This is a genomic window from Dactylosporangium sp. NPDC049140 (genome assembly GCF_040648435.1).
Map to the genome: position 1 here is coordinate 1 of NZ_JBEZDS010000031.1, position 57,671 is coordinate 57,671.

General features: G+C 74.9%; 45 protein-coding genes and 1 pseudogene. 17 read left to right on the top strand and 29 right to left on the bottom strand.

Features of this window, described 5'->3' with window-relative positions:
- Positions 1 to 429 precede the first annotated feature (429 nt).
- Complete coding sequence (locus AB0B76_RS37000) at positions 430 to 861, top strand: hypothetical protein (RefSeq protein ID WP_360384379.1); 432 nt, start codon at positions 430 to 432, stop codon at positions 859 to 861.
- Positions 862 to 1,198: 337 nt separating this feature from the next.
- Here the strand turns inward: AB0B76_RS37000 and AB0B76_RS37005 are convergent, their stop codons facing one another.
- Entirely contained in the window at positions 1,199 to 1,501 is a 303-nt protein-coding gene (locus AB0B76_RS37005; protein WP_360384381.1) for a hypothetical protein, read from the bottom strand.
- Between the two features lie 188 nt (positions 1,502 to 1,689).
- Between AB0B76_RS37005 and AB0B76_RS37010 the strand changes: the two genes are divergently transcribed.
- A complete protein-coding gene (locus AB0B76_RS37010; RefSeq protein WP_360384383.1) occupies positions 1,690 to 2,724 on the top strand; it encodes a cellulose binding domain-containing protein in 1,035 nt (344 codons plus the stop codon).
- A gap of 7 nt (positions 2,725 to 2,731) precedes the next feature.
- Here AB0B76_RS37010 and AB0B76_RS37015 read toward each other — a convergent pair whose 3' ends face one another.
- Both AB0B76_RS37015 and AB0B76_RS37020 read right to left on the bottom strand, forming a co-directional pair.
- A complete protein-coding gene (locus AB0B76_RS37015) occupies positions 2,732 to 3,802 on the bottom strand; it encodes a hypothetical protein (RefSeq protein ID WP_360384385.1) in 1,071 nt (356 codons plus the stop codon).
- Entirely contained in the window at positions 3,802 to 4,302 is a 501-nt protein-coding gene (locus AB0B76_RS37020) for a SigE family RNA polymerase sigma factor (RefSeq protein WP_360384386.1), read from the bottom strand. Before AB0B76_RS37020 ends, AB0B76_RS37015 begins: the two co-directional genes overlap by 1 nt.
- A gap of 72 nt (positions 4,303 to 4,374) precedes the next feature.
- Between AB0B76_RS37020 and AB0B76_RS37025 the strand changes: the two genes are divergently transcribed.
- Positions 4,375 to 4,605, top strand: coding sequence for an SMI1/KNR4 family protein (locus AB0B76_RS37025; RefSeq protein ID WP_360384388.1), 231 nt, complete (start codon positions 4,375 to 4,377; stop codon positions 4,603 to 4,605).
- A 24-nt stretch (positions 4,606 to 4,629) separates the two neighbouring features.
- Here AB0B76_RS37025 and AB0B76_RS37030 read toward each other — a convergent pair whose 3' ends face one another.
- From AB0B76_RS37030 to AB0B76_RS37050, 5 genes are read right to left on the bottom strand one after another with little or no spacing between them, the layout of a single operon-like run.
- Positions 4,630 to 4,815, bottom strand: a complete 186-nt coding sequence (locus tag AB0B76_RS37030; protein ID WP_360384390.1) for an MbtH family protein — start codon at positions 4,813 to 4,815, stop codon at positions 4,630 to 4,632.
- The gene (locus AB0B76_RS37035) at positions 4,815 to 10,397 is read right to left on the bottom strand and encodes an amino acid adenylation domain-containing protein (protein WP_360384392.1); all 5,583 of its coding nucleotides are present in this window, start codon (positions 10,395 to 10,397) and stop codon (positions 4,815 to 4,817) included. The genes AB0B76_RS37030 and AB0B76_RS37035 overlap by 1 nt, the downstream gene beginning before the upstream one ends.
- On the bottom strand, positions 10,394 to 13,423 hold the full coding sequence (locus AB0B76_RS37040) for an amino acid adenylation domain-containing protein (protein WP_360384394.1): 3,030 nt from the start codon (positions 13,421 to 13,423) through the stop codon (positions 10,394 to 10,396). Before AB0B76_RS37040 ends, AB0B76_RS37035 begins: the two co-directional genes overlap by 4 nt.
- Positions 13,420 to 16,338, bottom strand: a complete 2,919-nt coding sequence (locus tag AB0B76_RS37045; RefSeq protein ID WP_360384396.1) for an amino acid adenylation domain-containing protein — start codon at positions 16,336 to 16,338, stop codon at positions 13,420 to 13,422. The genes AB0B76_RS37040 and AB0B76_RS37045 overlap by 4 nt, the downstream gene beginning before the upstream one ends.
- A gap of 11 nt (positions 16,339 to 16,349) precedes the next feature.
- Positions 16,350 to 19,292, bottom strand: a complete 2,943-nt coding sequence (locus tag AB0B76_RS37050) for a non-ribosomal peptide synthetase (protein ID WP_360384398.1) — start codon at positions 19,290 to 19,292, stop codon at positions 16,350 to 16,352.
- Positions 19,293 to 19,631: 339 nt separating this feature from the next.
- Between AB0B76_RS37050 and AB0B76_RS37055 the strand changes: the two genes are divergently transcribed.
- A complete protein-coding gene (locus AB0B76_RS37055; RefSeq protein WP_360384400.1) occupies positions 19,632 to 20,849 on the top strand; it encodes a cytochrome P450 in 1,218 nt (405 codons plus the stop codon).
- A 12-nt stretch (positions 20,850 to 20,861) separates the two neighbouring features.
- Here the strand turns inward: AB0B76_RS37055 and AB0B76_RS37060 are convergent, their stop codons facing one another.
- From AB0B76_RS37060 to AB0B76_RS37070, 3 genes are all read right to left on the bottom strand, one after another.
- Positions 20,862 to 23,303: a tetratricopeptide repeat protein gene (locus AB0B76_RS37060; protein WP_360384609.1), complete on the bottom strand. Its 2,442-nt coding sequence runs from the start codon at positions 23,301 to 23,303 to the stop codon at positions 20,862 to 20,864.
- 9 nt (positions 23,304 to 23,312) lie between these two features.
- Positions 23,313 to 23,723: a cellulose binding domain-containing protein gene (locus AB0B76_RS37065; protein WP_360384402.1), complete on the bottom strand. Its 411-nt coding sequence runs from the start codon at positions 23,721 to 23,723 to the stop codon at positions 23,313 to 23,315.
- 61 nt (positions 23,724 to 23,784) lie between these two features.
- A complete protein-coding gene (locus AB0B76_RS37070) occupies positions 23,785 to 25,386 on the bottom strand; it encodes an amidohydrolase (protein WP_360384404.1) in 1,602 nt (533 codons plus the stop codon).
- Between AB0B76_RS37070 and AB0B76_RS37075 the strand changes: the two genes are divergently transcribed.
- The 6 genes from AB0B76_RS37075 (at position 25,385) to AB0B76_RS37100 (ending at position 32,112) form a co-directional block, all read left to right on the top strand.
- Entirely contained in the window at positions 25,385 to 26,095 is a 711-nt protein-coding gene (locus AB0B76_RS37075; protein WP_360384406.1) for a response regulator transcription factor, read from the top strand. The two genes, AB0B76_RS37070 and AB0B76_RS37075, sit on opposite strands and share 2 nt — an antisense overlap.
- Before the next feature lie 48 nt (positions 26,096 to 26,143).
- A complete protein-coding gene (locus AB0B76_RS37080; RefSeq protein ID WP_360384408.1) occupies positions 26,144 to 27,037 on the top strand; it encodes an ATP-binding cassette domain-containing protein in 894 nt (297 codons plus the stop codon).
- The gene (locus AB0B76_RS37085) at positions 27,034 to 28,107 is read left to right on the top strand and encodes an ABC transporter permease (RefSeq protein ID WP_360384410.1); all 1,074 of its coding nucleotides are present in this window, start codon (positions 27,034 to 27,036) and stop codon (positions 28,105 to 28,107) included. The genes AB0B76_RS37080 and AB0B76_RS37085 overlap by 4 nt, the downstream gene beginning before the upstream one ends.
- A 147-nt stretch (positions 28,108 to 28,254) precedes the next feature.
- Entirely contained in the window at positions 28,255 to 30,915 is a 2,661-nt protein-coding gene (eccCb, locus tag AB0B76_RS37090) for a type VII secretion protein EccCb (RefSeq protein ID WP_360384412.1), read from the top strand.
- Positions 30,916 to 31,048: 133 nt separating this feature from the next.
- Entirely contained in the window at positions 31,049 to 31,663 is a 615-nt protein-coding gene (locus AB0B76_RS37095) for a DUF308 domain-containing protein (RefSeq protein ID WP_360384414.1), read from the top strand.
- 62 nt (positions 31,664 to 31,725) lie between these two features.
- Positions 31,726 to 32,112, top strand: coding sequence for a PLDc N-terminal domain-containing protein (locus AB0B76_RS37100; protein ID WP_360384416.1), 387 nt, complete (start codon positions 31,726 to 31,728; stop codon positions 32,110 to 32,112).
- A 10-nt stretch (positions 32,113 to 32,122) separates the two neighbouring features.
- Here the strand turns inward: AB0B76_RS37100 and AB0B76_RS37105 are convergent, their stop codons facing one another.
- The 4 genes from AB0B76_RS37105 to AB0B76_RS37120 form a co-directional block, all read right to left on the bottom strand.
- Positions 32,123 to 32,608, bottom strand: a complete 486-nt coding sequence (locus AB0B76_RS37105; protein ID WP_360384418.1) for a hypothetical protein — start codon at positions 32,606 to 32,608, stop codon at positions 32,123 to 32,125.
- Between the two features lie 109 nt (positions 32,609 to 32,717).
- Positions 32,718 to 33,857, bottom strand: a complete 1,140-nt coding sequence (locus tag AB0B76_RS37110; protein WP_360384420.1) for an acetylhydrolase — start codon at positions 33,855 to 33,857, stop codon at positions 32,718 to 32,720.
- A gap of 86 nt (positions 33,858 to 33,943) precedes the next feature.
- Complete coding sequence (locus tag AB0B76_RS37115; RefSeq protein ID WP_360384422.1) at positions 33,944 to 34,399, bottom strand: hypothetical protein; 456 nt, start codon at positions 34,397 to 34,399, stop codon at positions 33,944 to 33,946.
- Entirely contained in the window at positions 34,396 to 34,752 is a 357-nt protein-coding gene (locus AB0B76_RS37120; protein WP_360384424.1) for a DUF6069 family protein, read from the bottom strand. The genes AB0B76_RS37115 and AB0B76_RS37120 overlap by 4 nt, the downstream gene beginning before the upstream one ends.
- Before the next feature lie 109 nt (positions 34,753 to 34,861).
- On the opposite strand from AB0B76_RS37120, the gene AB0B76_RS37125 reads away from it, so the two are divergent.
- Both AB0B76_RS37125 and AB0B76_RS37130 read left to right on the top strand, forming a co-directional pair.
- A complete protein-coding gene (locus AB0B76_RS37125; protein ID WP_360384426.1) occupies positions 34,862 to 35,956 on the top strand; it encodes a histidine kinase in 1,095 nt (364 codons plus the stop codon).
- Positions 35,941 to 36,597, top strand: coding sequence for a response regulator transcription factor (locus tag AB0B76_RS37130; protein WP_360384428.1), 657 nt, complete (start codon positions 35,941 to 35,943; stop codon positions 36,595 to 36,597). The genes AB0B76_RS37125 and AB0B76_RS37130 overlap by 16 nt, the downstream gene beginning before the upstream one ends.
- 259 nt (positions 36,598 to 36,856) lie before the next feature.
- On the opposite strand, the gene AB0B76_RS37135 is transcribed toward AB0B76_RS37130, so the two are convergent.
- Complete coding sequence (locus AB0B76_RS37135) at positions 36,857 to 37,357, bottom strand: helix-turn-helix domain-containing protein (protein WP_360384430.1); 501 nt, start codon at positions 37,355 to 37,357, stop codon at positions 36,857 to 36,859.
- Between the two features lie 89 nt (positions 37,358 to 37,446).
- Between AB0B76_RS37135 and AB0B76_RS37140 the strand changes: the two genes are divergently transcribed.
- A complete protein-coding gene (locus AB0B76_RS37140; RefSeq protein ID WP_360384432.1) occupies positions 37,447 to 38,160 on the top strand; it encodes an SDR family oxidoreductase in 714 nt (237 codons plus the stop codon).
- Between the two features lie 658 nt (positions 38,161 to 38,818).
- Here AB0B76_RS37140 and AB0B76_RS37145 read toward each other — a convergent pair.
- Both AB0B76_RS37145 and AB0B76_RS37150 read right to left on the bottom strand, forming a co-directional pair.
- Entirely contained in the window at positions 38,819 to 40,045 is a 1,227-nt protein-coding gene (locus tag AB0B76_RS37145; protein WP_360384434.1) for a putative PEP-binding protein, read from the bottom strand.
- Positions 40,042 to 41,889, bottom strand: a complete 1,848-nt coding sequence (locus tag AB0B76_RS37150) for an FAD/NAD(P)-binding protein (protein ID WP_360384436.1) — start codon at positions 41,887 to 41,889, stop codon at positions 40,042 to 40,044. Before AB0B76_RS37150 ends, AB0B76_RS37145 begins: the two co-directional genes overlap by 4 nt.
- A gap of 128 nt (positions 41,890 to 42,017) precedes the next feature.
- On the opposite strand from AB0B76_RS37150, the gene AB0B76_RS37155 reads away from it, so the two are divergent.
- The gene (locus tag AB0B76_RS37155; RefSeq protein ID WP_360384438.1) at positions 42,018 to 42,428 is read left to right on the top strand and encodes an OsmC family protein; all 411 of its coding nucleotides are present in this window, start codon (positions 42,018 to 42,020) and stop codon (positions 42,426 to 42,428) included.
- 324 nt (positions 42,429 to 42,752) lie between these two features.
- Here the strand turns inward: AB0B76_RS37155 and AB0B76_RS37160 are convergent, their stop codons facing one another.
- Positions 42,753 to 43,628, bottom strand: coding sequence for a helix-turn-helix transcriptional regulator (locus AB0B76_RS37160; protein WP_360384440.1), 876 nt, complete (start codon positions 43,626 to 43,628; stop codon positions 42,753 to 42,755).
- 137 nt (positions 43,629 to 43,765) lie between these two features.
- On the opposite strand from AB0B76_RS37160, the gene AB0B76_RS37165 reads away from it, so the two are divergent.
- The gene (locus tag AB0B76_RS37165; protein WP_360384442.1) at positions 43,766 to 44,626 is read left to right on the top strand and encodes an oxidoreductase; all 861 of its coding nucleotides are present in this window, start codon (positions 43,766 to 43,768) and stop codon (positions 44,624 to 44,626) included.
- Here the strand turns inward: AB0B76_RS37165 and AB0B76_RS37170 are convergent.
- The gene (locus AB0B76_RS37170) at positions 44,617 to 45,255 is read right to left on the bottom strand and encodes a ferredoxin (protein WP_360384444.1); all 639 of its coding nucleotides are present in this window, start codon (positions 45,253 to 45,255) and stop codon (positions 44,617 to 44,619) included. The genes AB0B76_RS37165 and AB0B76_RS37170 overlap by 10 nt on opposite strands.
- A gap of 68 nt (positions 45,256 to 45,323) precedes the next feature.
- Between AB0B76_RS37170 and AB0B76_RS37175 the strand changes: the two are divergent.
- A pseudogene (locus AB0B76_RS37175) lies at positions 45,324 to 45,863 on the top strand (DUF4142 domain-containing protein); the annotation flags it as partial.
- On the opposite strand, the gene AB0B76_RS37180 reads toward AB0B76_RS37175, so the two are convergent.
- The 4 genes from AB0B76_RS37180 to AB0B76_RS37195 are packed head-to-tail and all read right to left on the bottom strand — an operon-like array spanning position 45,841 to position 50,846.
- Complete coding sequence (locus AB0B76_RS37180; protein WP_360384446.1) at positions 45,841 to 48,513, bottom strand: BTAD domain-containing putative transcriptional regulator; 2,673 nt, start codon at positions 48,511 to 48,513, stop codon at positions 45,841 to 45,843. The pseudogene AB0B76_RS37175 and the gene AB0B76_RS37180 sit on opposite strands and share 23 nt — an antisense overlap.
- The gene (locus tag AB0B76_RS37185; protein ID WP_360384448.1) at positions 48,513 to 49,094 is read right to left on the bottom strand and encodes a hypothetical protein; all 582 of its coding nucleotides are present in this window, start codon (positions 49,092 to 49,094) and stop codon (positions 48,513 to 48,515) included. The genes AB0B76_RS37180 and AB0B76_RS37185 overlap by 1 nt, the downstream gene beginning before the upstream one ends.
- Before the next feature lie 21 nt (positions 49,095 to 49,115).
- Positions 49,116 to 50,189: a hypothetical protein gene (locus tag AB0B76_RS37190; RefSeq protein WP_360384450.1), complete on the bottom strand. Its 1,074-nt coding sequence runs from the start codon at positions 50,187 to 50,189 to the stop codon at positions 49,116 to 49,118.
- A 15-nt stretch (positions 50,190 to 50,204) separates the two neighbouring features.
- On the bottom strand, positions 50,205 to 50,846 hold the full coding sequence (locus tag AB0B76_RS37195) for a TetR/AcrR family transcriptional regulator (RefSeq protein WP_360384452.1): 642 nt from the start codon (positions 50,844 to 50,846) through the stop codon (positions 50,205 to 50,207).
- A gap of 84 nt (positions 50,847 to 50,930) precedes the next feature.
- Between AB0B76_RS37195 and AB0B76_RS37200 the strand changes: the two genes are divergently transcribed.
- Positions 50,931 to 51,359: a hypothetical protein gene (locus AB0B76_RS37200; protein ID WP_360384454.1), complete on the top strand. Its 429-nt coding sequence runs from the start codon at positions 50,931 to 50,933 to the stop codon at positions 51,357 to 51,359.
- A 321-nt stretch (positions 51,360 to 51,680) separates the two neighbouring features.
- Here the strand turns inward: AB0B76_RS37200 and AB0B76_RS37205 are convergent, their stop codons facing one another.
- From AB0B76_RS37205 to AB0B76_RS37225, 5 genes are all read right to left on the bottom strand, one after another.
- Entirely contained in the window at positions 51,681 to 53,027 is a 1,347-nt protein-coding gene (locus tag AB0B76_RS37205) for a sensor histidine kinase (RefSeq protein WP_360384456.1), read from the bottom strand.
- 14 nt (positions 53,028 to 53,041) lie between these two features.
- Positions 53,042 to 53,455 carry a hypothetical protein gene (locus AB0B76_RS37210; RefSeq protein ID WP_360384458.1) on the bottom strand — a complete coding sequence of 138 codons (414 nt, stop codon included), beginning with the start codon at positions 53,453 to 53,455 and terminating at the stop codon, positions 53,042 to 53,044.
- A gap of 91 nt (positions 53,456 to 53,546) precedes the next feature.
- A complete protein-coding gene (locus AB0B76_RS37215) occupies positions 53,547 to 54,440 on the bottom strand; it encodes an alpha/beta hydrolase (protein WP_360384460.1) in 894 nt (297 codons plus the stop codon).
- Entirely contained in the window at positions 54,433 to 55,320 is an 888-nt protein-coding gene (locus AB0B76_RS37220) for an alpha/beta hydrolase (protein WP_360384462.1), read from the bottom strand. Before AB0B76_RS37220 ends, AB0B76_RS37215 begins: the two co-directional genes overlap by 8 nt.
- Before the next feature lie 55 nt (positions 55,321 to 55,375).
- A complete protein-coding gene (locus AB0B76_RS37225) occupies positions 55,376 to 57,664 on the bottom strand; it encodes a tetratricopeptide repeat protein (protein WP_360384464.1) in 2,289 nt (762 codons plus the stop codon).
- Positions 57,665 to 57,671: the final 7 nt, after the last annotated feature.

Genomic DNA, 57,671 nt, shown 5'->3' on the forward strand with positions numbered 1-57,671 from the left:
TGCGCGGTGGCGGCGGCCTCGGAGCCGGGCGGCGGTCCGGCGGGTGTCGCGTGGGCGGGTGTCGCGAGGGCGAGCGCGCCCGCGGGTAACGCCAGCGCGGCGGCCAGTGCCGCCGCGAGCCGCGTGCGTGCGCGGCGTTGCCTGGTCTGCATCGTGCGGTCTCCTCGGTGTGTGGCCGGCATGCCGGGACCCGGCCGCAACCCGAAGAGCGCGCGGCGACCCAGCCCCGTTCCGGGTCGCGGAAATCGCGCAAATAATAGAGCCACGACGATCAACGCCGTGGCCCGAAATCGTCCAGTGTGAATGATCGCTTTACCGTCTGAAGTGGACACTTTTGCCGGTCGCGATCGCATGTGTGCAGCCAGCAGTCGTTTGACCGCGCCGCGTGACGCTAATCACGGGGCGCCGGATGGGGGATCATTCCGTAGCATGGGGAACGGGTTCATCTGCCGGTGCGGCCACGTCCTGCGTGATTTCAGCGATGCGCACTACCGGCTCGTGCCGTGGCCGGCCCTGTTCACGACCGGCGGCGGGAACCCGCTGTACGTCTCGCAGGACCTGTTCCGGTGTCCCAACTGCGGCCGGATCACCATCGACGGGCCCGACGGCTTCGAGGTCTTCGTCCGCAAGGACGCCTTCCCGCGGGTCTGGGCGGACATGTCGGACCGCGACGAGCTGGGCCGCGTCCGGCTGCGCCACCCGCGCAGCCTGGCCGAGATCCGGGCCCAGCGGCTGGAGAAGCCATTCGGGGTGACGCTCTACGACGACGCCGGCAACGAGTATTCCGCCGAGGTGTTCGACGGCATCAACGAGGACGGCGAGCCCGACCCCCGGCTCTCGGCCGCGCGCCTGGAGCAGTAGCCGGGTCAGACGCGCTTGCGCACGATCGCGAGCAGCTCCTTGGCCCTCTCGATCTTGTCGTCGGGGACGCGGACCGTGTCGCCCGCGCTGACCCGGCCGATCGGGTGCCCGCCGAGGACCGCGCCCCGTCTCGTCGACGCGGTAGACGCGCGTGCCGGTGCACGTGTCGCCGTGCCACAGCGACCAGCCGCCGGCCAGCGCCGCGACGACCGCGAGCGCGGCCGCCGCCACGGCGATGCGCCGCCGTCGCGGCCTCGGCGCGGCCGGTGGCGCGGCAAGCGGCCCGTCCAGGCCGGCAGCCCGGGCGCCGGGGGCCACGGCTCCCGGCCCGCCCCGGTCACTCGGGGGCCAGTTGCTGCGTCAGCCGCTCCAGGCCGTTTCTGATCAGCCGTCCATAGTCGTCGTCGCCGAGCACACCGATCCCCTCCTGCGCGAGGCGCAGGTGCTCCCGGGCGCGCCCGAGATCGCCGAGCCGGCGGTAGCAGTCGGCCAGGTTGAGGTGCAGCGACGGCCGCAGGCCGGCCACCGGCAGCGTCACGCCGGCCCGGGCCAACCGGTCCTCGGTGAGCCGGTCGACGGCCGCGAGCGCGCGAAGATCCCAGACGAGCTCCTCGCGTACGTCGTCCTGAACGTCGGCCATCGAGTGCGCGAGCACGCAGACGTGCAGCGGATCCCCGTCCTCTCCGCCGATGTCCGCCCAGATCTCCGTGAACCTTTCACGGGCGGCCGCGGGCTGGTGCCGGCCGTGGTGCAGCTGTACGGCCTCGCCGATGCGAGCCAGCGTCTGATCGATGGTAATCGTTGGCTCCCGGGTCGAGACTGACTGGCATGGCTGTTTCGAAGCGGAGCGTACTGTCCGGGACGGCGGTGGCCACCGCGGCGCTCGTCGCCCTCGCCCTCGCGCCGGTGCTCGCCGGCAGCGCCTCCGGGGCGGCCGCCGCGGCCGGAGGATGCGCCGCCACCGCGCACATCGACTCGCAGTGGGACGGCGGGCAGATCGTCACGGTGACCGTCGTCAACACGGCGCCGGTGGCCGCGACGAGCTGGACCGTCACCTGGACGCCGGCGAGCGGGCAGCGGGTCGTCTCGGCCTGGAACGCCACGGTGTCGGCGTCGGGCACCACGGCGACCGCGGTGAACGCCTCCTACAACGGCGCCCTCGCCCCCGGCGCGTCCGCCGCGTTCGGGATGCAGCTCGCCGGCACCGGGCCCGCGCCCGTCCTGGACTGCGCGAACGACGCCGCGCAGGGCTCCGCCGACGTCACCGCGACCGTCGCCGACAACGGCACCACGTTCACCCTCTACGTCGGGCAGACCCTCGCCGTGTCCCTACCGGCGAACTACCGCCCGCCGGTCGCATCCGGCCCCGCACTGTCGGCGCAGTCGAGCAGCGGCGGTTTTCCGAGCGGCCAGCCGGTTTTGGCACGGTACCGCGCGAGCGTGCCCGGAACCGCCGACGTGAGCTCGCAGACCGACGACCCGTGCCTGCACACGACGCCGCCGTGCGCGCGGCCCGTGGCGCAGTGGCTGGTACACGTGACCGTTCTGCCCGCCGCGGGCCGCACGGTCACCGTCACCCAGGCCGACAACGCCGGCACCGTCACGCTGCGCACCGGCGACACGCTCGTGGTGAGCCTGCCCGCCATGTACGTGCCGCCGACGGTCGCGCCCGCCGGTGTCCTCGCCCTCGCCGGCTCCACCGGCGGCTACCCGACCGGGCAGGCGCTGCTCGCCCGGTACACCGCGGCCGCGCCCGGCCGGGCCGACGTGTCCACCGTGTCCGACGCCGCGTGCCTGCACCAGCCGTTGCCGTGCCCGTCGCCGCAGGTACCGTGGCGGCTGCACGTGACCGTCACCGCCTGATCCGCCGTCAACCCAGCCAGGCCGTGTCCGCGCGCATGGCCGGATCGACCGTCGCCGCCGCGCGGAGCAGGTCGTCCTTCGCCATGCGGGGGCCGCCCGGGCCGAGGATCGGGCCGCACACGGTCAGCCGGCGGTCGCCGGCGGCTTCGACCGGTACAACCGCGCATTCTCTGGGGTTGCGGTCGGTCGTCGACTCGTCGACGACGAAACGGCCGAGGATGCCGTGCACGTGGACGGTCTCCCCGCCGTCCACGGCGTCGGTGCCCGGCGCGACCGTGACGCTCAGCGAACCGGCGATGTCGACCGGGTTCTCCAGGTGTACCGACGCGAACCACGCCGCCGGGCTGTCGCCGCCGTACTCGTAGGAGACCACGCCGACCGTGGCCGGGGACCAGGTGAGCGCCAGCGGCGGGCGCAGCACGGTCGCGGTGTCGAGCCGGACGGACTCGGCGACGCGGAGCAGGTCCGCCCGGTCCAGGACCGCGTTGCTGTCCACGATGACCGTGCGGCCCGGCGCGGGGGACCAGCCCACGAGGGCGGTCCGGTTGCCCGGCTGGGGGCCGACGTACCAGCCGTTGATCCCGCCGACCTCGATCAGGGTGCCGCCGTCGTACCGCTGCTCCGGCACGCTGACCACCCGCAGGAACGGGTCGCTGACCGCGGGCCGCCCGCCGGGCCCGAACGGCAGCTTGCGCCACGTCCGCCCGACCCGCACGCCGTTGGTGTCGAACACGGCGCTGCGGCTGCGCTCGCGGAATCCGGACGGCACCCAGCCGGGCGCATACGACTCCGTGACCTGCGGCAGCACCACGGGGGCGGGCGCGGAGGCGGCGACCGGAGGGCTCGGGTCCGGCCGGTGCTGCGGCAACGGCGTCGTCCGGCCCCCCGGCAGCAGCAGCGCGGCGACGACGACGGCCGCGGCCCCGAGCGCGGCCCCGGCGGCCAGCCCGGCCCGGCGCCGGCGGGCCCGGCGTGCGGCGAGGGCGGGCAGCGCCCGGCGGATCCGTTCGGGGTCGGGGGCCTGCGCGGCCCGCACCCGCTGCGCCTCCCGCAGCACCGTCTCGAGCCGGTCGCTCATCACGCCTCCTCCAGCTGCGTGAGCGCGGCGGGCAGCGCGGCCCGCAGTGTGGCCAGCGCGCGGCCGAGGTGGGTACGCACGGTGCTGACCCGGCAGCCGAGCACCTCGGCGATCGACTCGACGGTCTGGTCCTCGTAGAACCGCAGCGCGATCACCACCCGCTGGCGCGGCGGCAGGGTACCCACGACCCGGATGACCGCGTCGCGCTCGTCGTACCGCCCGGTCGGATCGTCCTGCGGCGCGGCGAGGCCCTCGAGACTCTCCCCGGCGTGCAGCAGCCGCGCCCTTCGCCGCCGGCGCCAGGTGAGGAACTCGGTGACGACCATGCGGTGCACGTACCGCTCCGGCGCCTCCATCCGCCCGATGTGCGCCCACCGCGGCTGGGCGCGGACGAGCACGTTCTGCACGATGTCCTCGGCGAGGTCGGGGTCCCAGGTGACGACCGTGGCGTAGCGCACGAGCGCACTCAGCCGCGCGGCCACGAACTCCTCGAACGTCACGCTCAAGGAATGCGCCGACCGGCGCGAAATGGCCACCCCAAAGCCAAGATATTTTTCGGTACCGTCGGGCTCGTGGACATCGTCGACGAGTTGACGGCCGTCGGCCGGGACATCGAGCGGGCCGACGTGGACCAGATCTTTCACCACGGCGGCCCCGATCCGGGCGCCGACGTCGGCGCGGTCCGCTCGCTGGAGCGGCGCCTCGGCTACCGGCTGCCCGGGTTCTACCGCGACTTTCTGCTGCGCTGCGACGGCTGGGCAGGGTTCTACTTCACCGTGCGGCGGCTGACGCGCACGTTCTGAGTCCGGCGGCTCGCGGCGGGACGTTCAGCGGCGGGCGCTGATCGGGCGTAGGTCGGTCCACACCTCGTCGACGTGGGCGAGGCACTCCTCGCGGCCGCCGGTGAAGCCCTCCGCGTGCCAGCCCGCGGGGCGGTCGCGGCCGGCCGGCCAGATCGAGTGCTGGCCCTCGTCGTTGACGACGACCTGGAAGCTGGTTACCTCGTCGAACATCAGTGTCCTCTCTCCAGTTCGGCCAGGCCGACGAGGTCGTCGGGCTCGGCGTCCGGGGTGGTCGAGTCGAAGCGCGCCAGGTGACGGTGGCGCAGGGCGGCCGCGCTCCATGCGGCGATGCACAGCCCGAACAGCACGTAGACGAGGCCGATGCCGCGGCCCGGGCCGGTGCCGAGGAGCGCGCCGGAGGTGTCCGCGAACGCGCCGTCGACGGCCATCAGGCGCTCGCCGAGGCTCGTCGCCAGCGGGGCGATGACGGCGAAGCCGAGCGGGATCGTGGACCAGGCGATTAGCGTGTTGAGGGCGAAGACCCGGCCGTGGTACCGCTGCGGCACCTTCGTCTGCACGATCGTGGCGTAGACGCCGTTGACGACCGCCAGCGCGAACAGCAGGCCGAACGCGCCGGCGCCGATGAGCACGAGCGACGGGCGCAGGCCGATGAGGACGCCGGAGCTGCCCAGCGCGACGGCGCACAGCAGCAGGCCGCGCATGCGATCGGTGCGCGGGCCGCCCCACACGGCGACGGCGAGGCCGCCGGCGAGCGCGCCCGCTCCGGCCGCGACGGCGATGTGGCCGGCAGAGGTCAGGCCACTTACCGACAGGGCCAGCGGCGACAGCATCAGCAGCAGCGGTGACAGGAAGACGTTGAGGCCGGCGAAGTACAGCAGCATCGTGCGCAGACCGGGGCGGCCCAGCGAGTAGCGAAAACCGAAGAGTATCTCGGTGGTCAGCGACTCGCGGCGGGAGTGCGCGAGGGTCGCGGGGAAGCGCACGCCCAGCACGACGGCGACGGAGACGGCGTAGCTGACCACGTCGAGGACGAGGATCCCGCCGATGCCGAACCACGACAGGGCGGCGACGGCCACGACCGGCACCACGAGGGTGGCCAGGCCACTTGACGTCTGGACGAGCCCGTTGGCGTGGCCGAGGTACCGCTTGGGCACGAGCTGCGGCACCGCCGACGCGAACGACAGCCGCTGGAACGTGAGCGCCACCGACAGCAGCGTGATCATCACGTAGATCGCGGCGGTGTCGAGGTGCCCGAGCAGCAGCAGCGCGATCATCGCGGCCTGGGTGACGCCGGCGGCGCAGTCGCTGAGCAGCATGATCCGGCGGCGGTCGGCGCGGTCGACGATCGCGCCGGCCAGCGGCAGCACGAGCAGGCCGGGCAGCAGCCCCAGGGTGGCCAGCACGGCGAACGTGCCAAGCGAACCCGTCCTGGTGTAGAGCCACAGGGGCACGGCGAACTCGATCAGGGCCGAGCCCATGATCGACACGAGCTGGCCGGCGGCCACGGCGCCGAACCGGCGCAGGCTCGGCGCCACGGCGGGGGCCTCCGGGCGGGGGCCGGAAACCCCGCGCACGTGCCAGGTTGCGGCCGGAGTCGCGTCCGTCGCAACGCCGGCAGTGCCGCGCGCGTGCCCGGTGGCGGCGGTAGGCGCGTCCGCCGGAACGCCGGCAGTGCCGCGCCCGTGCCCGGTGGCGGCGGTAGGCGCGTCCGCCGGAACGCCGTCCGCGCCACGCGCGTCCGAGATGGAGGCCGGGGTAGCGTCCGCCGAAACGCCGGGAACGTCGGAGGCGCCGCGCGGGTGGCCGGTGGATGCCGGCAGTGCGTCGGCCGAAACATCTTTCGAAATGTTTGCCGCAATGATTTCGGCCACCTCGGCGGCGCGGTGGTTGATGAAGTAGTGACCGCCCTCGTCCAGCGAAACCACCGCGGCCCGATCGGTGAAGGCCAGCCATTCCTTGTAGCGCTCGCGGTACAGGTCGGTCGCCGGGTCCCGGTCGCCGACGATGGAGATGACGGGGCAGTCCAGCCGGGGCGGCGGGCCGGCGAAGAGCCCCGTGAAGAAGTCCTCCGCCTCCACGCCGTCGCGCCGCATCGCGCGGATGACGACCGTGAGCTCGCGCTGGTCCAGCCCGGACAGGTCGACGCCCATGCCGACCAGCCAGCTGGCGTACACCCGGTCGCTCAGGATGCGCTCCCGGTCGGCCAGCCGCGCCAGCCGGCCCAGCAGCCGGCCCCGGGGCCGCGCGAACGGGAACATCGCGCCGATGTAGACCGCCTCCGGCGGCCGGCCCGCCGCCTGCAGACCCAGCGCGATCGCCATCGCGTACGCGCTGCCGACGCCGCAGTGGCCGTACACGATGATCGGGCCCGGAACCATGTCGAGAATCTCGGCGACGACGTCGGGCACCACGTCGGCCATCGGCCGGGCCTGCTCCTCGGTGCCGAGGTCGTGGCCGGGCAGGGCGAGGCTGAACAGCCGGTACGAGGGCCCGAGCGCGACCGCCAGCGGCTGGTACACGACCGCGCTGCCGCCGCCGTAGGGCACGCAGACCAGGGTCGCCACCGGCGTCGCGGCGACGGTGCGGCTCAGCTCGTGCAGCAGCCGCACCGGCTGTGGGCCCGCCGCGCCCCGCTCGGCGTGCTCGGCCAGCCCCCGCACCGTGCGCAGCCGGAACAGGTCCATCACGCTGATCGCGCCGAGCCCGGCCTCCGCGAGCGGATGGCGCAGCCGGGCCACCACCTGCACGGCCAGCAGCGAGTGCCCGCCGAGCGCGAAGAAGTCGTCGTCGCGGCCCACGCCGCCGGCGCCGAGCACCGCCCCGAACGCGGCCGCGACCAGCTCCTCGGCCGGGGTCCGGGCCGGGAGCCCGCCCGCGGCCCGGGTCAGCGGCGGCGCCGGCAGCGCCCGGCGGTCGACCTTGCCGTTCGGGCTCAGCGGTACCGCGGGCAGCAAGACCAGCGCCGCCGGCACCAGCTGCTCGGGCAGGGTGTCGCGCAGCCGGCGGCGCACCTCGTCGGGGTCGACGGCGGCGCCGGGGGCCGGCACGACGTAGCCGACCAGCCGTTGGTCGCCGGGCACGTCCTCCCGGATCGCGGCGGCCGCGTCGGCGACGCCGGGCAGCTCCCGCAGCACCGACTCGATCTCGCCGAGCTCGATGCGTACGCCCCGCAGCTTCACCTGGTCGTCGAGGCGCCCCAGGTACTCCAAGGCGCCGTCGGCGCGCAACGCGGCCCGGTCGCCGGTGCGGTACAGGCGCGACCCGGCCGGCCCGTGCGGGTTCGGCAGGAACTGCCGCGCGGTCAGCCCGGGCCGGTGCAGGTACCCGTCGCCCAGGCCGGCCCCGGCGATGCAGAGCTCGCCGGGGACGCCCACCGGCTGCGGCCGGCCGCGGTCGTCGAGCACGAGGAGGTCGACGTTCTGGATCGGCCGCCCGATCGGCACCCGGGCCCGCCCGGCGAGCGCCTCCGGGGTGCACTCCCACCAGCTGACGTCGATGGCGGCCTCGGTCGGCCCGTACAGGTTGTGGACCGGGCAGCCGAGCCGTTCGAGCGCGGCGCGGGCCAGGTCGGCCGGGAGCGCCTCGCCGCTGGCGATGACCCGCCGCAGGCCGGTGCACTCCGCGTTCTGCGCGAGGAACACGGCCAGCATCGACGGTACGAAGTGGACGGTCGTGACGCCGGCCTCGGCGATGAGCCGCCCCAGGTACGCCGGGTCACGGTGGCCGCCCGGCCGGGCGAGGACCAGCCGCGCCCCGGTGATCAGCGGCCAGAACAGCTCCCACACCGACACGTCGAAGCCGATCGGCGTCTTGTGCAGTACCGCATCCGTGGCATCGAGCCCGAAGGCGCGCTGCATCCACAAGAGACGGTTGACGATCGCGCGGTGCGAGTTGACCGCGCCCTTGGGCCGGCCCGTCGAGCCCGAGGTGTAGATGACGTACGCCGGGTCGGCCGGGCGGACCGCGACGGCCGGCGGGTCGTCGGGGCCGTCGGGCCGGTCGGTCTCGTCGTCGGGCCCGAGCACCAGGACCGCCGCGCAGTCCTCGCGCATGAAGTCCAGCCGCGCCGCCGGGTAGTCCGGGTCGAGCGGCACGTAGGCGCCGCCCGCCTTCACCACGGCCAGCAGCGCGGTGACGAGCCCGATGCCGCGGGGCGCGCAGACCGCGACCCGGGTGCCCGGCCCGGCTCCGCGGGCGACCAGATGGTGGGCGAGGCGGTTGGCCCGCAGATGCAACTGCCGGAGGGTGTACTCCATGCCGTCGTCGACGACCGCAATGGCATCGGGCGCGCTCAGCAGGGCCCGGTCCAGCAGTTCGAGGAGGGTGGTGTCGGGGACCGCGACGCGCTCGCCCCGGCTGACGGTCTCCTCGTGCGCCAGGGGCAGGTCGGCCAGCGGCCGGTGCGGTTCGGCCAGCGCGCCGCGCAGCAGCGTGAGGAGGTGCCGGGCCAGGCGCTCGACGGTGGCCGGCTCGAACAGGGCCGCGTCGTAGGTGAAGAAGCCGGCCAGGCCTTCGTCGTGCTCGTACAGGTACAACTCGAGGTCGAAACGGGTGGCGACGGCGTCCACGACGAACCAGGAAATGCCGACGCCGCCGTGCAGGGTCCGGGTCGCGCGGGTGTAGTTCTGCATGGCCAGGGCGACCTGGAACAGCGGCGAGCGGCTCGTGTCCCGCGGCACCTGCAGCTCGGTGACGAGGTGCTCGAACGGGACGTCCTGGTGGGCGTAGGCGTCGAGCGCGGTGTCGCGGACCCGGCCGACGAGCTGGGCGAAGGACGGGTCGCCGCGCAGGTCGGCGCGCAGCGTGAGGACGTTGGCGAACATGCCGACGAGGTGCTCGGTCTGCGGGTGGGTGCGGCCCGCCACCGGCGAGCCGACGGCGAAGGTGGTCTGGCCACTTTGCCGCCACAGCAGCGCCTGGAAGGCCGCGAGCAGCACCATGTACGGCGTCGCGCCGAGGCCGGCCGCGAGCCGCCCGGCGGCGGCGGTCAGCTCCGCGTCGATGTGGAAGCCGTGGCCCGACCCGCGGTACTCCTGCCGGGCCGGGCGGAGGCGGTCGGCCGGCAGCTCCAGCGGCTCCAGCCCGGCGAGCTGGTCGCGCCAGTAGGCGACGTCGGCCGCGCACGCCGCGGGGGTGAGCCGCGCCCGCTGCCAGGCGGCGAAGTCGCCGTAGCGGACCGGCGGCTCGGCGGCGTCGGGCGCGCCGCCGGTGACGACGGCGTCGTACGCTGCGACGAGCTCGCCGATGATCAGGTCGGTGGACCAGCCGTCGGCCGCGATGTGGTGCACCGACACCAGCAGGACATGGTCGGCGGCGATACGGCGGATCAGCGTGGCGCGCAGCAGCGGCCCGGCGGCGAGGTCGAACGGCCGGGCGCAGTCGGCTGCCACGATCTCGCGGGTGCGCCGGTCGCGCCCGGCCGCGCCGAGGCCGTCGGGCACGGACACCACGGCCAGGTCGACCGGGGCCGGCGGGGCGATGTGCGGGTGCGGCCGGCCGTCGTCGGTCGCGGCCACCCGCAGCCGCAGGCTCTCGTGGCGCGCGACGATCGCCCCGAGCGCGACGGCCACCGCGCGCTCGTCCAGCGGCCCCTCCAGGCGCAGCGCCACCGGCACGACGTAGGCCGCGGTGCCCGGCGCGTACTGCTCCATGAACCACAGCCGCTCCTGCGCGAACGACAGGACCAGCGGCTCGTCGCCGGGGCGGCGGCCGATGCCGGCGGCCGGCTCCCGCCGGGCGAGCCGCTCGCGCAGCAGCGCCTGCTTGGCCGGGCTCAGCACGCTGCCGGTCACGCCGGCCGCCCGAGCATCGCCAGGGCCTCGTCGTCGCTGAGCTGATCCAGGTCGGCCACGATCAGCTCCTCGACCGCGGCGGCGAGCGCGGCCAGGGTCGGGTGGGTGAACAGCATCCGCAGCGGAACGGTGACCTCCACGGTGGCGGTGAGCCGGGCCGCGACCCGGGTGGCGAGCAGCGAGTGCCCGCCGATGGCGAAGAAGTCGTCGTACACCATGACGTCGGCGACGCCCAGCACGTCCCGCCACACCTGGGCGACGAGCTCCTCGGCCGCGGTGCGGGGCGGCGTGCCGGCCGGCCCGGGCTGCGGCCGGCGCAGCGGATGCGGCAGGGCGTCGCGGTCCACCTTCCCGTGCGGGTTCAGCGGCAGCCGGTCGAGGCGCACGAACAGGGTCGGCACCATGTGCGCGGGCAGCGTCCGGGCCAGATGGGCCCGCAGGTCCGGGGCGTCGGCGGCGCCGGTGACGTAGGCGACCAGCTGCCGGTCGCCGTCGGCCACCTCGCGGGCCAGCACGACGGCCTGCTCGACCCGCGGATGGGCCAGCAGCCGGGCCTGCACCTCGCCGGTCTCGATCCGGTACCCGCGGATCTTCACCTGGTCGTCGCGGCGGCCGAGGAACGTCAGGGTGCCGTCGGCGTCGTAGCGGACGCGGTCGCCGGTGCGGTACATCCGCGCGCCGGGCGGGCCGTACGGGTCGGGCACGAACCGGTCCGCGGTGAGCCCGGCCCGGCCGTGGTACCCGTCGGCGACGCCCTCACCGCTCACGTACAGCTCGCCGGGGATGCCGATCGGCGTGGGCCGCAGTGCGCCGTCGAGCACGTGGGCCCGTACACCGGCGAGCGGCCGGCCGATGGGCACGATCCGGTCCGCGTCGGCCGGGCCGAGGTCGCGGGCGGTGGCGACGATGGTGGTCTCGGTCGGCCCGTAGGTGTTGACGAGCCGGACCCGCTCGCCGTGCGCGCCGAACCATCGGGACAGGGCGCCCGCGTCGACCTGGTCGCCGCCGAGGATCAGCAGCCGGAGCCGCGGCGGCCAGGGGGTGGCGGCGGCGAGCTCGTGCCAGTACGGCGTCGGCAGGTCCAGCACGGTGATGCCGGCGCCGGCCGGGGTGGCCAGGATCTCGGGCAGCAGCGCCCCGGGCTCCTCGCGCAGCAGCAGCGTCCCGCCGGCGGCCAGGACCGGGAAGACCTCCTCGGCGTGGGTGTCGAAGCTCGGGGACGCGAACTGCAGCACCGTGTCGGCCGGCCCGAGTCCATAGTGGCCGGTCATCCACCGCACCCGCGCGGCGAGGGCGTGGTGGCCGACCCGGACGCCCTTGGGCCGCCCGGTGGAGCCGGAGGTGTAGATGAGGTAGGCCGTGTCGCCGGGGCCGGCGGACGCCGCGACGCCGGCGGTGATGCCGGCGGGGCCGATGATCGGGCCGGCGCCGCTGTCCTCGACGAGGTAGCTCAGCCGGGCCTCGGGGTAGGCGGGGTCGAGCGGCAGGTAGGCCGCGCCGAGCCGCCAGGCGGCGAGCATCGCGACGACGAGGTCGACCGACGACGGCAGGCGGAGCCCCACCACGGAGCCGGGCACCGCGCCCGCGTCCCGCAGCCGCCGGGCGGCCGCCGCGACCAGCTCGTCGAGCTCGCGGTAGGTGACACGGCGGTCGCCCTGCCGCAGCGCGACCGCGTCCGGTGCGGCCCCGGCGCGCGCCGCGATCAGCCCGGCCACGGTTTCGGGGCCGGGATCGGCCGCCGGGCCGGTGCCCCAGGCCGCCAGCCGCTCCCGCTCGCCGGGGCCGAGCAGGCTGAGCTCGCCGATGCGCGCCGCCGGGTCGGCCACCATCTGCCGCAGCAGCAGCTCGAAGTGGGCGCCCAGCCGGGCGATGGCGGCCGGGCTGAACCGGTCGGTGCGGTAGCCGAGGATGAGCGCCAGCCCGTCCGCGTCGCGCCAGGCCTCGACGGCGAGGTCGAGCTTGCTGTGCCGGAAGCCGTCGTCGAACGCCTCGGTGGCGAGCCCGTCCAGCGCGAACCCGGCGGTCTCGGGGTTCTGCAGGACGAACGTGGTCCGCACCGGCCCGGTGCCCGCGGCGCCGGCCTTCAGCTCCTCGAAGGGAACGTCCGGGCGGGCGTAGGCCTCCAGCGCGGTGGCGCGGGTCCGGGCGAGCAGCTCCGTGACCGTGGGGTCGCCGTGCAGGTCCCCGCGCATGATGAGCGTGTTGATGCAGTAGCCGATCAGCGCCTCGGCGGCCACCTCGTCGCGGCCGGCGGTGAACGTGCCGACCGGGACGTCGAGTTGTCCCGTGTGGACGGACAGCAGCGTCTGGTACGCGGCCAGCAGCGTCATGAACAGGCTGCACCGCGCGCGGCGGCCGACCTGCTCGACCGCGGCGGCGAGGTCGGCCGGGATCCGGTGCGTGTGGTACGCCCCGGCGGTGGCGGGGTGGCGGGGCGTCAGGTCGGCCGGCAGGTCGAGGCCGGGCAGGCCGGCCAGCTTCTCCTGCCAGTACGCGCGGGACGAGTCGGGGATGCCGGCCGCGCGCCGCTGCCGCGCGTAGTCCGCGTACGAGGTCGGCAGCGGCGGCAGGGCGTCGCCGCGGTACCGCCGCCCGAGCTCGGTCGCGAGGACGTCCAGGGACCAGCCGTCGGCGACGATGTGGTGCAGCACGATGACCAGGACGTGATCGCGCTCGGCGAGGCGCAGCAGGCTCACCCGCAGCAGCGGCCCGGCCGTCAGGTCGAACGGGGCGTTGGTGCGCTCGCCCACGGCCGCGTGCGCGTCGGCCTCGGCCACGTCGATCCGCTCGACCGGCACCCGGGACGCCGGCGCGATCCGCCGCCACGGCACGCCGTCGGCGTCGGCGGCGAAGGTGCTCCGCAGCACGTCGTGCCGGGCGACCACGTCGTCGACGGCCCGCTCGAACGCGGCGACGTCGAGCTCGCCGCGCAGCCTCCGGACCACGAACATGTTGTACGACGGGTCGCCGGGCGCGAGCCGGTCCTGCAGCCACATTCGTTCCTGGGCCAGGGTCACGACGGTCATGAGCGCATCGCCGCCCGTACCGCGCCGGCGGTCCCGGCGATCGTCGGCGCGTCCCACAGCACGTGCAGCGGCAGGTCCACGCCGAGCCGGGCGCGGATCCGGGCCGCGATCCGGGTGATGGTCAGGGAGTGCCCGCCGAGGTCGAACAGGTCCTCGTCCGCCCCGACGTGCGGCCGCTGCAGCGCCTCGCACCAGATCTCGGTGACGGCGGCGGTGACCGCGTCGGCCGGTGTGTCCACAGGGGACTGGGCCGGGGCCGGGGCCGGCCGCGGCAGCGCGTTGCGGTCCACCTTGCCGTTCGGCGTCATCGGTACCGTGTCGAGCCGGACGAAGAGTGCGGGCACCATGACGGCGGGCAGCTGCTCACCGAGTCGCGCGCGCAGCCGCGACAGGTCCGGCTCCGCCGCGGTGGTGACGTAGGCGACCAGCCGCGGCTCGGGCGCGGCGTGGTCGACGGTGACCACGGCGCCGGTGATGCCCGGGTGCTCGCGCAGCCGCGCCTCGATCTCACCCAGCTCGATGCGGTGGCCGCGCAGCTTCACCTGCAGGTCGTCGCGGCCGAGGCAGTGCAGGGTTCTGTCGGGCCGGATCCGGGCGCGGTCGCCGGTCAGGTACAGGCGGCGGCCGGGCGGACCGAACGGGTCGGGGACGAACCGCTCGGCGGTCTGCCCCGGCCGCGCGTGGTAGTAGTCGGCCAGCCCGACGCCGGCGAGGGCGAGCTGTCCGGTGACGCCGACGGGCACCCGGGACAGGTTCCGGTCGACGACGTAGGCGGTGGTGCCCGCCAGCGGCCGGCCGACGGTGATCCGCCGCGGGTCGGCGACCTCGGCCAGCGTCGACCAGACCGTGGTCTCGGTCGGGCCGTACACGTTGATCAGCCGGCCGGCGCGGGGCAGCAGCCGCTCGGCGAGCGCGGGCGTCAGCGGCTCCCCGCCGGAAAGGGCCGTCAACCCGGGCCAGGGCGGCGGATCGGCGGCCAGGATCAGGTCCCACGTCGACGGGGTCGCCTGCACGTGGGTGATCCGGTGGTCCCGGACGAGACCCTGCAGCGCCGCGCCGTCGCGGGTCTGGGCGTCGGCCGCGATGACGACGGTCGCTCCGGTCAGCAGGGGCAGGAAGCACTCGACGGCCGAGATGTCGAAGGACAGCGACGTGAGCCAGAGCCACACGTCGCCGGGGCGGCACCGCACCTCGGCGGCCATGGACCGCAGCAGGTTGACCAGCGCGCGGTGCGGGATGACGACGCCCTTGGGGCGGCCGGTCGACCCGGAGGTGTAGATGACGTAGGCGGGGTCGCCCGGGCGCGGCGCGACCAGGTCGGCCGGGTCCGGGTCCGGGCCGGCGTCGTCGGGCTCCAGGACGAGGGCCGGTACCGCGCCGGCGAGTGCGCGGTTCCGCTCGGTGCACAGCACCAGCGCCGGGGCGGCGTCGGCGAGCATGAAGCGCAGCCGGCCCTCGGGGTACTGCGGGTCCAGCGGCAGGTACGCCGCGCCGGTCCGCACGATGGCGAGCAGGCCGATCAGCCCGGGCAGGCCGCGCTCGGCACAGAGCCCGACCACCTGGCCGGGGCCGATGCCACGGGCGGCAAGGCGGTGGGCCAGACGCAGCGCGGCCGCGTGGACCTCGGCCTGCGGCCGCCGGATGGCGCCGGCGATGACGTCGCCTGTGGCCACGGCCTCCTGCAGCAGGTGCGTCAGGGTGGTCGCGGGCTCGGCCGCGGGGCCGGTCAGAGCGGCCGGCGGTTCGAGCTCCAGCTCGTGGATCGGGCGGTACGGGTCCCGCGTCACCTGGTCCAGCAGGTGCCGCAGGTGCCCGCCGACGCCGGGCGCGCCCAGGACCCGGATGAGCAGGCGGTCGCCGAGGTCCACGATCTGCAGGTGCAGCGGGCCGCGGGCGGCGCCGACGTCCGGCGCCCAGTCGACGACCGTCCGCAGCCCGGCGAACGACGGCGCCGGGCCCTGGCGCCGGTAGCTCATCGACACGGCGGCCGGCTGCGGCCCCGGGCGGTCCGGCGCGACGCGGGCCATGGGCACGGCCCGCAGCGGGTTCAGCGCCCGCACCCGGGCGCGGACGGCCGCGGCGAACTCGGCGAACGTGCCCGCGGCCGGGGCGGGGACGGTGACCGGGAGCTCGTTGACGAACATGCCGATGACGTCGGCGTACTCGCGGTCGCGGGTGCTCAGGTCGACCGCGACGGTGGCGGGGTCGTTGCCGTAGCGGTGGAGCAGCAGGAGGGTGGCCGCGAGGAGCAGCTCGAAGGTGGTCACGCCGGCGGTGCCGGCCGGCACCGCGACGGAGAAGGGCTCCGGCGCCGCCTCCAGGTCGGGTAACAGCGGAGGGGTGGGCGTCACCCACTGCTCGTCCCAGTACGCGCGCGCTGCTGCGCTCTGGCGGTGCCCGCGATCGACGGCGGCCCGGACGGCGTCGGCGTAGGGGGCGGGCGGGCGCTCCTCCGGGACGGCGTACGCGGCGGCGAGCTCGCGCAGGAGGACGTCCTTGGACTGCCCGTCGAACACCAGGTGGTGCGCGGCGATGACGAGGCGGTGGTGGTGCGGGGTGAGCTTCTGGAGTACAAACCGTGCCATCGGCTCTTCGCCCGTCCGGGCGAACGGCCGGGACAGCAGGTGCCGCGGGTCGATGTCGGCGCCCGCGCTCGTGAGGCGGATCGCGTGCCGGCCCGGCCACAGCGCCGGTTGACCGTCCGCGCTGCGCACACCGGCCGCCAGGACCGGATGGCGGGCGGCCACGGACGCGACCGCGCGCTCCAGGGCGGGCACGTCCAGCTCGCCGTGCAGGTCGACGAGCAGCCCGAGGTGGTAGGCGCTGCGGCGGTCGCCGAGCTGCTCGGCGAACCACACGCCGCTCTGCGCGTCGGTGAGCGGTACCGGATGGGATACGGCGGAATCGGTCGGCACGGGGACCTCGGCTACGGGAGTGCGGACAGGAACCGGTGCGCCAGGGCGCGGACGGCGACGGCGTCGACGGCGTTGCGGTTGTAGACGATCTGCGCCTCCAGCACGTCCCCGGCGCGTTCGACGAGCCGCAGCCGGGGCGGCCCGAGAGTGGCCTGACCACTTGGCAACGGCCAGCGCAGGCCGAGCTCCGGCGGCAGCGCGACCTGGTGGGACGCGAGCCCGGGGATGTGGGCGGGGCGGGCCCACGGCTCGTAGAAGAAGTACGCCGGGTGGGGGACCCGGCCGGTGTACTCGTGCAGCGGGTAGAACTGGTGCTCGGTGGCCGCGGCCATCAGGTCGTGGACGCGGGCCAGCAGGGCCTCGGGCCCGGGGTCGTCGCCGAGGGGGACGCGGACGACCGGCTGCTGGATGAGGCAGCCGACGACCTGTTCCCACTCGGGGCGGGCGCGGCCGGTCAGCGGGGTCATGAACGCGAGCTCGGGGGAGCCGGTCTGCTCGCGCAGCGCCGATGCCCAGGCCGTCAGCGTGACGCGCATGAGGGTGGTCCGGCCGGCCGCCGCGACCTTCCGCCACGGCCCGGCCGGCACCGTGAAGACGTGGGAGGCGCCGTCGAACGACCCGGGCTTCACGTCCTGCCCGGGCAGCGGTCCGGGATCGGCGACCGGGCTCGCGAGGATCTTGTCCCAGAACGGCCGGTGGTCAGGCCACCTGTCCTCGGCCCAGCGGGCGGCGGCGGCCGCGGTGCTCGCGACGGGCGGCAGCGGGTCGGTGCCGGGGGCGGTGCGGGCCGCGGAGTACAGCAGGCCGAGCTCGCGCAGGAGGATGCCCATCGACCAGCCGTCGCAGCCGAGATGGTCGACGCTGAGCACGAACAGCCGGCGGTCGTCGGCTTCATCGATGGTGAGCGCGCGGACGGGCGGCGCCACCGCGGCGATGACGAACTCGGCGGCGGCGTGGAGGGCCTCGGTCGGCCCGCCGGTTCGTCGGCGTTCGGTTGACGTCGCCGGCCCGGCCGGAGTGTGCAGCGCCTCGTGGCGTTCGGCGAGCCGGGCCAGGCAGTCCTCGAACAGGGCCAGATCGATCGGCTCGTCGATCCGGATGGCGACGTGGATCGGGACAACGCTGCGGGGCGGGTCGGCCTCGCGTTCGGCCAGCCACACGCGCTGCAGGGCGGTCACCGGCGCCCTTGCGCCGGCGGCCGTCTCCCGGCCCCGCGGCCGGACCGTGCCGGACCGTTCGTCGATCCACGCGGCCAGCGCCCGGATCGACGGCCGCGCGAAGATGTCGTCCACGCCGGCGGTGATGCCCCAGTGGTCGCCGACCGCGGCGGCGATCTGCGTTGCGCGCAGGGAGTCGCCTCCGAGCGCGAAGAAGTCGTCCCCGGCCTCGGTCCGCAGTACGGCCCGCCAGATCGTCGCCAGGTGCTCCTCGGTCGGGGTGGACGTTGTGGCGGCGGCCGGAGACGGCGCCGCCGGGCGGAGGAGGCCGGCCAGATCGCGCTTCCGCACCTTTCCGCCGTCGTTGCGGGGCAGCGTCGGCGTCTCGGCGATGTGGGCGGGGATTTCGTACCGCGCCAGCCGGCCGCCCAGAAACTGCCGTAGCTGCCCGTGGTCCAGCGGTGTGCGGGTCACGATCACCGCTCCGACCAGCGACCCCATGACCGGGTGGGCGACCGGGACCACGGCCGCCGCGACGACGTTCGGATGTGCGTGCAGAGCGTCCTCGACCCGCAGCGACGACACCTTGTGGGCGCCGGTCACGATGACGTCGCTCTCGCGGTCGACCAGGTGGAGGTAGCCGTCGGCGTCGAGGTACCCGACGTCGCCCATCCGCACCCAGTCCCCGGCGAACACGGCCGCGCTGGCGTCCGGGTCGTCGGCGTAGTGGCGCGGCGCGACCGGGGAGCGCAGCCACACGGTTCCGGTCTGCCCCGGCTCGGCGGGGCCGCCGTCGTCGGCGCGGATCATGATGTCGCCGGGCCGGGTCGGCCGGCCCACCGCGCCGGGCCGGTCCGGGTCGTACACCATCGTGGTCTGGGCGGGCGCGGCCTCGGTGGACGTGTAGGAGTTCACGAGCGTCGCGCTCGGCACCGCCGCCGCGAGCTCAGCGGCGACGGCGCCGGGTAAGGCGGCGCCGGTGCAGCCGATCAGCCGCACCGCCGACAGGTCGGCGCGGGCCGGTGCGCCCGAGCGCAGCAGCTCGATCGCCATCGCGGGCACCAGGAACAACGAGCCGACGCGGAGCCGCTGGGCCACGTCGCACCACTGCTCGGCGTCGAACCGGGCGAGGGACACCACGGCCGGCCGGGCCAGCAGTGCGTTGAGCAGCATGGTCTGCCCGGCGTTCGTACCGATCGGGAACGCGTGCAGCGCGTGCCGCGAGTGCGCGAACGGGCGCTGGGCGGGGCGCGCGACGAAGCCGGCGGTCAGGTTCGCGTGCGAGGCGGCGACCCCTTTGGGCCGCGCGGTCGTACCGGAGGTGAAGAGGATCTGGGCCAGGTCGTCGGGGCCCGGGGGAGCGGGCAGCTCGCCGGCCACCGCACAGGCATCGGCGCTCAGGGCCCCGGCATCGGCCACCCAGCGGACGCGCTCCGGCCGCCGCACCGGCGGCGGGCTCGACGAGCCGTGCACCACCGCGACCGCGCGGCCGATCGTCAGCACGTCGAACAGCGCCCCATCCGGTTTCCCCGCGGCCAGGGGGATCGCCACCGCGCCCGCGAGGTGTACGCCGCAGAAGGCGATCGCGTACTGCGGCCAGTCCACACCGTCGAAGACCAGGGCCACCCGCTCCCCGCGCCGGACCCCGCGAGTGGCCAGACCACTTGCGGTGTGCTGGGCTCGGGCGAGCCAATCGCCGAACGAAAGGGTTTCGGCGCCGGCGGCAATCCAGGCCACCGCGTCCGGGTCCTCGGCGGCGCGGACCGCGAGCAAATCCGGCACGGTAAGGGGATTCACGGCAATCAGACTGCCCCACGAAAAGGTTTTCGGCAATGGTCCGAAAGCCGTTCCTTCCGGTGGAACGGCTTGGACCGCATACCGGTGTGAGAGGCCGCTCCGGGCGGCGCCGAGGGGGGACCGATGAAGATGCGCGGCAAACCGTCCGGGGTGGTGCCGGCGGCGCTGTGCGCCGCCCGGGCCGACGTCTGACCGGGAACCGGCCGGCCCTGGCTCGCGGTGCCCTGTGGCCGGGGCCGGCCCTCGCCCGCGCGAGCGCGGGCGGTATGCGCACCAACCGCCAAATCGGACGCCGCCGCGGACATAGCCGCCAGACGATTTGTTGGCGAGGATCGGGCTATGACAGATGTGAGCGGAGCACTTCGGTCGTACGACATCTTCACGCCCGAGGCGATGGCCGATCCGATGACGCTGCTGCACCGGATCCGCGACGAGAGCCCGGTCAGCTGGATTCCCCAGCTCGACGCGTATCTGCTGACGCGCCACGCCGACATCGTCTCGGTGCTGAAGGACCGTCGGCTGGACACGGCCAACCTGGGCCGGGGCCTGGAGCGGCTGAGTGAGGCGGAGCAGGAGGAGCTGCTGCCGTTGCGGCGTTCCATCGCGATGTGGATGGGCCACACCGTTCCCGCGGACCACGTCCGGTTCCAGCAGCTGCTGAAGCGGTACTTCACGCCCGCCACCGTCAACGCGCTGCGTCCGCGGGTCCGTGAGATCACGCACGAGCTGCTCGACGCGGTCGCTCCGCACGGGCGGATGGACGTCGTCAAGGACCTCGCCTATCCGCTGCCGGCCAACGTCATCGCCGAGATCCTGGGCATGCCCACGAGCGAGCGCGAAAAGCTGCAGGCGTGGTCCCGCGACATTCTCGCGGTCTTCCAGATCGCGGACATGGCCATGCTGCGGCAGGCCCAGCGCAGCGTGCTGGAGATGCAGGACTATCTGCGGGTACTGGTGGATGAGCGTCGCCGGGAGCCCCGCGAGGACATCCTGAGCATGTTCGCCGCCGCGGAGCGGGACGGCACCGTGACCGAGGACGAGATCGTCGCCAACTGCGTGCTGCTGCTCTTCGCCGGGCACGAGACGACCGCGGGCCTGATCGCCAACGGGCTGCTGCTGCTCTTCGACAACCCGGACCAGCTCGCGCTGCTCCGGTCCGACCCGGGGCTCACGCCCTCGGCCGTCGAGGAGATGCTGCGCTGTGACGGGCCGGCCGGGGTCATCGTGCGGGTCAGCACCGAGCCGGTCGAGGTCGCCGGGCATCCGTTCCCCGCCGGTAGCCAGTTCTACCTGGCGATGCTGGCCGGCAACCGCGACCCCGACGTGTTCGAGCAGCCGGACCGCTTCGACATCACGCGCAAGCCCAACCGGCACACGGCCTTCGGGATGGGCACCTTCTACTGCCTGGGCGCCGCGCTGGCCCGGATGGAGACCGACGAGTGCTTCCGCATCCTGCTCGACCGGTTCCCGGAGGTGCGGCCCGCGTACAAGAGCCCGGATCTGCTGCCGGCCCCGCCGCTCGGCCACCGGCTGGCGACGCTCGAGGCCGAGTTCTGACCGGTTCGCACGCTACCGGCGGCCGAGCTCGGTGAGGCCGGCCAGGGCGCGGGCGGCCTCGTGCGGGTCGCCCGCGCGCCGGGCCAGGTCGAGCGCGGCGCGGTACCGGTCCGCGGCGGCGTCGGCCCGGCCCAGCGCGTGCAGGGTCGCGCCGAGTCCGTTCAGGGCCTCGATGCGCAGGCCGCGCTCGCCGGTCTCGCGGCTTATCGCCAGCGCCCGGTCGAGCGGGTCGAGCGCCTCCGCCGGCCGGCCCCGCCGCAGCTGGGCGGCGCCGAGGGCGGCGAGCGCGCTGCCCTCGCCGCCCCGGTCGCGGCACGAGCGGCAGGCCGCCAGCGCCCGCCGCAGCTGCTCGAGGGCGTCCTCGTGCCGGCCGACCAGGCTCTCGAGCACGCCGAGGTTGCCCAGCGCGTAGCCCTCCAGCCGGGCGTCGCCCAGCTCCGCGAACAGGGCCGCCGCCCGCCGCAGGTGCCGACGGGCCGGGCCGTACCGGCCGAGGCGCCGCTGCAGGCCGCCGAGGTTGAGCAGCTGGGAGCCCTCGCCGTGGCGGTCGGCGAGGGCGCGGTACGCGGCGAGGGCCCGGATCAGGCCGGCCCGGGCCTGCGGGTAGTCGCCGAGCCGCTCGTGGGCCAGGCCCAGCCGGGCCAGCGCCCGCGCCCGTCCGGCGCGATCCCCGCCGCGCTCGTGCCAGACCAGGGACCGCTCGAACAGGTGCCGGGCGCGGGCGTGCTCGCCCAGCCACCAGTACGTCCCGCCGAGGTTGGCGAGCGCCCGGGCGACCCGCTCCGGCGGCGAGGGCGGAACCGCGCGCAGGGCCGCCCGCGCGGCGGCGCCGTGGACCGCGAGCGCCTCGCGGGCGTGGCCGCCGACCTCGAAGTACCGCCACAGGGCTTCGGAAATTTCGATGACGTGCGCGGCGAGGCCGTGGCGGGCGGCGTGCCCGGCCAGAGCCACCAGGTTGTCCCGCTCCCGGTCCAAGGCGAAACGCGCGGCTTCGGTACCGCCGGGAGCGGGTCGCACGCCCGGCCGGTCGTGCGGGAACAGGGCGGCCGCGGCGGCCGACGCGGCGCCGACGTGATGGTCGAGCAGGCGCACGAGGGCGGCCCGGCGCTCGTCGGGGGAGAGGGCGTTGTGCGCGGACTCGGCGGCGTAGGCGCGCAGGAGGTCGTGCTGGCCGTACCGGTCCGGGCCGATCCGGGCCACCAGGTGCGCGCGGACCAGCTCGGCGAGGGCGGCCCGCGGCTCCGCGAGGGCCGCGATGGCCGAGCCGTCCAGGTCGGTGCCGGGATGGACGCCCAGCAACGCGAAGAGTCGCTGGGCGGCCGGGCCGAGGTGACGGTACGACCAGGAGAACACGGCCCGCACCGCGCTGCGCGGGTCGCCCGCGTCCAGGCGGTCCAGGGCGGCGCCGTCCAAGTCGGCCACCACGTCGTGCAGGGGCAGCCCCTCGTGGCCGGCCGCGAAGTCGGCGGCGATGCGCAGCGCCAGCGGCAGGCCCGCGCACCGGCGCGCGAGCGCGGCGGCGGCCGCCGGTTCGGTGTCGACCCGCTCGCCCAGCAGCGCCCGCAGGAGCCGCGCCGCGTCGGCCTCGCCCAGCGGGTCGAGCCGGATCCGGCGGGCGCCCTCGCGGACGACCAGGCCGGCCAGGTCGTCGCGGCTGGTGATCACCGTGAGGCAGGACGCGGCGCCGGGCAGCAGCGGGCGTACCTGGTCGGCGCCGAACGCGTTGTCCAGCAGCACGAGCACGCGGCGGCCGGCAACGAGGCTGCGGTACAGCGCGGCCCGCTCCGCCACGGCCCGGGGGATGCCGGCGCCGTCGACGCCGAGCGCGCGCAGGAAGCCGGCGAGGGCGTCGGCCGCCGCGACGGGCCGGCGGGGGTCGTACCCGCGCAGGTCGACGTGGAGCTGGCCGTCGGGGAAGCGGGCGGCGGCCCGGTGCGCCCACCGCACGGCGAGCGCGGTCTTGCCGACCCCCGCGGTGCCGACGACGAGCGCGACGGTGCCGTCGGGCATGGTGGCGAGGTCGGCGAGCTGTTGTTCGCGGCCGGTGAAGCCGGCGCTGTCGAGGGGGAGCTGCCGCGGTACGGCGACCCATGCCGGTCCGCCCTGGCGGCGCGCGTCCGCGACCCGGTCCCGGGCGGTGGCGAGCGCGCCCTGCTCGGCGGGGGTCGCGCCGAGCAGCCGTACGAGTGCGTCGAACCGGTCGGTCGGCGGGAGGACCTGGCCGGCGAGGTACCCGCCGATCACGCCGCGGGACCATCCGGTCGCGGCGGCGAGCTGGCGGTAGGTGAGCTCGCCGCCCCCGCCGTCCCGGGCGTGGCGCCGGCGCAGGTCGCGCAGGGCCCGGCCGAGGTCGGCGAGCGTCGCGATGCCGGCCGCCGGATCGAGGCTCGACCCGGCGGCCGCCGCCGATGTCGAGGACCGCCCGCCGATGCCGGGGAGGCTATCCGGCCTCAGCCGGCGGAGCTACCAGCCCGCCGCCGCGCAGGGCAGACCGTTGAGCGCGAAGCCCGTAGGCGGCGTGAAAGGTACAGCCGATCCGCCGAACCCCACGTTCGCCTGCCCGCCGGGCCGCAGTGTCGCGAAGTACACCGCCGGCGTGATCGTGCCCGACGAGCCGGTGCGGGCGATGCTCCCCCCGAAGGAGCTGGTGATCGTCGCCGTTCCGGCCAGCTGGAACGTGATCTGCCAGCCGGTGAGCGGGGCGGCGGTGGCGTTGTTGACGGTCACGAAGGTCTGGAATCCGGGCGCGAACGGGATCACCTGGGCGACACACGTGGGCACGGGGTCGGCGGACGCGGGGGCCGGGGCGGCGACGAGCGCGGCGACGGACGCCAGCACGCACGCGAGCCCGAGGGCGAGGCGATGTCTGTCCATGGTGGCATCGTGGCCGCCCCCGGGAAAACGCGCCCCGTATCTCGGACACGGTCGGACGCGGTCAGTGCTCGTGGACCAGGGCGCCGTGGACGAAGACGAGGTCCGCCCGGGTGTCGTGCAGGGCGGCGCCGGGCTCGAACGGGTTGCGGTCCAGCACGACGAGGTCCGCGGCCTTGCCCGGGGTCAGGGTGCCGATCTCCGCGTCGAGGTGGCTCACGTACGCCGAGCCCGCCGTGTAGGCCCGCAGCGCCTGCTCCAGGGTCAGGGCCTGCTCCGGCAGCATCGGGGTCTGCGCCGACGGCCACGCCGACTCGGCCGAGCCCGGGGGTTCCGTCCGGTGTACCGCCACGTGGATGGCCGGCCACGGGTCCGGCGTCGACACCGGCCAGTCGCTGCCCGCCGCCAACCGGCCGCCCGCCCGGAGGATCGCGCCGAAGGGGTACTGGTGCGCCGTTCGCTCCGGGCCGAAGAACGGGACGCACAGGGTGTCGTTCTGCTCGTGGTGCGTCGCCCACAGGGACTGGATGTTCGCGGTCACGTCCAGGGCCGCGAACCTCGGCACGTCCGCCGGGTCGACCACGTGCAGGTGGGCGATGTGGTGGCGCTGCGTGTTGCCGCTCGCCGCCACCGCGTCCAGGCACTCGCGGACCGCGCGGTCGCCGATGGCGTGGAAGTGCACCGCGAACCCCGCGGCGTCCAACGTGGACACGTAGGAGCCCAGGAGTGCCGGGTCCACATTGGAGGTACCGCAGAAATCCTTACCCACATAGGGGTCCAGCATCGCGGCGGTGAAGTTCTCGGCCACGCCGTCCTGCATGATCTTCACGGTACGGGTGACGAAACGGCCCTCGGTGCGCCGCCGCTCCAGCAGCGCCTCGAGCTGGTCCAGGCCGCGGTCGCGGTCCCACCACAGGGCGCCGGCGACGCGGGCCCGCAGCGCGCCCGAGGCCGCGGCGCGCGTGTAGGTGCCGAACTGGTCGCGTGAGCCCGCGTACGAGCCGACGATCGCGTCCTGCCAGCCGGTGACGCCCAGCGAGAACAGGTACCGCTGGGCCTCCGCGAGCGCCCGGTCGTAGTCGGCCTCGGTGTCCGCCGGCAGCAGCGGGGTCACCAGGTCCATCGCGGCTTCGTGCAGTACACCCGAAGGCGTCCCGTCGGCGGAGCGCTCGATGCGGCCGTTGCGGGGGTCCGGGGTGCCGGCGTCGATCCCGGCCGCGCGCAGGGCGGCCGAGTTGACCCACGCCGAATGGTGGTCGCGGTTGGGCAGGAAGACCGGGCGGTCCGGGGCCACCGCGTCGAGGTCCTCGCGTCTCGGCAGGCCGCCCGGGAACGCCGACATCGACCAGCCGCCGCCGGTGACCCAGGGCCGGTCCGCCGGGTAGGCGGCCACCGCGGCCAGGTAGGCCGCGCGGTCGGCCAGGTGCGACAGGTCGCAGCGCAGGCGCTCCAGGGCGCCCTGCACCGGGTGGACGTGCGCGTCGTGCAGGCCGGGGACGAGCAGGCGGCCCGCGAGGTCGACGAGCTCGTACGCGCCCGGGAGGGCCGCGCGGACCGAGGAAAGGTCACCGACCGCCACGATCCGGCCGCCCTCGGTGGCGAGAGCCGTGGGCCGGCCGCCGTCGCCGGTCCAGATCGGGCCACCCGTGAACACCATCGCACCCATGGAGCGAGAGGATACTAAGGTCGCGGGCATGATCCGGGTGCTGCTCGCCGATGACCACCAGCTCGTCCGCACTGGGTTCCGTGTCATCCTCGAGACGGAGGACGACCTCAGCGTGGTCGGGGAGGCCGCCGACGGGCGCCAGGCGGTCGAGCTCGCCCTCAGCACCCCCGCCCACGTGCTGCTCATGGACGTGGAGATGCCCGGCGTCGACGGGCTCGCGGCGACCCGCGAGATCACCGCGGCCGGGCCGGCGCCCGCGGTGCTGATGCTTACCACGTTCGACCGCGACGACTACCTCTTCGCCGCGCTCGAGGCCGGGGCCAGCGGTTTCCTGCTCAAGAACGGCACGCCCGAGGCGCTCATCGACGCGGTGCGGATCGTCGCGCGCGGCGACGCGCTGCTCGCGCCGGAGATCACGCGGCGGGTCATCGCGGCGTTCGCGCGGCCCGGGCGGCGGCCCGCGGGCGGCGGCGCGGCGCTGCTGGCCGAGCTGACCCCGCGCGAGCGGGAGGTGCTGGTGGAGCTGGCCGGCGGGGCGACCAACGCCGAGATCGCGGGCCGCCTGCACCTCGGCGAGGCGACGGTCAAGACGCACGTGAGCCGGGTCCTCACCAAGCTGGGGCTGCGCGACCGCACGGCCGCGGTCGTCTTCGCGTACGAACACGCGGTGGTGACACCGGGTCCGTCGCGCGATGGACCCCGCGGGTAAATCGCCAGCCGGATTCGCGGCGGCCGTGCGGCGCCTACCGTGATGCCCATGAGTGACGCACTGCGGGTGGAGGCGGTCAACCGGCGCTTCGGCGACCGGCAGGTGCTCTCCGACATCACGTTCGACGTCGGTACCGGGCGGATGACCGGCTTCGTCGGGGCCAACGGCGCCGGCAAGACCACGACGATGCGCATCATTCTCGGGGTCCTCGCCGCCGACTCGGGCGCGGTGACCTGGCAGGGCGCGCCGCTGAGCAAGGAGATCCGCCGGCAGGTCGGCTACATGCCGGAAGAGCGTGGGTTGTACCCGAAGATGAGCGTCCGCGAGCAGCTCATCTACCTCGGCCGGCTGCACGGGCTGACGCTGGAACGGGCCCGGCGCAACGCCGCCGAGCTGCTCGAGCGCCTCGGCCTCACCGAGCGTGCCGACGACCCGCTGCAGCAGCTGTCGCTGGGCAACCAGCAGCGCGCCCAGATCGCCGCCGCGCTCGTGCACGACCCGGTCCTGCTCGTGCTCGACGAGCCGTTCTCGGGCCTCGACCCGCACGCGGTCGACACCGTCGTCGGCGTCCTGCGGGAGCGGACCGCGGCGGGCGTGCCGGTGCTGTTCTCCAGCCACCAGCTCGACGTCGTCCAGCGGCTCTGCGACGATCTCGTCATCATCGCCGCCGGGCGGATCCGGGCCACCGGTACCGGCGACGAGCTGCGCGCCCGGTTCGCCGAGCCCCGCTACGAGCTGCGGGTCGACGGCGACACCGGCTGGCTGCGGGACCACCCCGGGGTCACGGTCGTCGACCTGGACGGCGACCGGGCGGTCTTCGACCTCGCCGAAACCGCGGACGACCAGGTTGTACTCCGGGAAGCCCTCGCCCGCGGCCCCGTGCGCGTGTTCGGCCCCGTCGTTCCCTCGCTCGCCGAGATCTTCCGAGAGGTGACCCGATGAACCTGCTGGAGGCGGTCCGGCTCGTGGCCGCGCGCGAGCTCAAGGTGAAGCTGCGCGACAAGACGTTCCTGTTCAGCACCCTGTTCTTCCTGCTGTTCGCGTTCGGCTCCTCGGTGCTGCCGGCCCTGTTCGCGGGCGGGCCGTCCTCGGTCGCGGTGGCGCAGTCCTCGCCGTACGAGGGCAAGCTGCGCGGCGCGGGCCTGAACGTGAAGGTCGTCGCCGACCCCGAGAAGACCGTCCGCGACGGCGACGCCGACGCCGCGGTCGTGGCCAAGGGCGACTCGGCCGAGGTGCTCGCGATGAAGGACGCGCCAAACGACGTCGTCTCGGCGTTGTCGGTCGCTCCGGAGGTACACCTTCTGGATCCCGACGCCGTCGACCCGCTGGCCGCTTTCCTCGTGCCCTTCATGTTCGCGCTGGTGTTCTTCTTCACGTCGCTGACGTTCGGCATCCAGATCGCGCAGAGCGTCGTCGAGGAGAAGCAGACCCGCATGGTCGAGATCCTGGTCGCGGCCGTGCCCGTGCGGGCCCTGCTCGTCGGCAAGGTCGCCGCCGGCGGCATCCTGGCCCTTGCCCAGGTCGCGCTGATCGCGGTCGTGAGCATCGTCGGCTCGCAGTTCAGCGACGACGCCGGCACCCTGCTGCCGCTGCTGGCCCCGGCGATGAGCTGGTTCATCCCGTTCTTCGTGCTCGGCTTCATCATGCTGGCCGCGCTGTGGGCCGCCGTGGGCGCGCTCGTCAACCGCCTCGAGGACGTGTCGAGCGTCGGCATGCCCGTGCAGCTCCTGGTGATGCTCCCGTTCTTCCTGGTGATCTTCCTCGGCGACAACCCGGCGGCGATGCGCATCCTGTCCTACGTCCCGTTCTCCGCCCCCACCGCCATGCCGGTCCGCCTCTTCGACGGCTCCGCGGCGGCCTGGGAACCGTTCGCGTCGCTGGTCATCCTGGCCGCGGCGGCGGCCGGCGCGCTGCTGGCCGGGGCGCGCATCTACGAGGGCTCGCTGCTGCGCACGAACGGCCGCACGTCGTGGGCCACCGCCTGGCGCGACCGCGAGCTGCGCAGCATCTGACGACGTCGATGCAGCCCCCGCGCGATTCGTGACGTGTCTGGGCCGTGGACCGGGAACAGGAGTTCGCCGAGCACTACGCGGCGCTCGACCCGCCGGTGCCGTAGGCGGGGGGCCGCGCGCACCGGGCGTTCCGGCTACGGTGGTGCGGTGTCAGACCCCCGCCTCGCCGCCGCGCGGGAGACGCTCGAGCGCCGGTATCCGGTGGAGTCCGCGCTGCGGGCGGTGGACGAGCTGGGCGAGCTCGCGCGGCAGCCGCACGGCGACCTGCTCGCCATCGTGCGGGCGCTGGCCGGCGCGACCGAGGACGGGCCCGAGTCGCTGGTGGCCGCCGCGCGGTCCGTGCTGCTGGACATCACCCGGCAGGTGCCCGCGCCGGAGTTGGCGGACGACGGCCGGAGCGACCAGGTGCCGTTCGAGGCGCTGCAGGGCCTCGGCGACCCGGCCACCTTCGACCCGGCGCGGAGCTGGCCGTCCCGCCCGGGCGGCGACCGGCTCCGCGTGCCGCTCGGCGTGGGGACCGACGGCGCGCCGGTCACGCTCGACTTCGAGGCGGGCCCGCACGGCCTCATCGTGGGCGCGCCCGGCTCGGGCAAGTCGGAGCTGCTGCGCACGTTGGTCCTCGCGCTCGCCGTCACGCACTCGCCCGAGGAGCTCAACTTCGTCTTCGTCGACCACTACGGCGGCTCGACGTTCAGCGCGCTGCAGCGCCTGCCCCACGTCGCGGCGATGATCACCGGGATCGCGGCGTCGCCGGACCTGGTCGACCGCTTCCTCGACACCGTCGCCGGCGAGCTCGCCCGGCGGGCCGAGCCGGCCCGGACCGCGCCGGCGCTGTTCGTCGTCGTCGACGAGTTCACCGGGCTGCTCGCCGTCGACCCCGGCATCGTCGACCTGTTCGTGCAGATCGGCCGGGTCGGGCGGTCGCTCGGCGTGCACCAGCTGCTCGCCTCGCAGCGGCTCGAGGAGGGGCGGCTGCGCGGCCTGGACAACTACCTGTCCACCCGGATCGCGCTGCGCACGTTCACCGCGCAGGAGAGCCGCGTCCTGATCGGCACGCCCGACGCGTTCGAGCTGCCCATGACGCCCGGCGCCGGGTATGTGCGGTCCGGTTCCGAGGCGCCGGTCCGGTTCCGCGGGCCGATGGCGTACCACCGCTACTGGCCGCCGGCCGGCCCGGCCTGGGACCGCGTCCTGCGGGGCCTCGCGCCCTGGGGCCGGCCGAACGTGGCCGAGGTGCTCACCGAACGGATGCGCGCCGCGGCCCCGCCCGCGACCCCGATGTGGCTGCCGCCGCTGACCGAGTCGCCGACCTTGGGCGACCTCCTGGGCCCGCTCGTGGCGGACCCGGAGGGCCTGCGGCGCGACGGTGTGCCACTCGCCCGGGTGGACCGGCCCTTCGAGCGGCGGTACGACGTCCTCAGGACCCCGCTCGACGAGGGCAACATCGCGATCGTCGGCACCCACCAGAGCGGGAAGTCGACCGCGCTGCAAACGCTCGCGCTCGGCCTGGCCCTGGCCCACAAGCCGGTCGAGGCGCAGCTGTACGTCCTGGACCTCGGCGGCCGGACCCTAGCCCCGCTGGCCGGCCTGCCGCACACCGCCGCCGTCGCCGACCGCCGCCGGCGCGACCTGGTGCCGCGGATCGTCGGCGAGCTGCACGCCCGTCTGGACCGCGAGCCGGCCGGACGCGCCTATCTGCTCATCGACGACTGGGGCGCGGTACGCCAGGATTTCGAGGATCTCGAGGTGCTGCTCCACGACCTGGCCCGGCGCGGGCCCGCCCACGGCATCCGCCTCGTCGTCACGGCGCGGCGCTGGGCCGAGCTGCGGCCCGCGTTCCGCGACGCCTTCACCACCCGGATCGAGCTGCGCCTGGGCGACCCGGCCGAGTCGGAGCTCGACCGGCGGGCCGCGAGCCGGATCCCGTACGACCTCCCCGGGCGCGGCCTCACCGCCGACCGCCGGCCCATGATGGTGGCCCGCCCGCGGCTGACCGGGGACGGCGACCTCGGCGCGGCGGTCGCGGCGATCCGCGCGGCCTGGCCGTTCGAGCCGGTGCCGGCCGTCGAGGAGCTGCCCGGACGGCTGTCGCCCGAGGCGCTGCCCGAGCCGCGGCGCGGCCGGATCCCGATCGGCGTCGAGCAGCTCGCCCTGCGCCCGGTGGTCGCGGACTTCGAGGACGACCCGCACCTGATCGTGCTGGGCGACGACGGGTCCGGCAAGACCTCGTTCCTGCGCGGGCTGGCCCGCTCGATCGAGCGGGCGTACCGGCCGGAGGAGGCCCGGATCGTCGTGCTCGACTACCGCCGGCACCTCCTCGGCGCGGTGGCGCGGTCGCACCTGATCGGGTACTGCACCGGCCCCGCGGCCGCCGCCGACGTCCTGGGCGAGGTCGTCAAGGCGCTCGGCGAGCGGGTGCCCGGCCGGTGGCGCGGACCCGAGCTGTTCCTCCTCGTCGACGACTACGACCTGGTCTCCGGGGCCGCCGACCCGTTGGCGGGCCTGCTTGAGCTCCTGCCACGGGCCGGCGACATCGGGCTGCACCTCGTGGTCGCCCGCCGGGTCCAAGGCGCCGCGCGGGCGATGTTCGAGCCGGTCCTCTCGCTCCTGCGCGACCTGTCCGCGGCGGGGATCGTGCTGTCCGGCCCGCCCGAGGAGGGCCAGGTGCTCGCCGGCGTCCGGCCCGAGCCCCTCCCGCCCGGCCGGGGCCGGCACGTGTCGCGCCGGCACGGCCGGCAGCTCGTCCAGCTGGCGTGGCACAGTCCACCGCCGCGAGGGATCGCTGACCCCGCGGCCGCTGACGTTTGAGGTTGTCCATGCGCAACGGGCGGCGGTTTCACTCTCCGCGGGTCATGGACGGCCTCCCCCGCGGGTGGACCGTGATGTTGTGAGGTGATATCGGCCTCGCACAAGGAGCGGTGTGCGAAGGGAGGTGCGGCCCATGGCCAGCATGTCGGGGCACGCTCAGCACCCGGCGGCGGCGACGGTTCGTCGTGACGTCGAGGTGCCGTTCTGGCGGTTGGTCGGCGTCGGTGTGGCCACGGCGCTGTTCGGTCTTGCGGTGCTCGCCTGGCCACATGCCACGCTGCGGTTGCTCGGGGTGCTCGCTGGCGTCTGGCTGCTGGTGATCGGGGCGATGCGCATCGCCGGGGCGTTCCGGAAGCGTCCGGCAACCGCGCGCCACGTGTCGATCCAACAGGTCGTCGACGGGCTGTTCGGGGTGTTGCTGGTGGCCGTCGGCATCGCGAGCCTGAGCTCGGCCCGGGCCGGGGTGGTCACGGTGTCGGTGCTCATCGGGCTGGCCTGGCTGCTCAGCGGGTTCGCCGCGGTGCTGCTCGGGCTGTTCGCGTCCGGACGGGCGCGGACGTCGCTGCTCGCGCTGGGCGGCGCGGCGATCGTGGTCGGCGTGCTGTTCGTGGCATGGCCCGGCGTGTCGCTGCGCGTGCTGGTGCTGCTGACCGGCATCAGCGCTGTGGTGCTCGGGGCGGTCGAGATCGCGATCGCGGTTCAGGCGCGGCGGTCCGCGGCCGCGCCGATCGAGAAATCAACGGTTTGACGTCTGGGAGGTCGACGATGGACCTGTCGTTTGGTGACATTGTGCTTTCGACCATCTGGTTCATGCTCGTGTTCGCGTGGATCTGGTTGATGATCAGCATTCTGACGGACCTGTTCCGGGATCCGTCGGTGTCGGGGTGGGGCAAGGCGGCGTGGACGGTGTTCCTGATCGTGCTGCCCTGGCTCGGGGCACTGACGTACCTCATCGCCCGGGGCCGCTCGATGAACGAGCGCTCGGCGCAGCGGGCACGGGAGCAGGACGAGCGCATGCGGCAGTACGTGCGCGAAGCCGCCGGCTCCGCGGGGGCGCCGGCCATGTCGAGTCCCGCCGACGACCTCGGCAAGCTCGCCGATCTGCGGCAGCGGGGCGTGCTGAGCGACTCGGAGTACGAGCGGGCCAAGTCGGCGCTGCTCGGCATGAACGGCAAGCCGGCCCGGCAGCCGCTGTGACGATGCCGGGTCAGTGAAGAGCGGCCTTGAGCACGATGAGCGCCACGCCGAAGCTGCCGGCCACGGCGGTGGAGGCGAGGCGCTCACCGGTGCTCAGCCGGCCCAGGGCGCCGATCTCCCAGCCGCCCAGGGCCAGCAGGCCGGTGTTGCACGCCAGCGCGACGAGCACCGCCTGGTACTGCTCGACCCGCAGGACCTCGAGGCCGACGAGCACGACCAGCGGCAGCGCCGACGCCGTCACGATCTCCCAGCCGAGCGAGAGCTGCCGGCGTACCTCGGCCCAGCTCGGCCGGTGGCCGTCGTGGATGCGCTCGGCGACGAGCCGGGCGTAGCGCTCGGCGCTCCAGTAGACCGCGAGCGTGAGCAGCACCGCCGCCGCGGTCGCCGCCGCGGAGTGCGCGTGCGAGGTCGCCATGACGGCGGCGCTGACGATGAGCCCGTAGATCCCGGCCGCGGTGCCTTCCTCGGTACCGCGCCGGATCAGTCGTTGCCGCACGCCCGCAGTTACCCGCGCCGCCTGGCGTAAGCCCCGCCCCGGCGAGGACTACCCCGGGGACTCACCCCGCGGCGGACGGCCGCTCCGCGGGCCGGTCATCCTGTTCGTGTCAGGGGATGAATCGCAGCTCCGGGAAGGCGCGGCTCGGGCCGTCGAGGAGGCGCTGCCGCCGGTGGCGCAGGTGCTGGTCGAAGAAGGCCAGGGGGTACACCTGCTGGATCTGCACGGCCCGGGCCGGGTCGAGGGTGCCGATCCAGTCGGCGCGGTCCTCGGCGCTCATCCCGGTCAGCGTGGCCAGCTGCGGGATCAGCCACTGGTGGTCGCAGTACGCCCCGTGGCGCGCGCCGTCGGCCTGCACGTTGAGCCGCCATCCGCGCAGCCGCGACCAGAACTCCTCGACGCTCGGCTCGGCGGCCCGGCCGAACTCCGCGGTCATCAGCATGAACGGCCGGTCGAGGCCCTCGACCGGCGGTTGCGACTGCATCGGGCCGTCGAAGCTGAGCCCGGCCCGCACGCGGCGGTCCTGGTTCATGACGAGGGCGGTCGCGGTCGCGCCCTTCGACCAGCCGAACATGCCGACGCGGCGCAGGTCGAGCGCGTCGCCCAGGCCGGCCGGCAGCGGGCGGCGCCCGGCGTCGGGGTTGCGCCCGGCGTCTATGTCCTCGATGCGGTCGAGGACGAAGCGGACGTCGTGGGCGTGGTCCCACGGCGTGACCGGCAGGTCGTCGGCGGGGACGGTGAGCTCGTTGTACGAGTCGGCGGAGTCCACCGTGACGACGGCGTAGCCGTGGCTGGCGAGCTCCTGGACGACGATGGTGGTCTCGGAGCGGTGGCCGCCGGCGCCGTGCGAGAACAGGACCACGGGCCGCCGGTCGGTTGTCCGCAGTACCGCCGCGCCCGTGCGGCCGGCCGTGAGGGGCGCCGCCGCGACGCCGGGGTCGAATCCGTTGTCCGCGAGCAGTGCGCGCATCGGCGCCGCGGGCATCCACGGCGCGACCGGATGGCGCCGGGCGTCCGCGGCGGCCGGGTACCACACGCCGGCCATCAGGTCCCGCCCGCCGGGGGCGCCGGCGAGGCGGAGGTCCACGGTGCCGACGTCGTGCGGCCCGGTGGGGCGGGGCAGCGTGAGCCGGGCCGGACCACCGGGCGCGGCGGCCCACCCGCGACCGGTGGCGAACGGAGCGGCAACCCCGGCGGCGAGCGCGGCGGCGAGCAGGCGCCGGCGGGTCAGTTCGGGTTTGGTTGTCATGCCAATAGATCTCCATGACAAACCGATTTGCGCCAGTACCAAGTCAGGCCGGGGCACCACCGAGGTCGGGCCGGGTCCGGGCCGGCTTATCGCGGTCCTCTGGCCCCCGACGCCATGGCGATCGCCATCGCGGTGATCAGCCGCTGCCGGCGGCGGGTCAGCACGGCGAAGCAGGCGGTCAGCACGACGAGGTCCGCCTCGGCCCAATCGCCCGTGACCTCGACCCGCAGCCGCGCGCCCCGCCAGCCGGACTGCACGTGGACGCGGGCCTCGCCGCGGGTCAGGGTGGCCGAGTGCCGGCCCAGGCTCCAGCGCACCGCCCCGCCCGCGCCCGGCACGCGGGCGCCGTCCGGGCGCAGGGCGACCACCGGCCGGCCGTCGATGCGCGCCGCCACGCCGAGGCGGCGGCGGTCGGTGGCCTCGACGTCGAAGTCGCCGGCCGCGGTGCGCAGGGTGCCGCGCCGCATCGAGCCGCGGGTGTGCAGGGTGGCGTCGCCGAAGGTCCAGCGGCCGTGTGCGCGCCGGACCAGGTGCGCGGTCATCGGGGCAGCCCGGCGAGCAGGACCGCGCCGACGGTCAGGTGCAGGGCGGCGAGCCCCGCCACCGCGCCCGCGGTCGCCGCGCCCAGGGGACCGAGCAACGACAGCAGCAGTACCGCCGCCGCCGTCACGACCCAGATCGTCCGGCCCCGGCGCGTGGTGCGCTCGAGCACCGCGAGCAGCGCCCAGCCCAGCAGCCCGGCGAGGGCGGCGGTGACCCCGACCGCGGCCGCCCCGACCGGGCCCTGCCCGGGAACGCTCAGGTCGGCGCCGGCGGCGTGCATGAGCAGGAACACGGCCTCGGCCGCGACGACGGCGGCCCCGACGACCCCGGCCCGCTGCAAGGAAGTTGTCATGCCGACGAGTCTGGGCGCGGGGCCGGACCCGCCACATCGACCGCCCGGCACGCCCGGCTACGACTTTGGTCGGTGGCCGCCGCAGTTGATCAACGCCTAGCCTGCATCCGTGACCCCCAACGGACCGCCGCGCGTCGCCGCCGCCATCGTGGCGGTCGCGATCGGCGCGCTGACCGCGGCGAGCCTGCTGGCGACGCACGGCCCGCTCGACATCGCGGCCGGCGGGCTCGCCGTCGCGGGCGTCGTGGTGGCGCTGTACCGGCCGATCGCGGGCGGCCTCGCGCCGGGCGTGCTCGCCGCGCTCTCGCCGGTGGCGACGCCGGCCGCGACCTCCGCCGTCTTCACCGCCGCGCGGCGCCGTCCGCTGCGCGATGCGGTGGTGGTCGCGCTGACCGGCCTCGGCGGGCACGCGGTGCAGGGGTTCTGGCGGCCGTACCCCGGGCTCGCCTACGGCTGGTGGCTGCTGCTCATGGCCGTTGCCCACGCGGCACTGTTCGGCTGGGGCGTGTGGGCGCAGGCCCGCCACGAGCTGCTGCTGTCCCTGCGCGAGCGGGCCTGGCGGGCCGAGGCCGAGCAGGGCCGCCGGGTGCGCGAGGCCCGGCTCGCCGAACGCACGCTCATCGCCCGGGAGATGCACGACGTGCTCGCCCACCGCCTGTCGCTGCTGGCCATGTACGCGGGCGCGCTGGAGTACCGCCCCGACGCCCCGCCCGAACGCCTGACCGAGGCCGCCGGCGTCATCCGGCAGGGCGTGCACCAGGCGCTGGACGAGCTGCGCGAGGTGATCGCGGTGCTGCGCCACGAGGACCTCGGCGCCGTGCACTCCCTGCCCGACGTGCCGGGGCTGGTCGCGGAGGCCGTCGCCGCGGGCCAGACCGTCCACCTCGACCACCGCTGCGCCGGCGCGGACGTGCCGCCCGCGGTCGGCCGCACCGCCTACCGGGTCGTGCAGGAGGCGCTCACCAACGCGCGCAAGCACGCGGCCGGGCGGCCGGTTACGATCAGGCTGGAGATCGATGGGGGCCGGCTGGTGCTCGACGTACGCAACCCGATCACGGAGGACCTGCCGGACCTGTCCGGCTCGGGGGTGGGCCTGATCGGCCTGACGGAGCGCGTCGGCCTGGCCGGCGGCACGCTGGAGCACGCCGTGACGGCGACGGGCGAGTTCCGGCTGCGGGCGGAGCTGCCGTGCACGAGCGGTTAGTCCGGGTCCTGGTGGTGGACGACGATCCATTGGTACGCGCGGCGCTCACGATGATGCTCGACGGCGCGGCCGGCATCGAGGTCCTGGCGACGCTGACGGACGGCGACGAGCTCCCGGCGGCCCTGGACCGCCACCGCGCCGACCTGGTCCTGATGGACCTGCGGATGCCCCGGGTCGACGGCATCCAGGCCACGCGCCGCGCAAGGGCCCGGCCCCAGCCGCCCGAGGTCATCGTCCTGACGACCTTCGACACCGACGAGCACGTGGTCCGCGCGCTGCGTGCCGGCGCGAGCGGCTTCCTGCTCAAGGACACCCCGCCGGAGCGCATCGTCGACGCCGTACGCCGCGTCTCGGCGGGCGATCCGATCCTGTCCCCGGCGGTGACCCGCCGCCTCATGGCGCGGGTGGCGGCGGACGCGGCCGGCTTCGAGCGCGCCCGCGGCCAGCTGTCCGCCGTGAGCCCGCGGGAACGCGATGTGGCGGTCGGCGTCGCGCGCGGCCTGACCAACGCCGAGATCGCGGCCGAGCTGTCGATGAGCGTCGCGACGGTCAAGGCCCACCTGACCCACATCATGACCAAGCTGGACCTGGACAACCGCACCCAGCTCGCGATGCTCGTCCACGACGCCGACCTGCTGTAGCGGGCCCCTCCTACGCGCTCGGGGCGCTGCGCAGGGGCAGCGTGACCGTGGTGCCGCCGGTGTCCCGGCCGGCCAGGTGGATCGCGCCGCCGTGCTGCTTGGCGATGGTGTGGCTCAGGGCCAGGCCGCACCGGGGTACGGCCGGTGACCTGGCGGCACGGCAGCCGCAAGACGGCCGCCAACCCGACCGCGAAGATGCGCTCGCACTTACTGCGACTGCGTATCCGGCCAGCCGACCGCGACATCCCCCGCGGCGCTACTAGCGGGCCGTCTGGTCGCCGATGCGCCGGCTGGGGGCCGCCGTCAGGAAGTGGACGCGGTCCGCTGGTACGACGGCGTCGGTGTCGTCGACGAAGGCCACCCGCACGGGACGGTCATCGCCGACGGAACGCCGCAGGGTGGAAGGTCCCGTGGCCGGCGGCCGGTTGTCGTCGCCCCATTGTTGGAGGGCGGCCAGGATCAGCCGCAGCTGCTCTCCGGCCGGCGTCAGGTGGTAGCTGAAGCGTGTGCGCGCGCCGGGCTGGCGGTAGGGCCGTTTCTCCATGACACCCTCGGCCACGAGGGTGCCCAGACGCAGAGTGAGGATGTCGGGGGCGATGCCGAGGCGGTCGCGGAAGTCGGCGAAGCGCGTTACGTGCTGCAGTGCCGCCTCGCGGACGATCAGCAACGTCCAGTGTTCCCCCACGACCGTCAGGGCGCGGGCGATCGAGCACGTTTCCTCGCTGTCGCGGGCCTCCTGCGTGACGTTGGCGTGAGTCATACCACTCAGCATACCTCTGAGTTGGGGAACGCTACTCAGCAGGCTACGTTGTGAATACCTATCCAGCCCTCACTCGAGACGAGAGACTCATGGACATCAGGAACGCAGTCGCTGTCGTAACCGGCGCGAACCGCGGTCTGGGCCGCCACTTTGCCGCCCAGCTGCTCGAGCGCGGCGCAGCGAAGGTATACGCGGGCGCGCGCAACCCGGCGTCGGTCGACCTGCCCGGGGTCGTGCCGCTCGCACTGGACATCACCGACCCCGACTCCGTGGCACGGGCAGCCGACGTCGCCGCGGACGCGACGTTGCTCATCAACAACGCCGGCATCCTCACGCACGTCGGCTTCGTCGACGGCGACACCAGCGACATCCGCCGGGAGATGGAGACCAACTTCTTCGGCGCCCTCAACATGACCCGGGCCTTCGCCCCGGTGATCGCCGCCAACGGTGGCGGGGCCGTGCTCAACGTGCTGTCCGTGCTCAGCTGGGCGCACTACCCGAACTACGGCGGCTACAGCGCCGCCAAGGCCGCGGCGTGGGCCATGACCAACGTGACACGGCAGGAGCTGGCGCCGTCCGGCATCGACGTCACCGCCCTGCACGTGGGCTACATGGATACCGACATGGTCGACTACGTGCCCGCATCCGACAAGGTCGACCCCGCGGGGGTGGCCCGCCTCGGCCTCGACGGCATCCAGAACCGCGCGCTCGAAGTGGTGGCCGACGAGAAGAGCCGCACCGTGCGCTCCGCACTCTCCGGCGACCTCGCAACCCTTTACCCCGGCCTGCCCGCGACGCGCTGACCGCGACAGCGCCAGGGAGTTGATGAAGCGTCGCGGAGGTGCGTCACAGAACCGTGCACCCGCTGGCACGTGGGGCCGATGGCGCAACCACCGCCACCGAGCCCCAACCGAACCGAACCGAGCGTGATGCCCGGGATCAGCCTCGGCGCAGCGGTCCACGGGCGCACCTTGCCAACCGCGACTGGAACACCTTCGTTCAGGCACGCCACCAGCAGCGCGACGGAACTGAGAAAATGTCGGCCCGCCCGACCTCATTCGGACCCGCGCTGACGCGATGAGCTGGCTGACGGCAGCCCTCGGACTGTGGGCAGGCATGGTAATCGCCGTGATCGCCATGCCTGTCGGAGGGCCGGGGCGTCCACCGACAGTCTGACCCTGTTCACGGTGCGCCCCGGCCGCGGTCACGAGGGCATGGCCGCAGCCGGAGCCTGCCGGTGTTCACCGGTTTCGCGGTCCATGACGGATTCCCTCTACCGCCGCTACGGCACAGCCCGCCATGGACGGCCCCGGCGAGGCCAGCACCCGGCGACCTCGTTACTCGGTGTATGCGCCGAGCTGCAACTGCTGCTCGCGACCTGGACCGGCGCCTGCCCCACCTGCCACCAAACGGTGGAACCGTTACGCCGCAACAACCATCGACAGACCCAACAAAGCACTACTAGATGCGCGCGAGATCCGCGAACAGCTGCCGGAGCTCGCCGACGCACATCATGTACCCGGTCGGGCTCGGCAGCCGTTCCGCGTAGTGGCGCAGGTCGGCGGCGAGGGCGAACAGCCGGACCGGGGTCCGGGCCGCCCGCGCGTCCGCGACCGCCCGGCGCAGACCGTCGAGCACGGCCGGGTGCCGGGTGCGGTACGACTCGGCGACCAGGTGGTTGCTGCGGTCGGCGGCCAGATAGAACTGCACCAGATCCTTGGTACCGATGAACAGCTCGTCGGCGCCGGCGGCGCAGATGGCCGAGGTCGCGTGGACGGCCGCGGGCGTCTCGATGAACGCCGACAGCGGCGTCTCGGCGGGCAGCCCGAGATGCGGCCGCAGCCGGGCGAACTCCTCGGCGTCGTTGAGGAACGGGGCGGAGAGGCTCACGCGCCCGGCGCCGGCCCCGAGCCGGGCCCGCAGCGTCTCCAGCGCCACGTGCAACGCCCGCGGGTAGGCGGCCGACCGGAGCAGCCAGCGGGTGCCGTGCAGGCCCATGTCGGGGTTGGGCTCGTTGTGGATCGGCGTGCGTTCGGTGATGCGGGCGGCGTCGTCGGAGCGCAGGTCGAGCATCCGCAGGATCAGCCGCTGGCCGGGCCGCAGCGCCGCCATGTACGTCTGCAGCTGCCCGGCGACGGCCCGGCCGTAGGCGTCGACGGCGGCCGCCCCGCCGTGCAGCGCGTCGATCGGGCTGAGCCCCGCGGCCAGGCACAGGAACTCCTCGCGCAGGAAGAACGACTCGACGCGCGCCGCCCCGACGTCGTCCGCGTTCACGGTGCGGACGTCCTCGACGTCGGCGATCACCGCGCAGGCCGAGCCGAGCAGGTCCGGCGACGGCAGGCTCGCCGGCGCCGCGGCGGGGCCGGTACCGCCGCCGGCGCCGATGGTGACGGACTGCGCCTCCAGGTCGAGCGTCACGACACCGACGAGCTCGTCGAGGTCGGCCGGGTCGACGCGCAGCACGGGGATTCGCTTGGCACGGCAGATCGACTGCATGTGGCCGGTCGATCCGCCGCGGCTGCAGATGACCGCGCGCGCGGCCAGGACGGCGTCGTACAGGTTCGGGCTGAGCGAGGCCACGACGAGGATGGAGCCTTCGGACGGTCGGCCCGTGCGGTTGCAGGGTCCACGCAGCACCGGCTCGGGCCCGGGGGTCAGCAGGACGCCGCGAATCCGTCGTTCCGTCACGAGATCTCCGTTTCCTCATCGTTCGTGATCCGCAGCTGCCGGCGCAGCTGGCGCGGGGTGACCGAGATGTCGGTGAGCCGCTCGACCGCCGCCTGGTTCACGGCGACCCGCGTCAGGTGGTCGTGCGTGCCGGTGAGGTCGTCCTGGCCGCCGTCCATGGCCCGCAGGTGGGCCCCGAGACGGTCGTCGAGCCGCCGGCGCTCCGCCCGCGACCGCGCCGCGAGCCGCTTGACCTCGAGCGAGACGGCGTGGTCGAACGCCATCTGGGTCGACTCGCCGGCCAGCAGGCGGTGCCGGTGATCGGTGGCCGCCCGCCGCGCCGCGTCGTCGCCGTGGAGCTCCAACCGTTCGATCACGTGGGCGGCCACGACGATCGAGTGGTTCTTGATCGCGGCGAGGTTGAAGGCGAACGCGCCGGACCGGCCGTTGCGCACGATCTCGTCGCCCTCGCGCATCACGCCGATGGCCGAGAGCGGCGTGACCGGTTCGCCGTCGTGGCCCAGCGGCGTGCCGCGGTCGTCGATCTCGATGCCCCGCCCGGTGCGCCGATGGGGCATGACCAGGTGCTTGGCCAGCAGGTTCTTCCACAGCGGCGAGCCGACCTGGGTGTAGTCGGTCTGCCGGCCGAAGTTGCACACGACCAGGTCGGCCAGGATGACCCGCCTGGTCGCGGGGGCCGCGACGGTGACCGCCAGCCGGTCCGGCCCGACGGGGTCGACCTGCTCGATGCGGCCCAGGACGACCTCGACCGGAACGTGGTCGGCGGCGATCGCATGCTCGACGATTGAGGTGGTGTACGGCACCGCCCCGACGCGCAGCGCCGCGATCTGGGTGCCGAAGTCGTCGAGCAGGCGCCGCAGCTCGTCCGTCGGGATCCGCTCGATGATCTTCGGCAGGTACGGCTCCCAGGCCTTGGCCACGCGCTCGGTGACGACGGTCCGGTCCATGCCGGGATGGTCGCCGCGGACCGCGTCGCATGCCGTCTCCCACTCGGCCCCGATGCGCGCCAGGAACTCCTCCCGGTCGCGGTACGGCTCGAGCAGGCGCCCGGGCGCGGGCAGCTCGACGACGCCGTGCCGGTGGTCGTCGGGGTAGGTACGCGGTGTGGTGCCGGACCGGGAGACCAGGTGGATGGCGCCGGTGTGGCCCTGCCGCAGCAGGAGCGCCGCCGAGTCGAACGCGCTGAGGACCGTGCCGACGATCACCACGCTGGCTTTCGGCGGTACCGCCAGGAGCCTCCGGACGCCGTCGGTCGAGTACGGATGCCGGACGAACGCCGCATGGTCCAGCACGCCGGTGGCGAAGGGCGGCGACTTGAGCTCCAGGCCGGTCGCGAGCACGACGTGGTCCGCGGTCAGCGTCGCCGGGGTCGCGGCCTCGCCGGCCGGCCGGATCGCCACCTCCACGCGGTCGGCGGCGACGCCCAGGTCGATCGCCTCGCCCTCGGCCTCGACCAGGTCGACGTCCGGGTATGCCTCGCGGCGGGCCTCGGCCATCCGGTCGGTCAGGTAGTCGTGGTAGATCCGGCGGGGGGCCGGCCCGTGCTCGACGAACTCGAAGTCGGTCCACGGCGCCGGCCACTGCCGCCGGTCGGCCTCGTGGTTGGCCCAGCGGACGAAGTCGTCGACGTCCTCCCGGAACGCCGACATGCGGCCCGCCTGGATGTTGAAGACGTGTTCCCACGGGTTGCCGTCCCGGTGGTAGGCCACGCCGGCGTACCGGTAGTCGGGCCGGCGCTCGAGTAACACTATTTCCAGCGGCGTGCGTGCGAACCGCAGCAGCCGGATCGCCGTGGCGGTGCCGGCGAGACCTGACCCGATGATGAGAATCCGTGGACGGCGCATAGTCCTAATTTATGGCCATGGCGCTTCCAAACTGTCTACTTCAATGGTGCTGATTGACGGACATCGATACTCGCCGAGCGTCGATGCCTTGTTGCCGCCGTGCCCGTCGAGACGGCAGGATGACGAACATGGATGAGTTGGCTGTCGCCCTGGTGCAATCCGGCCGCACGGCTTCCGTCGCCAGCATTCGGGAGTACACCGTCGTCATGGACCGCCCGTCGGCCCAGGGCGGCTCGGACGCGGGGCCGATGGGCGGCGAGACGCTGCTCGCGTCGGTCGGCGGCTGCTTCCTGAGCACGCTGTACGCGGCCGCCGAGGCGCGTTCGATCCCCGTCGAGGGCGTGCGGTGCCGGGTCACGGGCTCGTTCGCGGCGAACCCCCGCCGGTTCGGCGCGATCCGCCTCGAGGTGACCTGCGACTCGTGCCCGCCCGCCGACCTCGCCCACCTCGTCGAGGTCGCCGAGCGGGGCTGCCTCGTGGTCGCGACCCTCCGCCAGGGCATCGAGGTCGTCGCCACCGTGGCCGTGCGGCCCGGCTGACCCGGCGCCGCGGCCGCTAGGTGGCCGCTGCCGCGTCCAGCGCCCACCACCCGGCGGCGAGCGCCAGCAGGACGAGCAGGACCGGCCAGTGCGCGGAACGTTCGGCGCGCTCGCGGGCCGGCCGGGGCGGTTCCACGACCGGCACCCGCGCGCAGGCGTTACGACGGCCATGGATCGCCCATCCGGGTGACATGCAGGGATTCCGCGGCGGTGTGAATGAGATGAACGTCCGCCACTGAATAGGTGACTCAATGGTGTTCGTCGATATATGTGTAGTTACGCCCGGTCGGCACCACCTCCCGGGGCGCGGGCCGACGGCGGGTGTCAGGCCGGTCGACGACCGGGTCCGGCGGTGCGGGTTGCGTGCAAAGTGGCCAGCAGGCGCAGGCGGTCCGCGTCGGGGCTGCCCGGCTCCGTGGTGAAGACCAGCATGACCGGGCCCGGGTTGCCGGGCAGCGGGTAGGTGTCCCAGTCCAGGGCGATGTCGCCGACCTCCGGGATGTGGAAGGTCTTGGTGCCGCTCACCGACTCGCGTACGTCGTGGCGGCCCCACAACCGGCGGAACTCGGCGCTGCGGATGCTCAGCTCGCCCACGACCGCCGTCGCGCGCGGATGGGTCGGGTCCGTGGCCACCGCGGCGCGCATCATGCCGATGTAGTCCAGGGCCTGGCGCTCCCAGTCCGCGCAGCGCCGGGAGTTCGTCATGGTGTCGTCGAACATGAGCAGGAGCATGTTGAGCCGGTCGGGCGGGAGGGCGTTCGGGTCGCCGAGCAGGGCCTCCGCCATCGGGTTCCAGGCGAGCACGTCCAGGTGCCGGCCGAGTACCACCGCCGGGGTGTCCAGCACGCTCAGCAGCCGGCGCGTGCCGTCCGGGACCCGCTCCGGGGCGTGGTCCGGCCGGGCCGGCATCGGGCGGCGGGCGGCATGGGCCAGGGTGAAGAGGTGGCGGCGCTCCTCGTCGTCGAGGGCCAGGGCGTCGGCCAGGGCGTCGAGGACGTCGTCGGACGGGCGTACCTCCCGGCCCTGCTCCATCCGCTGGTAGTAGTCGGTGCTCAGGCCGGCCAGCAGGGCCAGCTCCTCGCGGCGCAGCCCGGTGACCTTGCGCCGGCCGCCCGGCTCCAGGCCCACGTCGTGCGGGTGCAGGCGGCCGCGCCGGGCGCGCAGGAAGTCGCCGAGCTCGCGGGCGTACGGATGGGCCATGCCGCAAGTGTGCCCCCGCGCCGGGCGCGGCGGGTAGGACCCGCAGACCTAGGCAACGGCGTACGACCGAACTCGGCCGCGGTGCTCCTAGCCTCGGAGTCCGTCCGGCCCCGCATGACCACCACCAGGAGCAGCAGATGAACGGATCGACCGCCGTCGTGACCGGCGCGAACTCGGGCCTTGGCCTCGTCACCGCGGCCGAGCTGGCCCGCCGCGGCGCCCACGTCGTGCTCGCCGTGCGCAACACCGCCGCCGGGGCGGAGGCCGCCCGCCGGATCGGCGGGGACGTCGAGGTGCGCGAGCTCGACCTCGCCTCCCTCGCCTCCGTCCGGGCCTTCGCGGCCGGCCTGGGGGCGGTCGAACTGCTCGTCAACAACGCCGGCGCGGTGCTGCTCGGGCCGCGCCGGACCACCGCGGACGGGTTCGAGCTGCACCTCGGGACCAACATGCTCGGGCCCTTCGCACTGACCGGGCTGCTGCTGGACAACCTGGCCGCGGCGAAGGCGGCCCGGGTCGTCAGTCTCAGCTCGATCACCCACAGGAACGCGCACCTCGACTTCGACGACCTGATGTTCGAGCGCCGGTACCGGGCCGCGGCCGCCTACGGCCGGTCCAAGCTCGCCACCACGGTCTTCGGGGTCGAGCTGGACCGCCGGCTGCGCGCGGCCGGCTCGCCGATCCTCAGCGTGCTGGCCCACCCGGGGCTGACCCGCACCAACCTGACGCCGCGGGCCTGGGAGCACCGCGGCCGGGCCGGGCGGCTGATGGCGCGGGCCGGGCTGCTGCTGACGCAGCCGGTGGAGGAGGGCGCCCAGCCGCAGCTGCGCGCGGCGACCGGGCCGGATGTGCGGGGCGGGCAGTTCTTCGGGCCGGCCCGGCTGGGGGAGACGCGGGGGCCGGTCGTCGAGGCGCGGCTGAGCCGGGAGGCGGCCGATCCGGCGGTCGGCGCGCGGCTGTGGGCGGCGGCCGAGTCGCTGACCGGCGTCAGCTACCTGTGATCACCGGGGGCGCGGCGGCGCCGGCCGGCGTCAGCCGCCGGTGATCTCCCGCCGCCGCGGTGCCGCGCGATCGGGGCGCGGGGAGTCGTGGCCGGAGGAGCCGCCGAGCCGCAGGGCGAGCGCGGGGCACATGTCGGCGGCGCGGCGGGCCTGGGCCTCCAGCCACGACGGCACCGCGGCGTCGGGATGGTGGGGAAGCCGTTCTCGTCGAGGCGGATCAGCTCCGGCAGGACGTGGGCGCACAGGCCGTGGCCGGCGCAGCTGCTCCAGTCTACCGACAGGCGCCCGGCGCCGCCGTCGGCCGTGCCGTCCGGGACGGGCGCCTCGAGTACCTTCACCGCGATGTGCACGCCCAGCGCGACAATCGCGACGATGGCCGTCGCCCGGTGCGCCGTCTGCAGCAGGACGCGCTGGCCGATCCGCAGCACCAGGCGGTCGGTGGAGGCCAGGCCGGCCATCACCGTCAGGGACAGCGCGACCAGCGCGACGACGCCGATGTAGTAGTGCAGGACGACGAACACGTAGGCGGTCGCCAGCCGGCCGGCGTGCGTGTACGTGGCGACCGGCAGCAGCACGGCGACCGCGACCGCCGCGGCGGCCACCGGCATCGGGCGGCGCCGGGGGCGCACCTCGCGACCGCTCCGGGTCAGGGTCAGATCGTTTTCCGCCTGCCTGCCACGCATCGGCCGCCGAGCGCGGCGCGCACCCGGTGGTCCGCCAGATCGGGTCCATGATCGCCCAGCAGCACGTCAAGCTGGACCAGGACGTCGTGGACGCGGCCAACCAGCTGGGCGTCACGCTGCCCACCACGCCGACCGCCCAGCAGACCGGCTGGCTCGACGAGATGCGCGGCGCCTCCTCCAACCAGGAGTTCGACCAGATCTTCGTGACCCGGCTGCGGGCCGCCCACGGCAAGATCTTCCCCATCATCGCCGCGGTCCGCTCCGGCACCCGCAACGAGATCGTCCGCAAGGTCGCGCAGGAGGCGAACACCGTCGTCGAGGGCCACCTGTCGATGCTGGAGAGCACCAACCTCGTCCGGTTCGGCGAGCTGCCCCCGATCCCGCTGCCCGAGGTCGACATCGCCAACAGCGGGTCCCTCGTGCAGACCGCGCAGGGCCGCGCCGAGGCCGGCAGCGGCTTCAGCCCCATCGTCGTCTGGGTGGTGCTCATCGCCGCCGTCGTGACCGCCACCGCCAACTCGTACCGCGTGTTCAGGCCGAAGGCCGCCCGCTGACCGGCAGCTTGGCGCGGACCCCGTCCGCCTCGGCGCGGTCGAGGTCCGTCAGGATCCGCAGGGCGCGCCGCCACAGCGGCCGGGCCGCGCGGTCGTCACCGTCCAGGGCCGCGCGGGCGTCGCCGAGACCGTCCAGCGCCAGGGCCTCGGCGAAGCGGTCGCCCACGCCGCCGGAGAGCTCCAGGGCGCGCTCGTAGCAGGCGGCGGCCGCGGCGAAGTCGCCGAGCCGGCGGTGGATGTCGCCGAGGGTGTGCTGGGCCGCGCCCTCCTGAGCCGGGTCGGCGAAGCCGCGGTAGATCGCGGCGGCCTCCTCGGCGGCGGCCCGGGCGGCCTCGAGGTCGCCCAGCTCCATGCGGCACCAGGCGAGGGCGTTGAGCTCCTTGGCCACGTCGGCCTCGTCGCCGAGCCCCCGGCACAGGTCGAGGGAGCGCTGGGCGTGCGCGGCCGCGTCGGGCAGGCGGCCGTCGCGGTCGGCGAGCTGGCAGAGGTTGTGCTCGGTCCGTGACTCGCCGTGCCGGTCGCCGAGGGTCCGGAAGCGCCCGAGGGCCTCGGTGAGCAGGGCGCGCGACTCCGGGTACCGACGCTGCCACATTCGCAGTCGCCCGAGGCCCCGGTGCAGGTGTGCGAGCGCCCGCGCGTCGCCCAGGCGCTCGGCCGCGCCCCGGCCGGCGGTGTGCGCGGCCTGCCAGTCGTCCCACCGGCCCTGCCGTTCGAGGAAGTCGGTGAGGGTCCAGGCGAGCTGCCAGGCGTGGACGTCCGGTCCGGCGTGGACGGCGGCGAGCAGGTTCGCCCGCTCGGCCAGGAGCCATTCCAGCCCGGTCCCGGGGCCGGGGAGCACGACGCCCGGCGCGGCCGGGGGCGGGGCGACCGGGAGCCAGGACGGGTTGATGGCGAGGGCCGCGGCGATCGCGGTGTGCAGGTAGTGGTCGAGCACCCGGCGGCCGGCGCCGTCGTCGCCGTCGCGGGCGGCGAGCTCGCGGGCGTACTCCCGCAGCAGGTCGTGCAGCGTGAACCGGCCCGGCTCCGGCTCGGCGAGCAGGCTCGCCCGGACCAGCTCGCCCAGCAGGTCCGTCGCGGTCGCGGGCGGCACCCCGGCAAGGCTCGCGGCGGCGGCGACGCCGAACTCGGGGCCGGGGTGCGCGCCGATGAGCCGGAACAGCCGCGCCGCGCCGGGGCCCAGGGCCCGGTACGACCAGGACAGCACCGCCCGCACGTCGGAGACCGGGTCGCCGCCGTTGAGCACGTGCCAGCGGCGGGCCGCGTCGCGCAGCTCGGCCGCGAGCCGGTGCAGCGCGACGCCGGGCCGGGCGACGGCCTGGGCCGCGGCGACGCTCATCGCGAGGGGCAGCCGCGCGCACAGGCCGATGATGTCGTCGGCCGCGTCGGGCTCGGCCGCCGTCCGCGTCTCGCCGAGCCGCCGCCGCAGCAGGTCCCGCGCCTCGCCGGTGGTCATCAGCCCCAGCGAGATCGCGTGCCCGGTCAGCGTGGCGAGGCGGTCGCGGCTGGTCACGAGCACCAGCGACGGGCCCGCGCCCGGCAGCAGGGGCCGCACCTGCTCGGCGTCGCGGGCGTTGTCGAGCACGATGAGCAGGCGCCGCCCGGCGACCACGGATCGATACAGTTCCTCGCGTTCCGGCTGCTGGTTCGGCAGCTGCTGAGCCGGCACCCCCAGCGCCTCCAGCAGCACCGCGAGGACGTCCCCGGGCCGGACCGCGGCACCGGCGGGGTCGAATCCGAGCAGGTTGAGGTACAACTGCCCATCGGGGAACCGCGGGGCCGCCCGGTGCGCCCAGAACAGCGCGAGGGCCGTCTTGCCGACCCCGGCGGTGCCGGAGACGACCGCGACGCCCTCCTGGGCATCGAAAGCGTCGAGCGCGTCGAGCTCCGCGGCCCGGCCCGCGAACCCGCGCACGGCGGCCGGCAGCTGCGCCGGGCGGGTCACGGGCAGCGCCGACATCGCCTGCCGCCGGGCCCGCAGCTCGGCGCCGGGGCGCAGGCCGAGCTCCCGGTCGAGGGCCTCCTCGAGCCGTTCGTAGACCGCGATCGCCTCGCCCGGCCGCCCGCCCTGGTACAGCGCGGCCATCAGCTGCCCGTGGACCCGCTCGTCGAACGGGTGCTCCGCGGCCAGCGCCGCCAGCTCCGGCACCAGCGCGTCGTGCTCGCCGAGGCGCAGCCGCGCGTCGAGCAGGTCGAGGCGCACGTCGCGGCGCAGCTCGTCGAGGCGCCGGCCCTGCGCACGCAGCCAGTCCAGCTCCAGGCCGTCCAGCGACGGCCCGCGCCACAGCTCGAGCGCGGCCCGGAAGTGCCCGGCCGCCGTCCGCGCCGCCCCGGCCGCGCGCCCGGCCCGCACGTGCTCCTCGACCAGCGCGAGGTCGGTCGGGGCGTGCAGCACATAGCCGGGCGGGCGGGACTCGATGGCGTGCCGGTCCTGCAGTACCTCGCGCAGCCCGGACACGTGCCGCTGCACGGTGTTCGGCGCCACCTCGGCGTCGCCGTCCTCCCACGCGAGCGCGGCGATCCGCTCGACGCCGACGACGGCGCCGCGGTGCAGCCCGAGCACGGCGAGCACGGCCTTGCGCCGCAGTCCGGCGAGGGCGTGCACCTGCCCGCCGACGGTGACGTCGACCGGCCCGAGCAGCCGTACCAGCATCAGACCAGGCCCAGCATCCACTCGAGGCCGTGGCGGGTCGGTCCGCGCCCGGCCGCCCGCGACTGGGCGGTGAAGACGAGCACGCGGCCCTGGGTGCCGTGCGGGCGCAGGTACCGGCCCTGCCACCACGTCTCGCCCTCGTGCTCGTAGGTCAGGTCCAGCACGCGGACGCCGCCGGCGAGGGTGCGGTCGGCCTCGACCGCCTGGTACGCCGCGACCAGGGCCGTGCGCGGGTCCTCGACGGCGGCCGGCCCGGAGACGTAGATCGTTCCGCCGTCCGGGCCGTTGAGATAGAACGGCGCCCCGTCGCCGGAGTCGATGGTGAAGCCCTCCGGCCAGACCGCCTTGAACGCCGTGGTCTCGATGACCCAGTACGGATGGTCCGGCCCCGGCTCGACGTCGACGATCCCGTCCGCGCCCTGCGGCCGGGCCGGGTCGACGACCGCCGTCGCCGGGCCGCCGGGCCGCCAGTTGGTGACCTCGACGGCGTCCGGCGCGGAGGGGTGGCGCGCGTAGGTGTACGGCCAGTACCCCAGCAGCACCACCCCGTGCCCGGCCAGCCGGGCCAGTACATGTCCCATGGTCCGCGAGACGTTAGCGCATCACACGCTGGACGAGAAGGTAACGCTGAACTCGCTCTTCTCGGGCGCGCCACTGTTGGCGAAGCACGCGACCGGCACGACGGCGTCGCTGCCGACGCGGGCCCAGACCTTCTGGATCGTGCAGTACACGGGGCCGTCGCCGATGGCGGTCACGTGGGCGGTGGTCTCCTTCTCGTGCAGCAGCGGGAACTTGACGGTGTACGTGCCCGGGCCCGACGGGCCGAAGCCGTTGGCGCCCACGCCGAGCGGGTACGAGTAGTTCGTCGGCCCGCCGAACGGTGTCGAAAGGTACCCGAAGTACTTCGGGGGCCCGAACGACGCGTAGACCGAGCGCTCCCGGTGGAACGACGCGGTGAAGTCGCTGTTCAGCGCGGCGCCGGTGGCCGGGTCGTGGCAGGTGACGTACACGATGACGTCCGTTCCCGACGTGCCCCAGCGCAGGATCTTGCACCGGCGCGGCTGGGCGTTGGGCTGGCCGGCGGTGACCTGCACGTTGCCGGCCAGGACGCCGGAGGGGTCGCCGACGCCGGTGAAGCGCAGGGCGTAGATCCCGATCCCCACCGGCGTGGCGGTCACCGCGCCGCCGGCGGAGTTGTACGACTGGGCGACGGCGTTCGAGACCACCTGGACGGAGGCGTAGGCGCCGGGGCCGCCGAGCAGGATGCCGGAGCTGACCGTCCACAGCACCGTGAACGGGGTGTCGGCCGGGCCGCCGCCGGGCTTGAAGCACTGGACGTCGACGATCTCGTCGAGGCCGGAGGAGTACCAGCGGACGGTCTCACAGAACCGGCCGTCGGCGGCGACGGCGGTCACGTGCACGTTGCCGCGCGCGCCGGTCCCGACGCCGGGGAAGCGCACGAGGAACCGGCCGGGGGCGACCCGGCCGCCGGTGGCGCCGGGTCCGTAGGAGTAGGCGGGGTTCAGCGCGGTCCAGAGCGGCACGGTCGGGTTGTCGACCAGGGCGAACCCGAACCGGTCGGCGGTGGCGGCCGCGGCCGGTGACACAGGGACGAGCAGCAGGGCGGCCAGCACGGCCACGACGACGGCGACGACCTGGCGGGGGCGTGGAAGCATGAACACTCCTATCGACTAGGGTCGATGCTGGCGCCCACTGTCCCGCTCGCGGCCCTCGATCGCAGTCGCCTTCCCTACAGCGGTGGAATGGATCAGCGGGACGTACACCCGCTCGACGATCTCCGCGATGGTCTCCGCCGGCACCGCGGCGACCCCGTACAGGCCGAACTCGTTGCGCAGCAGGTCGACGGCGACGGTCGCCACGCGCGGGGCCAGCGCGGCCGGCCCGGCCTCGCCGCGCTCGACGGCGCGGGCGACGACGGCCAGCCAGGGCTCGACGCCGGCCGCCACCACCCGGTCGCGCAGCTCACGGGCCCGCTCCGGGTCGTCCTGCAGGTCGGTGACGAGCTCGCGCAGGATCTTTCCGGCCGGCGCCGCCATTCGCTCGTTGGCCCGGGTGAGCAGGGCCAGGGCGTCGGTGCGCAGGGCCCCCGTGTCCGGGGTGAGCTGCGGGTCGGTGGGCAGCAGGCGAAGGTACGCGGCGACGCTCAGCGCGGCCCGGCTCGGCCACCGCCGGTAGATGACGTTCTTGCTGGTCCCGGCGCGCAGGGCGACCGCGTCCATGGTCAGGCCGGCGTACCCGGCCTCGGTCAGCACCTCGGCCGCGGCGCGCAGGACCGCCTCCTCGAGCTCCGCACCCCGCCGGCGAACGGTCACGATCCCCTCCTTGGATACCGGCCGTATCTTATGCCGTAGTGTCCACAAGATACTGACGGTATCTTATCGGCGATTGGCGATGAGATGGAACGGCGGACACTGCTGCTCAGCCTGCTCTGGGACGTCGCGCTGCCGGGCGCGGTCTACTACGCGGCGCGCGCGGCCGGCCTGGACCTCCTGCCGGCGCTCGCGGCCGGCGGCGGCGCGGCCCTGGCCCGGGTCACGTGGGTGGCCGTCACGCGCCGGAGGATCGACGGCCTGGCGGCCGTGCTCCTGCTGGGCTCCTGCCTGCTGGGCCGCCCGCTGCTGTACACCGCCGCGCGCCGCCTGGCCCCGGGCCTGGAGGAGCGGTGGCACACCGACCCGCGGTTCCGCCGCCGGGGTCCGCCGCCTGAACCGGCCCGGCATTCCACAATGGACGGTGGGGGAGGAGTCTGGTGGGGCCCGGGCCTGCCGCCGTGGTGCACGGGCCCGAGGGGGGCTGGGGCGAGGCAAGGGAACCGGAAAGCGTAGGCGGATCGTTCGTGGGAGCGTGCAGATCGGCTTTGGTACGGCGGCGATCGGCTGAATTCCGGTGCCGCCGATCGTGCTCGGATCGGTCGGCGGTTAGAAAGGTCAGCGTACCGTCGAGCGAGTGCCGCACCCGTAGGAGTAAATATGGCAGTGTGCGCAACGTGCCAGGGCCGCGGGCGCTGTCCCGGGTGCAACGGCGAGGGAAAGACCGGCGGCGACATCCGCGCGACATGTGAAACCTGCCGCGGCCGCAAGGTGTGCGTCAGTTGCAACGGCAGCGGGCGGAGCTGACCCCGAGCTCCAACCACCTCCGAGCGACGGCTAGGACGTCCCCGGCGCGACCGGTCCGAGGGTGGCCGGGCCGGGGCGGGCCAGCGGGAAGCGGGCGCGCACGCGGAAGCCCGGGCCGCCCGCTCGCGGGCCCGTCTCCAGCGTGCCGGCGTGCGCGGCCACGCGCTCACGCATGCCGATCAGGCCCAGGCCCCCCGTCGTGCGGCGGACCGGCCCGTGGCCGTTGTCGGCGACGTCGAGCTCGAGCTCGTCGGTGTGGAAACGGATCCGCACGTCCAGTTTGGTGGCGCCCGCGTGTTTCAGGGTGTTCGTGGCGGCCTCCTGGACGATCCGGTAGCCGGCCAGGGACAGCGACTCCGGCAGGTCGACCTCGTCGCCGAAGACGCCCAGGGTCGTCTCCAGGCCCGCGTGGCGCACGGAGTCCAGCAGCTCGGGGAGGCGGTGCAGGCCGACGGCGGCGGGGGCGGTCGCGGGGGAGGAGTCCGGGGTGCCGCCGGGCGCGGCGGAAGGCGGCGGCGGGGGCTCCGGGTCGGCGTGGCGGAGCAGGCCCAGCATGCGGTGGAGCTCGTCCACCGCCGTCCGGGCGCTCTGCTCGACCGCGGCCAGGGCCTCCTTCGCCTTCGGCGGGTCGCGGTCGAAGACGCGCCGGGCGGCCGAGGCCTGCACGCCCATGACCGACACGTGGTGCGCGACCACGTCGTGGAGCTCGCGGGCGATGCGCAGGCGCTCGTGCAGTACCGTGCGCGCGGCCTCCTCCTCGTGGGCGGCCACGAGCTCGGCGGCCTGGGCCTCGACCAGGTGGCGGCGGCGCTCCGCGGTCCAGGCGATCTCGCCGAAGTAGTACGCGAAGCCGAAGTACAGGACGTTGACGAGCACGCCGTTGATGAGCGCGGCCAGGATCGGCGAGACCGGGCCGTCGGCCTTGACGAACTCGGCCGCGGACAGGTGCGGCAGGGCGATGAGGTAGGAGATGCCGAGCCAGATGAACATCCCGGCGATGATGCCGGCGCGCAGCCACTGGGAGCGGCGGTGGTTGGGGCCCCACGCGCCCAGGGTGTAGATCGCCGCGAACAGGGCGCCGGTGGTGAGCTGCTGCTCCGGGGCGTAGCGGGTCTGGCCGGCGATGAAGGCGACGGAGACGATCACGGCCACGGCGTCGGGCCGGCGGCGGCGCCAGCCCAGCGGCAGCGTGCACAGCAGGGCCCAGACGACCTGCTCGGCCAGGCCGGGCGGGTGCCCGATGAACGCCCCGACGCTGCGGGTCAGGGTCAGGTTGGCCAGCGCCATGACGGCGACGGCGAGGCCGATGGCGATGTCGATGCGCAGCCGGCGGGCGTCGGGCATCGGCCGCTGCCAGGTGTCGCTGTCCGTGGTCAACGCGCCACCTCCGGTCAGAGACGCGGAGGGGGGATCTGCACCGGTGGTGGCGGCGCGAACACGGGCGGTGCCGCCGGGCCGGGCGGGGAGGGGCGGTGCGTCAGGAAGGACGCCACCACCAGGCCCACGCCGATGGTGATGAGCACGGCGTCGGCGACCAGATACGCGTTGGCGACCGTGTTGTACGTGTCGATGTCGAGGTCGCCGCCCGACGTCATCGACCGCAGGTGCAGCACCCACGCGATGGTCGCCGCCTGGTCGGCCGCGATCAGCAGGCTCCCGCCCGCCGCCAGGATCCCGCTGAGCGCGCCCAGCCGTTTGATCATGAGCAGCGCGACGAGCACGCCCGCGAGCGCCACGAGGATGACGGGCACGCGCAGCCCGATCTGTACCCCGATCGACAACGGCTCGACGGCAGACGATTCCATCGGGTCACCCTAGACAACGCCCCGCCACGACCGAATAGCCGGGGCGGAGGGGGCCGTGCACCGGCTCGTCGGGCGGCCGGCGGGGTAACCTCTACGCCCGGCCCCGGCCCGAGCCCGAGGCCGCTGCGTGGGTGCGCGTCAACGCGTGAGACAGGAACTCGCGCACCGCGGCGGCGATCGGTTCGGCGTGGGTCTCCAGGGCGAAGTGCCCGGCGTCCAGGAGCCGCACCTCGGCCCCGGGCAGGTCGCGCCGGAACGCCTCGGCCCCCGCCGGCAGGAAGAACGGGTCGTTGCGGCCCCAGATCGCCAGCAGCGGCGGGCGGTGGGCGCGGAAGTACGCGTGGAAGTCGGGGTAGCTCGCCACGTTGCTCGCGTAGTCGAGCAGCAGGTCGAGCTGGATCTCGCCGGCGCCGGGCCGGGCCAGGTAGTGGTTGTCCAGCTCGTAGCCGTCGGGTCCGACGCGCGACGGGTCGGCGGCGCCCTGGGTGTACTGCCAGATCGTCGTCTCCGGGGCCAGCATCGTGCGCAGCGCCGCCCGGTTCGCGGCCGACGGGTCGCGCCAGTACGCGCGGATCGGCGCCCACGCGTCGCTGAGCCCGTCCTCGTAGGCGTTGCCGTTCTGCGAGACGATCGCGGTGACGCGCGCGGGGTGCCGCGCCGCGAGCCGGAACCCCACGGGCGCGCCGTAGTCGAACAGGTACAACGCGAACTCCCGCAGGCCGAGCACCTCGGTGAACCGGTCGACGACGTCGGTGAGGTGCTCGAAGGTGTTCCGCGCCGGCGGCCCGGACCGGCCGAAGCCGGGCAGGTCGGGCGCGACGAGGCGGAAGCGGTCGGCCAGCAGCGGGATCAGGTCGCGGTACATGTGGCCCGCCGACGGGTAGCCGTGCAGCAGCAGGAGCACGGGCGCGCCGGTGGGCCCGGCCTCGCGGTAGTGCACCGCGAGCCCGTCCACGTCGGCGAACCCGTACCGGACCTCAGCCATGGTTCAGGAACGAGAGGAGCCGCTGGGTGGTGTCCCGGGGTGACTCCTCCGGGATGAAGTGCCCGGCCGCGATCGGCCCGCCGTGCACGTCGCCGGCCCACTCGCGCCACACCTCGAGCGGGTCGTCGTAGAGCTGCGCGACCGCGCCGTGCTCGGCCCACAGCACCAGGACCGGGCACTTGATGGTCCGCTGTCCGCGGTCGGCCTCGTCGTGCTCGAAGTCCAGCGTCGCCGAGGCCCGGAACTCCTCGCACACCGCGTGCACGGTGGCCGGGTCGCGGAACTTCGCGATGTACTCGGCCCGCACGTCGGCCGGGACGGCGCCGGGCACCGCGGTCCACGCGTCGAGCATGTGCTCGACCAGGTTCGCCGGGGCCGCGTCGAGGAACCGCTCCGGCACCGGCTCGGGCGCGGCCAGGAACGACCACTGCCAGTACGCCAGGCTGAAGTCGCGGTCCGCACGGTCGTACGCGGCGCCGACGGGTACGACATCCATGACCGCGAGCCGCTCGACCGCCTCCGGGTGGTCGAGCGCGAGCCGGTACGCGCACCGCGCCCCGCGGTCGTGCCCGGCCACGGCGAACCGGTCGAAGCCGAGCGCCGCCATGACCTCGAGCTGGTCGCGGCCGATGGCGCGCATGCTGTACGGCTCGTGGTCGGGCGTGCTCGGCGGCTTGCCGCTGTCGCCGTACCCGCGCAGGTCGGTGGCGACGACGGTGTACTCCTCGGCCAGGCGCGGCGCCACCTCCCGCCACATGAGGTGCGTCTCGGGAATGCCGTGCAGCAGCAGTACCGGCGGCCCGCTGCCACCGCGGCGGCCGTGGATCGTCGTCCCCGCCGCGGCGATGTCGAACTCCTCGAACCCGTCGAAGAACGCCATACCCGCAACGGTCGGCCCGGCCCCCTGCCCCGTCATCACCCGCCGCGGGTCCCGGTCAGGTGACGTCCTCCGCGACGGCGAGGCCGAGGGCCTGGTGGATGGCCCGGGCCGACCGCCGGTGGAGGGCCGCCTCGGCGGGGTTGCCCAGCGTCTCCTGGACGTGCGCGAGGTCGGTGTGGGCCCGGGCCTCCTCGAACCGGTCGCCGGTCTCGGCGGCGAGGGCCAGGGCCGCCCGGTGCTCGCGCCCCGCCCGCGCCGTCTCGCCGGCCGCGAGCAGCGCCCGGCCGAGCCCGTTGTGGGCCTCGCTCTGCCCGCCGCGGTCACCGGCCGCCGTGAACACGGCCAGCGCGCGCTCGTGCAGCCGGGCCGCCTCGTCGGGGCGGCCCTGCCGGAGGTGGGTCACGCCCAGGTCGTTCGTCGCGTGGGCCTCGCCGATCCGGCTGCCGATGCTCCGGTGGATGGCGATGGCCTCCCGGAGATGGCCGGCGGCGGTCTCGTGCCGGCCCTGGCGCGAGCTGATGCAGCCGAGGCTGTTGAGCGCGTCGGCCTCGCTCGCCCGGTCGGCCACCCCGCGGAACAGGCGCAGGGCCGTGTGGAACAGCTCGGCGGCCTCGTCGTCGCGGCCCTGCCGTTCGCGGAGCAGGCCCAGCGCGTCCAGCGCGGCCGCCTCCCGAGCGGGGTCGCCGAGCTGCCGGGCGATGGCGAGGGCGCGCCCCAGGTAGTCGGCCGCGACGTCGTACGGCCCGCTGCGCCAGTGCACGTAGCCGAGGCGCTCCAGCGCGTGCGCCTGCCGGGTCGCGTCGCCGAGCCCGGTGGCGAGATCGAGGGCCTCCCGCAGGTGCTCGGCGGCCCGGGCGTACCGGCCCTGGCCCTCGAGCGTCACGGCGAGGTCGTTGGTGGCGTCGGCCTCCGCGGCCCGGTCGCCGCCGGCGCGGGCCGCGTCGCGGGCGGCGCCGTGGATCGCGAGGCCGTCCGCGTGGTAGCCGCCGTACTGCAGGTACCGGCGCAGGATCGCCGAGAGCCGGACCGCGACGTCGGGACGGTCGTGCGCGGTGGCGGAACCGCTGATCGCGACCAGGTTGGCCCGCTCGGCGTCGAGCCAGGCCAGGGCCGCCTCCGGCGTGCCGAACGAGGGCGGCCGGGGCGACTGGCCGCCGCCGGCCGGGTGCAGGAGCGCCACGGCGGCGGCGGTGGTGGCGGTGTAGTGGTCGAAGAGCCGGTTCAGACCGGCGCGGCGCAGGTCGTCGGGCTCCTCGGCGCGCTCCAGGCGCGCGGAGTAGGCCCGGACGAGATCGTGGAATCGGTACCGTCCGGTGGCCGGCTGCAGCAGCAGGTGGGCGTCGAACAGGTTCTCCAGCACCCGCCCGGCCCGCGCCTCGTCCACGCCGTCGAGGGCCGCCGCGGCACCGGCGTCGACCTCGGTGCCGGGGTGCAGGCTGAGCCGGCGGAAGACCCGCCGCCGGTCGGCGTCGAGATCCTCGAGCGACAGCGCGAGCGCGGCCACCACGCTGCGCTCGCCGTCGTCCAGCCGGTCGACGACCGCGGCCTGGTCGGCCAGCAGGCCGGCGAGGTGGGTGAGGGTCCAGGTGGGCCGCGCCCGCAGCCGCGCCCCGGCGATGCGCAGGGCGAGCGGGAGCCGGCCGCAGTGCTCGACGACCCGCCGGACGACGTCGTCCTGGTCGCGGATGCGCTCCGGCCCGCTGACCCGCCCGAACAGCGTGACGGCCTCCGCGGCGGACAGCGCGTCGAGCGACAGCGACCGGGCGTCGTCGAGCGCCGGCAGCCGCCGCCGGCTGGTGACCAGGACCAGGCATCCCGGGCTCGCCGGCAGCAGCGGCCGGACCTGCTCGGCGGCCCGCGCGTTGTCGAGCACCATGAGCACCCGCCGGCCGGTCATCCGGCTGCGCCAGAGCGCGGCCTGGTCGTCGAGCTCGGCCGGGATGTGCTCGCCGGGCACGCCCGCGGCCCGCAAGAGCCGTTGCAGCGCCTGGGTGGGCTCGACCGGCGGGACCGACTCGGTGTACCCGTGCAGGTCCAGGAACAGGCAGCCGTCGGGGAACCGGTCCGCGAGCCGGTGGGCGGCGTGCACGGCGAGCGAGGTCTTGCCGATCCCCGCCATGCCGTCGATGACGAAGACCGCCACCGCCCCGCCGCCGGCCATCTCGTCCACGATGCCCACGAGCTGGTCGACCTCGGACGCCCGGCCGGTGAAGCTCCCGATGTCGGGCGGCAGCTGCGCCGGGCGGCCCGGGTTGGACGGCCGAGCGTCGCCCGGCGGCTCCGGGACCGCCTTGTTGCGGCCGGCGCGCCAGACCTCGAAGCCGATCCAGCCGCCGGCCAGCACCAGCAGC

Coding starts and splice junctions, on each gene's coding strand:
- AB0B76_RS37000 (WP_360384379.1), top strand. CDS start 430: ATGGGGAACGGGTTCATCTGCCGGTGCGGCCACGTCCTGCGTGATTTC.
- AB0B76_RS37005 (WP_360384381.1), bottom strand. CDS start 1,501: ATGGCCGACGTTCAGGACGACGTACGCGAGGAGCTCGTCTGGGATCTT.
- AB0B76_RS37010 (WP_360384383.1), top strand. CDS start 1,690: ATGGCTGTTTCGAAGCGGAGCGTACTGTCCGGGACGGCGGTGGCCACC.
- AB0B76_RS37015 (WP_360384385.1), bottom strand. CDS start 3,802: ATGAGCGACCGGCTCGAGACGGTGCTGCGGGAGGCGCAGCGGGTGCGG.
- AB0B76_RS37030 (WP_360384390.1), bottom strand. CDS start 4,815: ATGTTCGACGAGGTAACCAGCTTCCAGGTCGTCGTCAACGACGAGGGC.
- AB0B76_RS37040 (WP_360384394.1), bottom strand. CDS start 13,423: ATGACCGTCGTGACCCTGGCCCAGGAACGAATGTGGCTGCAGGACCGG.
- AB0B76_RS37055 (WP_360384400.1), top strand. CDS start 19,632: ATGACAGATGTGAGCGGAGCACTTCGGTCGTACGACATCTTCACGCCC.
- AB0B76_RS37065 (WP_360384402.1), bottom strand. CDS start 23,723: ATGGACAGACATCGCCTCGCCCTCGGGCTCGCGTGCGTGCTGGCGTCC.
- AB0B76_RS37075 (WP_360384406.1), top strand. CDS start 25,385: ATGGAGCGAGAGGATACTAAGGTCGCGGGCATGATCCGGGTGCTGCTC.
- AB0B76_RS37070 (WP_360384404.1), bottom strand. CDS start 25,386: ATGGGTGCGATGGTGTTCACGGGTGGCCCGATCTGGACCGGCGACGGC.
- AB0B76_RS37080 (WP_360384408.1), top strand. CDS start 26,144: ATGAGTGACGCACTGCGGGTGGAGGCGGTCAACCGGCGCTTCGGCGAC.
- AB0B76_RS37085 (WP_360384410.1), top strand. CDS start 27,034: ATGAACCTGCTGGAGGCGGTCCGGCTCGTGGCCGCGCGCGAGCTCAAG.
- AB0B76_RS37095 (WP_360384414.1), top strand. CDS start 31,049: ATGGCCAGCATGTCGGGGCACGCTCAGCACCCGGCGGCGGCGACGGTT.
- AB0B76_RS37100 (WP_360384416.1), top strand. CDS start 31,726: ATGCTCGTGTTCGCGTGGATCTGGTTGATGATCAGCATTCTGACGGAC.
- AB0B76_RS37110 (WP_360384420.1), bottom strand. CDS start 33,857: ATGACAACCAAACCCGAACTGACCCGCCGGCGCCTGCTCGCCGCCGCG.
- AB0B76_RS37115 (WP_360384422.1), bottom strand. CDS start 34,399: ATGACCGCGCACCTGGTCCGGCGCGCACACGGCCGCTGGACCTTCGGC.
- AB0B76_RS37120 (WP_360384424.1), bottom strand. CDS start 34,752: ATGACAACTTCCTTGCAGCGGGCCGGGGTCGTCGGGGCCGCCGTCGTC.
- AB0B76_RS37135 (WP_360384430.1), bottom strand. CDS start 37,357: ATGACTCACGCCAACGTCACGCAGGAGGCCCGCGACAGCGAGGAAACG.
- AB0B76_RS37140 (WP_360384432.1), top strand. CDS start 37,447: ATGGACATCAGGAACGCAGTCGCTGTCGTAACCGGCGCGAACCGCGGT.
- AB0B76_RS37150 (WP_360384436.1), bottom strand. CDS start 41,889: ATGCGCCGTCCACGGATTCTCATCATCGGGTCAGGTCTCGCCGGCACC.
- AB0B76_RS37155 (WP_360384438.1), top strand. CDS start 42,018: ATGGATGAGTTGGCTGTCGCCCTGGTGCAATCCGGCCGCACGGCTTCC.
- AB0B76_RS37160 (WP_360384440.1), bottom strand. CDS start 43,628: ATGGCCCATCCGTACGCCCGCGAGCTCGGCGACTTCCTGCGCGCCCGG.
- AB0B76_RS37165 (WP_360384442.1), top strand. CDS start 43,766: ATGAACGGATCGACCGCCGTCGTGACCGGCGCGAACTCGGGCCTTGGC.
- AB0B76_RS37180 (WP_360384446.1), bottom strand. CDS start 48,513: ATGCTGGTACGGCTGCTCGGGCCGGTCGACGTCACCGTCGGCGGGCAG.
- AB0B76_RS37185 (WP_360384448.1), bottom strand. CDS start 49,094: ATGGGACATGTACTGGCCCGGCTGGCCGGGCACGGGGTGGTGCTGCTG.
- AB0B76_RS37190 (WP_360384450.1), bottom strand. CDS start 50,189: ATGCTTCCACGCCCCCGCCAGGTCGTCGCCGTCGTCGTGGCCGTGCTG.
- AB0B76_RS37200 (WP_360384454.1), top strand. CDS start 50,931: ATGGAACGGCGGACACTGCTGCTCAGCCTGCTCTGGGACGTCGCGCTG.
- AB0B76_RS37210 (WP_360384458.1), bottom strand. CDS start 53,455: ATGGAATCGTCTGCCGTCGAGCCGTTGTCGATCGGGGTACAGATCGGG.
- AB0B76_RS37215 (WP_360384460.1), bottom strand. CDS start 54,440: ATGGCTGAGGTCCGGTACGGGTTCGCCGACGTGGACGGGCTCGCGGTG.
- AB0B76_RS37220 (WP_360384462.1), bottom strand. CDS start 55,320: ATGGCGTTCTTCGACGGGTTCGAGGAGTTCGACATCGCCGCGGCGGGG.